The 56,472-nt window shown below is 68.9% G+C and carries 54 protein-coding genes (1 of these 54 cut by a window edge); 19 read left to right on the top strand and 35 right to left on the bottom strand.

The genetic code is table 11. The features are described 5' to 3' along the window. The 8 genes from ACNI3K_RS03895 to rarD form a co-directional block, all read left to right on the top strand. On the top strand, nucleotides 1–1,114 hold the 3' portion of the coding sequence (locus tag ACNI3K_RS03895; protein WP_419390541.1) for a glycosyltransferase family 2 protein. The gene continues 635 nt to the left of window position 1, outside the view; only the last 1,114 of its 1,749 coding nucleotides appear in the window; the start codon falls outside the window, past its left edge; its stop codon occupies nucleotides 1,112–1,114. Continuing rightward, the gene (locus tag ACNI3K_RS03890; protein ID WP_419390540.1) at nucleotides 1,111–1,836 is read left to right on the top strand and encodes an efflux RND transporter periplasmic adaptor subunit; all 726 of its coding nucleotides are present in this window, start codon (nucleotides 1,111–1,113) and stop codon (nucleotides 1,834–1,836) included. Before ACNI3K_RS03895 ends, ACNI3K_RS03890 begins: the two co-directional genes overlap by 4 nt. After that, on the top strand, nucleotides 1,833–3,800 hold the full coding sequence (locus tag ACNI3K_RS03885; protein ID WP_419390539.1) for a glycosyl hydrolase: 1,968 nt from the start codon (nucleotides 1,833–1,835) through the stop codon (nucleotides 3,798–3,800). Before ACNI3K_RS03890 ends, ACNI3K_RS03885 begins: the two co-directional genes overlap by 4 nt. Before the next feature lie 454 nt (nucleotides 3,801–4,254). Beyond that, nucleotides 4,255–5,883, top strand: coding sequence for a glycosyltransferase family 2 protein (locus ACNI3K_RS03880; protein ID WP_419390538.1), 1,629 nt, complete (start codon nucleotides 4,255–4,257; stop codon nucleotides 5,881–5,883). Further along, on the top strand, nucleotides 5,880–6,713 hold the full coding sequence (locus ACNI3K_RS03875; RefSeq protein ID WP_419390537.1) for an HlyD family secretion protein: 834 nt from the start codon (nucleotides 5,880–5,882) through the stop codon (nucleotides 6,711–6,713). Before ACNI3K_RS03880 ends, ACNI3K_RS03875 begins: the two co-directional genes overlap by 4 nt. Nucleotide 6,714: 1 nt before the next feature. Beyond that, nucleotides 6,715–8,772: a glycosyl hydrolase gene (locus ACNI3K_RS03870; RefSeq protein ID WP_419390536.1), complete on the top strand. Its 2,058-nt coding sequence runs from the start codon at nucleotides 6,715–6,717 to the stop codon at nucleotides 8,770–8,772. A 68-nt stretch (nucleotides 8,773–8,840) separates the two neighbouring features. Then, nucleotides 8,841–9,455, top strand: coding sequence for a GNAT family N-acetyltransferase (locus ACNI3K_RS03865; RefSeq protein WP_419390535.1), 615 nt, complete (start codon nucleotides 8,841–8,843; stop codon nucleotides 9,453–9,455). A gap of 97 nt (nucleotides 9,456–9,552) precedes the next feature. Beyond that, nucleotides 9,553–10,488, top strand: a complete 936-nt coding sequence (rarD, locus tag ACNI3K_RS03860) for an EamA family transporter RarD (protein WP_419390534.1) — start codon at nucleotides 9,553–9,555, stop codon at nucleotides 10,486–10,488. On the opposite strand, the gene ACNI3K_RS03855 is transcribed toward rarD, so the two are convergent. The 18 genes from ACNI3K_RS03855 to ACNI3K_RS03770 all read right to left on the bottom strand — a co-directional run bounded on the left by ACNI3K_RS03855 (nucleotide 10,485) and on the right by ACNI3K_RS03770 (nucleotide 30,661). Then, nucleotides 10,485–12,026 carry a hypothetical protein gene (locus tag ACNI3K_RS03855; RefSeq protein WP_419390533.1) on the bottom strand — a complete coding sequence of 514 codons (1,542 nt, stop codon included), beginning with the start codon at nucleotides 12,024–12,026 and terminating at the stop codon, nucleotides 10,485–10,487. The genes rarD and ACNI3K_RS03855 overlap by 4 nt on opposite strands. Next, on the bottom strand, nucleotides 12,026–12,565 hold the full coding sequence (locus tag ACNI3K_RS03850) for a sigma-70 family RNA polymerase sigma factor (RefSeq protein WP_419390532.1): 540 nt from the start codon (nucleotides 12,563–12,565) through the stop codon (nucleotides 12,026–12,028). The genes ACNI3K_RS03855 and ACNI3K_RS03850 overlap by 1 nt, the downstream gene beginning before the upstream one ends. Nucleotides 12,566–12,796: 231 nt before the next feature. Continuing rightward, on the bottom strand, nucleotides 12,797–13,792 hold the full coding sequence (locus tag ACNI3K_RS03845) for a polyprenyl synthetase family protein (protein WP_419390531.1): 996 nt from the start codon (nucleotides 13,790–13,792) through the stop codon (nucleotides 12,797–12,799). Between the two features lie 4 nt (nucleotides 13,793–13,796). After that, nucleotides 13,797–15,377: an NADH-quinone oxidoreductase subunit NuoN gene (gene nuoN / locus ACNI3K_RS03840; RefSeq protein ID WP_419390530.1), complete on the bottom strand. Its 1,581-nt coding sequence runs from the start codon at nucleotides 15,375–15,377 to the stop codon at nucleotides 13,797–13,799. Then, nucleotides 15,374–16,867 carry an NADH-quinone oxidoreductase subunit M gene (locus tag ACNI3K_RS03835; RefSeq protein WP_419390529.1) on the bottom strand — a complete coding sequence of 498 codons (1,494 nt, stop codon included), beginning with the start codon at nucleotides 16,865–16,867 and terminating at the stop codon, nucleotides 15,374–15,376. Before ACNI3K_RS03835 ends, nuoN begins: the two co-directional genes overlap by 4 nt. Beyond that, the gene (gene nuoL, locus ACNI3K_RS03830; RefSeq protein WP_419390528.1) at nucleotides 16,868–18,748 is read right to left on the bottom strand and encodes an NADH-quinone oxidoreductase subunit L; all 1,881 of its coding nucleotides are present in this window, start codon (nucleotides 18,746–18,748) and stop codon (nucleotides 16,868–16,870) included. Nucleotides 18,749–18,751: 3 nt separating this feature from the next. Next, the gene (nuoK, locus tag ACNI3K_RS03825; RefSeq protein ID WP_419390527.1) at nucleotides 18,752–19,051 is read right to left on the bottom strand and encodes an NADH-quinone oxidoreductase subunit NuoK; all 300 of its coding nucleotides are present in this window, start codon (nucleotides 19,049–19,051) and stop codon (nucleotides 18,752–18,754) included. Continuing rightward, a complete protein-coding gene (locus ACNI3K_RS03820; protein WP_419390526.1) occupies nucleotides 19,048–19,863 on the bottom strand; it encodes an NADH-quinone oxidoreductase subunit J in 816 nt (271 codons plus the stop codon). The genes nuoK and ACNI3K_RS03820 overlap by 4 nt, the downstream gene beginning before the upstream one ends. Further along, entirely contained in the window at nucleotides 19,856–20,551 is a 696-nt protein-coding gene (gene nuoI, locus ACNI3K_RS03815; protein ID WP_419390525.1) for an NADH-quinone oxidoreductase subunit NuoI, read from the bottom strand. Before nuoI ends, ACNI3K_RS03820 begins: the two co-directional genes overlap by 8 nt. After that, nucleotides 20,548–21,897 (bottom strand): NADH-quinone oxidoreductase subunit NuoH, encoded by a 1,350-nt coding sequence (gene nuoH / locus ACNI3K_RS03810; RefSeq protein WP_419390524.1) that lies wholly within the window; start codon nucleotides 21,895–21,897, stop codon nucleotides 20,548–20,550. Before nuoH ends, nuoI begins: the two co-directional genes overlap by 4 nt. Then, complete coding sequence (locus ACNI3K_RS03805) at nucleotides 21,897–24,413, bottom strand: NADH-quinone oxidoreductase subunit G (RefSeq protein ID WP_419390523.1); 2,517 nt, start codon at nucleotides 24,411–24,413, stop codon at nucleotides 21,897–21,899. Before ACNI3K_RS03805 ends, nuoH begins: the two co-directional genes overlap by 1 nt. Next, nucleotides 24,410–25,735, bottom strand: coding sequence for an NADH-quinone oxidoreductase subunit NuoF (nuoF, locus tag ACNI3K_RS03800; protein WP_419390522.1), 1,326 nt, complete (start codon nucleotides 25,733–25,735; stop codon nucleotides 24,410–24,412). The genes ACNI3K_RS03805 and nuoF overlap by 4 nt, the downstream gene beginning before the upstream one ends. Beyond that, nucleotides 25,732–26,385, bottom strand: a complete 654-nt coding sequence (gene nuoE / locus ACNI3K_RS03795; RefSeq protein ID WP_419390521.1) for an NADH-quinone oxidoreductase subunit NuoE — start codon at nucleotides 26,383–26,385, stop codon at nucleotides 25,732–25,734. The genes nuoF and nuoE overlap by 4 nt, the downstream gene beginning before the upstream one ends. Then, entirely contained in the window at nucleotides 26,382–27,725 is a 1,344-nt protein-coding gene (locus ACNI3K_RS03790) for an NADH-quinone oxidoreductase subunit D (RefSeq protein WP_419390520.1), read from the bottom strand. The genes nuoE and ACNI3K_RS03790 overlap by 4 nt, the downstream gene beginning before the upstream one ends. Further along, nucleotides 27,722–28,417 (bottom strand): NADH-quinone oxidoreductase subunit C, encoded by a 696-nt coding sequence (locus ACNI3K_RS03785; RefSeq protein ID WP_419390519.1) that lies wholly within the window; start codon nucleotides 28,415–28,417, stop codon nucleotides 27,722–27,724. The genes ACNI3K_RS03790 and ACNI3K_RS03785 overlap by 4 nt, the downstream gene beginning before the upstream one ends. Then, nucleotides 28,414–28,965 carry an NADH-quinone oxidoreductase subunit B gene (locus tag ACNI3K_RS03780; RefSeq protein WP_419390518.1) on the bottom strand — a complete coding sequence of 184 codons (552 nt, stop codon included), beginning with the start codon at nucleotides 28,963–28,965 and terminating at the stop codon, nucleotides 28,414–28,416. The genes ACNI3K_RS03785 and ACNI3K_RS03780 overlap by 4 nt, the downstream gene beginning before the upstream one ends. 3 nt (nucleotides 28,966–28,968) lie before the next feature. Continuing rightward, nucleotides 28,969–29,331, bottom strand: coding sequence for an NADH-quinone oxidoreductase subunit A (locus ACNI3K_RS03775; protein ID WP_419390517.1), 363 nt, complete (start codon nucleotides 29,329–29,331; stop codon nucleotides 28,969–28,971). A 46-nt stretch (nucleotides 29,332–29,377) separates the two neighbouring features. Then, the gene (locus ACNI3K_RS03770) at nucleotides 29,378–30,661 is read right to left on the bottom strand and encodes a geranylgeranyl reductase family protein (protein ID WP_419390516.1); all 1,284 of its coding nucleotides are present in this window, start codon (nucleotides 30,659–30,661) and stop codon (nucleotides 29,378–29,380) included. Between the two features lie 234 nt (nucleotides 30,662–30,895). On the opposite strand from ACNI3K_RS03770, the gene ACNI3K_RS03765 reads away from it, so the two are divergent. From ACNI3K_RS03765 to ACNI3K_RS03750, 4 genes are all read left to right on the top strand, one after another. Next, entirely contained in the window at nucleotides 30,896–32,152 is a 1,257-nt protein-coding gene (locus ACNI3K_RS03765) for an FAD-binding protein (RefSeq protein ID WP_419390515.1), read from the top strand. 291 nt (nucleotides 32,153–32,443) lie between these two features. Continuing rightward, a complete protein-coding gene (locus ACNI3K_RS03760; RefSeq protein WP_419390514.1) occupies nucleotides 32,444–33,715 on the top strand; it encodes an isochorismate synthase in 1,272 nt (423 codons plus the stop codon). An 84-nt stretch (nucleotides 33,716–33,799) separates the two neighbouring features. Further along, nucleotides 33,800–34,456 (top strand): class I SAM-dependent methyltransferase, encoded by a 657-nt coding sequence (locus ACNI3K_RS03755; RefSeq protein WP_419390513.1) that lies wholly within the window; start codon nucleotides 33,800–33,802, stop codon nucleotides 34,454–34,456. A 69-nt stretch (nucleotides 34,457–34,525) separates the two neighbouring features. Continuing rightward, entirely contained in the window at nucleotides 34,526–35,485 is a 960-nt protein-coding gene (locus tag ACNI3K_RS03750) for a zinc-binding dehydrogenase (protein WP_419390512.1), read from the top strand. Between the two features lie 7 nt (nucleotides 35,486–35,492). Here ACNI3K_RS03750 and menD read toward each other — a convergent pair whose 3' ends face one another. Together menD and ACNI3K_RS03740 are read right to left on the bottom strand one after the other, a co-directional pair. Further along, on the bottom strand, nucleotides 35,493–37,160 hold the full coding sequence (gene menD, locus ACNI3K_RS03745) for a 2-succinyl-5-enolpyruvyl-6-hydroxy-3-cyclohexene-1-carboxylic-acid synthase (RefSeq protein ID WP_419390511.1): 1,668 nt from the start codon (nucleotides 37,158–37,160) through the stop codon (nucleotides 35,493–35,495). Then, nucleotides 37,157–38,044 carry an o-succinylbenzoate synthase gene (locus tag ACNI3K_RS03740; RefSeq protein WP_419390510.1) on the bottom strand — a complete coding sequence of 296 codons (888 nt, stop codon included), beginning with the start codon at nucleotides 38,042–38,044 and terminating at the stop codon, nucleotides 37,157–37,159. The genes menD and ACNI3K_RS03740 overlap by 4 nt, the downstream gene beginning before the upstream one ends. Nucleotides 38,045–38,242: 198 nt before the next feature. On the opposite strand from ACNI3K_RS03740, the gene ACNI3K_RS03735 reads away from it, so the two are divergent. Beyond that, on the top strand, nucleotides 38,243–39,175 hold the full coding sequence (locus ACNI3K_RS03735; RefSeq protein ID WP_419390509.1) for a 1,4-dihydroxy-2-naphthoyl-CoA synthase: 933 nt from the start codon (nucleotides 38,243–38,245) through the stop codon (nucleotides 39,173–39,175). A gap of 136 nt (nucleotides 39,176–39,311) precedes the next feature. Here ACNI3K_RS03735 and ACNI3K_RS03730 read toward each other — a convergent pair whose 3' ends face one another. Next, a complete protein-coding gene (locus ACNI3K_RS03730; protein WP_419390508.1) occupies nucleotides 39,312–40,403 on the bottom strand; it encodes a DUF3048 domain-containing protein in 1,092 nt (363 codons plus the stop codon). 34 nt (nucleotides 40,404–40,437) lie between these two features. Here ACNI3K_RS03730 and ACNI3K_RS03725 point away from each other — a divergent pair, with 34 nt between their 5' ends. Continuing rightward, nucleotides 40,438–41,484, top strand: a complete 1,047-nt coding sequence (locus ACNI3K_RS03725) for an AMP-binding enzyme (protein ID WP_419390507.1) — start codon at nucleotides 40,438–40,440, stop codon at nucleotides 41,482–41,484. Then, complete coding sequence (locus ACNI3K_RS03720; protein WP_419390506.1) at nucleotides 41,481–42,374, top strand: 1,4-dihydroxy-2-naphthoate polyprenyltransferase; 894 nt, start codon at nucleotides 41,481–41,483, stop codon at nucleotides 42,372–42,374. The genes ACNI3K_RS03725 and ACNI3K_RS03720 overlap by 4 nt, the downstream gene beginning before the upstream one ends. Here ACNI3K_RS03720 and ACNI3K_RS03715 read toward each other — a convergent pair. Further along, the gene (locus tag ACNI3K_RS03715) at nucleotides 42,371–42,676 is read right to left on the bottom strand and encodes a DUF4229 domain-containing protein (protein ID WP_419390505.1); all 306 of its coding nucleotides are present in this window, start codon (nucleotides 42,674–42,676) and stop codon (nucleotides 42,371–42,373) included. The two genes, ACNI3K_RS03720 and ACNI3K_RS03715, sit on opposite strands and share 4 nt — an antisense overlap. A gap of 32 nt (nucleotides 42,677–42,708) precedes the next feature. Here ACNI3K_RS03715 and ACNI3K_RS03710 point away from each other — a divergent pair, with 32 nt between their 5' ends. Beyond that, on the top strand, nucleotides 42,709–43,017 hold the full coding sequence (locus tag ACNI3K_RS03710) for a PLD nuclease N-terminal domain-containing protein (protein ID WP_419390504.1): 309 nt from the start codon (nucleotides 42,709–42,711) through the stop codon (nucleotides 43,015–43,017). Here the strand turns inward: ACNI3K_RS03710 and ACNI3K_RS03705 are convergent. From ACNI3K_RS03705 to ACNI3K_RS03675, 7 genes are read right to left on the bottom strand one after another with little or no spacing between them, the layout of a single operon-like run. Further along, nucleotides 42,981–44,129: a glycosyltransferase family 4 protein gene (locus ACNI3K_RS03705; RefSeq protein ID WP_419390503.1), complete on the bottom strand. Its 1,149-nt coding sequence runs from the start codon at nucleotides 44,127–44,129 to the stop codon at nucleotides 42,981–42,983. The genes ACNI3K_RS03710 and ACNI3K_RS03705 overlap by 37 nt on opposite strands. A 5-nt stretch (nucleotides 44,130–44,134) precedes the next feature. Beyond that, nucleotides 44,135–45,136 (bottom strand): c-type cytochrome biogenesis protein CcsB, encoded by a 1,002-nt coding sequence (gene ccsB / locus ACNI3K_RS03700; protein ID WP_419390502.1) that lies wholly within the window; start codon nucleotides 45,134–45,136, stop codon nucleotides 44,135–44,137. After that, nucleotides 45,133–46,797 carry a cytochrome c biogenesis protein ResB gene (gene resB / locus ACNI3K_RS03695; RefSeq protein WP_419390501.1) on the bottom strand — a complete coding sequence of 555 codons (1,665 nt, stop codon included), beginning with the start codon at nucleotides 46,795–46,797 and terminating at the stop codon, nucleotides 45,133–45,135. Before resB ends, ccsB begins: the two co-directional genes overlap by 4 nt. Continuing rightward, entirely contained in the window at nucleotides 46,797–47,570 is a 774-nt protein-coding gene (locus tag ACNI3K_RS03690; RefSeq protein WP_419390500.1) for a cytochrome c biogenesis CcdA family protein, read from the bottom strand. The genes resB and ACNI3K_RS03690 overlap by 1 nt, the downstream gene beginning before the upstream one ends. Before the next feature lie 10 nt (nucleotides 47,571–47,580). Next, nucleotides 47,581–48,141 carry a TlpA family protein disulfide reductase gene (locus ACNI3K_RS03685; RefSeq protein ID WP_419390499.1) on the bottom strand — a complete coding sequence of 187 codons (561 nt, stop codon included), beginning with the start codon at nucleotides 48,139–48,141 and terminating at the stop codon, nucleotides 47,581–47,583. Then, nucleotides 48,138–48,758 (bottom strand): histidine phosphatase family protein, encoded by a 621-nt coding sequence (locus ACNI3K_RS03680; RefSeq protein WP_419390498.1) that lies wholly within the window; start codon nucleotides 48,756–48,758, stop codon nucleotides 48,138–48,140. The genes ACNI3K_RS03685 and ACNI3K_RS03680 overlap by 4 nt, the downstream gene beginning before the upstream one ends. 21 nt (nucleotides 48,759–48,779) lie before the next feature. Continuing rightward, on the bottom strand, nucleotides 48,780–49,016 hold the full coding sequence (locus ACNI3K_RS03675; protein ID WP_419390497.1) for a glutaredoxin family protein: 237 nt from the start codon (nucleotides 49,014–49,016) through the stop codon (nucleotides 48,780–48,782). Between the two features lie 47 nt (nucleotides 49,017–49,063). On the opposite strand from ACNI3K_RS03675, the gene ACNI3K_RS03670 reads away from it, so the two are divergent. Further along, nucleotides 49,064–49,942, top strand: coding sequence for an HAD family hydrolase (locus ACNI3K_RS03670; protein ID WP_419390496.1), 879 nt, complete (start codon nucleotides 49,064–49,066; stop codon nucleotides 49,940–49,942). A 174-nt stretch (nucleotides 49,943–50,116) separates the two neighbouring features. Here ACNI3K_RS03670 and ACNI3K_RS03665 read toward each other — a convergent pair whose 3' ends face one another. Together ACNI3K_RS03665 and ACNI3K_RS03660 are read right to left on the bottom strand one after the other, a co-directional pair. Then, nucleotides 50,117–50,215 (bottom strand): 30S ribosomal protein bS22, encoded by a 99-nt coding sequence (locus tag ACNI3K_RS03665; RefSeq protein WP_005504750.1) that lies wholly within the window; start codon nucleotides 50,213–50,215, stop codon nucleotides 50,117–50,119. 67 nt (nucleotides 50,216–50,282) lie between these two features. Further along, on the bottom strand, nucleotides 50,283–50,522 hold the full coding sequence (locus ACNI3K_RS03660) for a helix-turn-helix domain-containing protein (RefSeq protein WP_419390495.1): 240 nt from the start codon (nucleotides 50,520–50,522) through the stop codon (nucleotides 50,283–50,285). Between the two features lie 181 nt (nucleotides 50,523–50,703). Between ACNI3K_RS03660 and ACNI3K_RS03655 the strand changes: the two genes are divergently transcribed. Both ACNI3K_RS03655 and ACNI3K_RS03650 read left to right on the top strand, forming a co-directional pair. Then, nucleotides 50,704–52,077, top strand: coding sequence for a TrkH family potassium uptake protein (locus ACNI3K_RS03655; RefSeq protein ID WP_419390494.1), 1,374 nt, complete (start codon nucleotides 50,704–50,706; stop codon nucleotides 52,075–52,077). Next, nucleotides 52,070–52,735 carry a potassium channel family protein gene (locus ACNI3K_RS03650; protein ID WP_419390493.1) on the top strand — a complete coding sequence of 222 codons (666 nt, stop codon included), beginning with the start codon at nucleotides 52,070–52,072 and terminating at the stop codon, nucleotides 52,733–52,735. Before ACNI3K_RS03655 ends, ACNI3K_RS03650 begins: the two co-directional genes overlap by 8 nt. Nucleotides 52,736–52,751: 16 nt before the next feature. On the opposite strand, the gene gdhA is transcribed toward ACNI3K_RS03650, so the two are convergent. The 4 genes from gdhA to ACNI3K_RS03630 all read right to left on the bottom strand — a co-directional run bounded on the left by gdhA (nucleotide 52,752) and on the right by ACNI3K_RS03630 (nucleotide 56,359). Then, nucleotides 52,752–54,101 (bottom strand): NADP-specific glutamate dehydrogenase, encoded by a 1,350-nt coding sequence (gdhA, locus tag ACNI3K_RS03645; protein WP_419390492.1) that lies wholly within the window; start codon nucleotides 54,099–54,101, stop codon nucleotides 52,752–52,754. Nucleotides 54,102–54,355: 254 nt separating this feature from the next. Continuing rightward, nucleotides 54,356–55,114, bottom strand: coding sequence for an anti-sigma factor (locus tag ACNI3K_RS03640; protein ID WP_419390491.1), 759 nt, complete (start codon nucleotides 55,112–55,114; stop codon nucleotides 54,356–54,358). Beyond that, nucleotides 55,101–55,694: an RNA polymerase sigma factor gene (locus ACNI3K_RS03635; protein ID WP_419390490.1), complete on the bottom strand. Its 594-nt coding sequence runs from the start codon at nucleotides 55,692–55,694 to the stop codon at nucleotides 55,101–55,103. Before ACNI3K_RS03635 ends, ACNI3K_RS03640 begins: the two co-directional genes overlap by 14 nt. After that, complete coding sequence (locus ACNI3K_RS03630; protein WP_419390489.1) at nucleotides 55,691–56,359, bottom strand: class F sortase; 669 nt, start codon at nucleotides 56,357–56,359, stop codon at nucleotides 55,691–55,693. Before ACNI3K_RS03630 ends, ACNI3K_RS03635 begins: the two co-directional genes overlap by 4 nt. Nucleotides 56,360–56,472: the final 113 nt, after the last annotated feature.

Here is a 56,472-nt window from a genome sequence, read left to right as displayed (position 1 = left end):
CGCGGAGACCGTGCCGTTCATGATCGACGAGAAGGTGGCGTTCGTCCAGACTCCGCAGGCGTACGGCAACCTTCACACCACCATCGCGCGCGGTGCCGCATACATGCAGGCCGTCTTCTACCGCTTCATCCAGCCGGGACGCAACCGATTCAACGCCGCCTTCTGCGTCGGTACCAACGTGCTGTTCCGGCGCGCAGCGATCGACGATGTGGATGGCATCTGCACCGACTCGAAGTCCGAGGATGTGTGGACCTCTCTCGTGCTCCACGAGCGCGGCTGGCGCTCCGTCTTCATCCCGGAGGTGCTCGCCATCGGTGAAGCACCGGAAACCATCGAGGCGTACTCAAAGCAGCAGTTGCGCTGGGCCACCGGAGGATTCGAGATCCTCCTGACACGCCTGCCGCTGTTCAACCGCCGATTGACGATGGACCAGCGCATCCAGTACTTCGTGACCGCCTCGTTCTACCTGACCGGCATCAGCCCGCTGCTGCTGATCCTGGTGCCGCCGCTCGAGATCTACTTCGACCTGCGGCCCATGAACCTGTCGCTCACAGTGCTCACCTGGGCGCTGTACTACTGCGGGTTCTATGCAATGCAGATCCTGCTCGCCTGGTACACGCTGGGGTCCTTCAAGTGGGAGACGCTGACCCTCGCCGCGGTGAGCTTTCCCATCTACGTGAAGGCGTTCGTCAACGCGTTCACCGGGCGAGACGTCGGCTGGCAGTCGACGGGCACCGCACGGGGCCACTCGCCATACAACTTCATTATCCCTCAACTGCTGTTCTTCATGTTCCTGGTGCTGACGAGCATGGTGGCGATCTGGCGAGACGTCGACAACGGCGTTCTGACCCTCGCGACAGCGTGGAACATCACCAACACCATCATCCTCGGGGCCTTCGTCAATGCGGCTCGCCGGGAGGCCCGCGCGCTACGGCGAGGCCGCTCGCCCGTGCCCAGCGCCGGTGCGACGGACTCCGCGCCGCAGGGCGAGCTCCGTACCGTGATCGCCCGACCTGAAGGTGACACGGCCGAGCCCCCCAGGCACGATCCGGTGGCCCCCATCCCGGCCGCCCGCACACGCCGCGCACGACGAGACAAGGAGCTGGTCCGATGACCTGGCGCAATCGACTCAAGCTGGTGTTCGGCGCGATGGTGGTGCTCGCGGTGGTCGCGGCCGCGACGCTCGTGTTCAATCAACGTCAGACGCAGGTATCCAGCGCCACCGCGTCCATCCTCGCCGCCTCCTACGCGGTGGGCACGGACTACAGCGGAATCGTCACCACCTCGCACGTCGCGCCGGGAGACACGGTATTCGCTGGCCAGCGCATGTTCGAGGTGCAGAGTCTGCAGCTCGAGCGGGACCTGGACACCGGAGTGGTGTCGGCAGTCCAGGCATCGGTCCAGGACGACGGGGTGCTCATCGTGCGCGCCGGCGTGGACGGCACGGTCGCCGAGGTGATGGTGAACAGCGGGTCCTACGCATCCCCCGGAGACGTATTGGCAAGCATCGACGCGGATGGAACCCTGTTCGCGGAGGCGGAGTTCGTGCTGACCCCTCGGGACTTCGGACGGCTCGAGGACTCGGCTAGCGTCGAACTGCGCCTGCCGGATGAGCGGGAGTTTGCGGGCACGGTCGAGGACCTCACCGTCGAGACCATCGACGGCGTCGCACACGTCAGGGCGCGTATCACGTCGGATGACCTCGGTCAGTTCGACGGCGACGCTCTCGTGAAGCCGGGGACGCCCCTCGCCGCGACCCTGCGGCTAAGGGACGACGGCCCGCTCGCGGGTGTCAACGACATGGTGAACGACCTGGCTGTCAGGGTCGGGCTGTGACCTTGCGCCGCGGCTCAGCCGTCGCGGCAGCGTGCGTGGCGATCGCATCGGGCGTGGCAGCCTGCGACGGGGGCGCGGCGGCCGAGCCGCCCGCGACATCCCCCTCCCCCGCAGAGGTCACGGTGCTCGGCGAGAACACCACTGACCTGGACGTGCCGATGAGGGTCGCCGACGGGGTCATCCCGCCGACCAACCGCTGGTACTCGTCCCTCGCCTTCGGCGAGCCGGGATTGCCGGTGTTCCCCAAACCGCTGTCGGTGGCGACCTTCGACGGAGGCCTGGCATTCGGCCGCACGACGCCCGAGGCGAGCGCCGACGCAATTCTCGCCCCCGCGCGCAAGGACGTCACGGTCACCATCGCCGATGCGGTCGGACCGGGCCTCGTCAGCTCCGCCGGGCCCGTAGGTGTGACGGTCACCTGGGGCGAGGCGAGCATGTCGCTTGCCCAGGGCTGGCCAGCGGTGGGCCTGACGGCCCACACAAGCATCCAGGCCGAGTTGAGCGTCGCCTTCTCGCCCGCTGACGGTGCCGTCGCCACGGCCGTCGTGGAGGGGCGCGAGTACGGAGTGGTGGTTCAGGGCGGCCAGGTCGACGGCACCGCACTGACACTGGACGAGGACGGGACGGCACAGTTCTTCGCGGTACCCGACGGCGGGGAGGCGGCCGCGTTCGCGGATGCTCTGGGCGAGGTGGTGACGGAAGCGGAATGGTCGGGCTGGGCCGGAGAGTCCGTCGCCACGACCAGCCTCGACTACGGCACGCCGACCGTCGTCACGATGCCGCAGGAGCGAGCGGACCAGGCTCAGTTGGAATGCGACCTCGGCACGTACGCCACGATCAACGGGCCGTACGCGGTCTGCCAGGCGCAAGAGGTCGCATGGGATGTCGAGGCAGTCGAGCCTCGCTCGACGCTCGACCTGGAAGGTCTGACGGATACCGAGCGCACCGCGGTCCGCGACGCCCTGATCGCTGACGTCGCGACCGTGCCCGAACTGCCGGTCGACACCTACTTCGGAGCGAAGGCGTTGTCCCGGCTGGCGAACCTCCTCACCATCGCGCGCTCGCTCGATGAGGACGACGTTGCCGACGACCTCGGAGCCCTCCTCACGGAGCAGCTGCAGATGTGGGGGGACCCCGAGCGGTGCGAGACCGAGGCGGACCGCTGCTTCGTCTACGACTCTGCTCTCGAGGGCGTGGTGGGCTACGCCACGGCTTTCGGTTCCGAGCAATTCAATGACCACCACTTCCACTATGGGTATCTGCTCCATGCAGCGGCGGTCATGGGCACCGAGTCTCCCGAGCTCGCCGACGAGATCGGACCGGTCCTCGACCTGCTCGCCGCAGACATCGCGCACGGCGAGGGAGGGCCGATGCCCGCGATCCGCGCGTTCGACCCGGTCGAGGGGCACTCGTGGGCCTCCGGCTTCTCGCCTTTCGCTGACGGCAACAACCAGGAGTCGAGCTCCGAGGCGGTCGCGGCGTGGAATGCCGTCGCACTTTGGGCGGAGGTGCGCGGCGATGCCGCGCTCGAGGAACGCGCCCGGTGGATGCTCGCGACGGAGGCCGAGGCGGCGCGCAGGCTGTGGCTTTCTCCGGACCTGTCCCCATTCCCGGCCTACGAGCACTCCATCGTGGCGCTGCAGTGGGGCGCGAAGCGCGACTACGCGACGTGGTTTTCCCCCGAGCCCAACGCCATGCTTGGGATCCAACTCATCCCGGCGGTCCCGGGTCAGGCCCTCCCGCTGTCCCAGGTGGAACCCGAGCGCATCGAGCAGGCCGTCGCCGAAGCCGCCCCGCAGGGGTTCGACGTCCAGTTCGGCGACTACCTCCTGATGTACCTGGCGCTCGCAGGGGACAGCCAGCGCGCCGCCGCTTGGGAGCACGCGCTCACCCTTCCCGACACGGCGATCGACGACGGCAACAGCCGCACCGCCATGCTCGCGTGGATCGCAGCGGCACCGTGACGGGCGCCTGATCCGCACGCCTGATCTGCACGGATGCCGGCCGCCTCCGAGGCCCCGCCGGCGCCGAAGCCAGCCCGCGCATCGGCCACTCCGGCCCTGACTTGGCTCGCGTGCAGGAAGGCAGATCACCTGCTATATGGCCCGTCTGGGACATCTGAGACGTTCCTGAGAGCCTGTTCGCCTTACAGTGGATCTCAGGCCGTGCTCGACACGCCGGCCTCTGCCTGAGCACGGCGCCCTTGAGCGGCGCCATCGCCACTGACGACGAACCGACCTTCGAGGGCCAACCTCGAAGTGACCGCCACGGCGCCGTCGCCACCCATCCTCGCCCGGCTGCAGCATACCTGCCGCACGCACCCGTATGGAGTGACACATGCCCGCACCACGTACTCTCCGAGACCGCCCAGACACGTCTCTGCCGACCACCGAAACCGGTACCGCGCCCAGTCCAATCATGTTCCTCACGGTCGGCGTGGCCGCGCTCGGCACGCTGCTGTACGCGGGGTTCCTGCTCGACCCGAGTCATCGCGGAGACCTGCTGCCGTACACGATGGTGATCATCGCCGAGACGGTGCTCGTCGCTCAGGCCTTCTTCGGGATGTGGACCATCCTGTCCGGCGGGCACAACCCCCGTGATTTCGCGTACTTCCGCGCCAAGGACGGCCTGTATCGCACGAGTGCGCAGCGGCAGGGACAGCGCCCGCACGAGTGGGCACCGCACCTGGGCGACCGGGAAGTCGGGGTCGACATCTTCATCACCACCTATGGGGAAGAGCTTGAGGTGATCCGCGACACCGTTCGCGCGGCGCTGAGGGTTCGTGGGCGTCACACCACCTGGGTGCTCGACGACGGTCACAGCGACGAGGTACGGGATCTCGCGGCCGCGGAGGGTGCGCGCTACGTCCGCCGCCTCACCTCGGGCGGCGCGAAGGCGGGCAACATCAACTACGCGCTCACTCTCGCCAAAGGCGAGTTCTTCGCAGTCTTCGACGCGGACTTCGTTCCCCGGCCGGAGTTCCTGGAGGAGACCTTGCCGTTCTTCCACGATGCGAACCTCGCGTTCGTCCAGACTCCCCAGAGCTACGGGAACCTGCGCACCACGATCGCCCGTGGAGCGGGCTACATGCAGGCCGTCTTCTATCGGTTCATCCAGCCCGGCCGCAACCGGTTCAATGCGGCCTTCTGCGTCGGCACCAATGTGATCTTCCGCCGCGAGGCCGTCGAGGACGTGGACGGGATCTACACCGACTCCAAGTCGGAGGACGTGTGGACGTCGCTGAGGATGCACGAGGCCGGTTGGAAGTCCGTCTTCATCCCCGACGTGCTCGCCGTGGGAGAGGCCCCCGAGACCATTGAGGCGTACTCGAAGCAGCAGTTGCGCTGGGCAACCGGGGGCTTCGAGATTCTGCTCACGCGCAACCCATTCCGCCGCGACGTCCGGCTCTCCCTCGAGCAACGCGTGCAGTATCTGGTGACGGCCACGTTCTACCTCACAGGTATCGCACCTCTGATCCTGCTGATGCTGCCTCCGATGGACATCTTCTTCGATCTGCAGCCCATGACGCTCGAGACGTCGGCGCTGACCTGGCTGCTGTACTACGCCGGCTTCTATGCGCTACAGATCCTGTTCGCCTGGTACACGCTCGGATCGTTCCGGTGGCAGACGCTGACTCTGGCTGCGGTGTCGTTCCCGATCTACGTCAAGGCCCTCGCGAACGCGCTGCGGGGCAAGGATGTGGGCTGGCAGGCCACGGGAACGGCGAAGAGCGGGTCGCCGTTCAACTTCATCGTCCCGCAGGTGCTGATCTTCACGTTCCTGCTGCTGACCTCCGCGGTCGGCATCATTAGGGACGTCGGCAACGGGACGCTCTCTCTCGCGACAGCGTGGAACGTCACGAACACGATCATTCTCGGAACGTTCCTCGTCGCGGCCGCGCGTGAGGGACGCGAACCGTCCACTCCCGCCTCGACCCGCTCCCCTGTCGAGCGCGATACCCGCACGGTAGTCGCGCGTCCCCCGACGCGGCCGTTCGCCCCTGTCTGGGGCAACGGGTCCGCCACCCTGGAAAAGGAGACCTCATGACCTGGGCCACCCGCTTCAAGCTGCTGTTCGGCATGATCGGCGTCTTCGTGATCATCGCCGCATTCACGTTCATCTACACCGAGCGCGAGTCCACCGCCGCGTCGGAGAGCGCCGTCATCACCGCGACCAGGCTCCCAGTGGGCACCGACTACGGCGGCAAGATCGTCGAGCAGCACGCCGAGGAGGGCGAAGCCGTGGCGGAGGGCGACGCGCTCTTCACGATCGACAGCCTGGCGCGTCAGCAGGACCTCGAGCGAGAGGCCGAGGCAGAAGAGCGCGAGGCTGAGGCCGAAGAGCGCGAGGCTGAGGCGACGCTCGACGCGCCGTCCGCCGAGCCCTCTGCCGACACCTCTGCATCGAGCTCCGGGGCGGAGCCAGAGGGCGACTCCGACGAGGAGTTCAGCCCGCTTTGGACCGTCAGCGCGAGCACCTACGGCACGATCGCCGAGGTCCCCACCGCCGTGGGCGGATACGTGCCAGCGGGCGGAATCGTGGCGCAGGTGTATGAGGAAGACTCGCTCTACGTCAGCGCCGACTTCGTCCTCACGCCGCGCGACTTCGACCGCCTTCAGCTCGGCGCTCCCGTCGAGGTTCGACTGCCGGACCGCACTACGGTGACCGGCTCGGTCGAAGAGATCGAGGTCGCTACTGAAGAAGGCGCGGCTCGCGCCTTCGTGCGCGTGGACTCGGAAGAGATCACGCAGAGCGACCCGGCTGGCCTCACGGCACCCGGCACTCCCGTCACCGCCACCGTCGACCTTCGCGATGACGGGCCCCTCGCCGGGCTCCGCGATGCCGCCACAGACTTCCTCGAACAGATCGGACTATGACATGAGACGACACCTCTGGGCCACCGCGGCCATGACCGGTGCCCTCGTCGCCCTTACGGGCTGCGACGGCGGCGCCGAGGGCCAGAACGGCGGCACCCCCGAAGCAAGCGCCAGCGCCAGCGCCGAGTCCATGCCTCCCGAGGCGGGCGGCCTCGTCGCTCCTGGAAGCGACGAGGTCGCGGCGCCGGCAACGGCAGACCCTTCTGTGCTGCCCACCCGCGGCGGCGAGTCCGCCGCGACGGCGCGCGTTGCTGACGGGTTGGTGCCGCCGACCAACCGCTGGTACTCCGGCCTGGTGTTCGGCGACCAGCCGTTCGTGGCGTTCCCCGCGCCCCTGTCGTTCGCGTCGACCGACGGCGGCTTTGCCTGGGGCGTGCCTCAGGTGTCGGCCAGCCCGGACACGATCCTGGGCCCGGCCTCGAGCGACGTGACGGTCACCGTCGAGGGCGCGACGGGCCTCCCGGTCGCGACCGCCGCCGACAGCGTCGCCGTCACCCTGGAGTACGGCGACGCGGCAGTCAACCTCGCCGCGGGTTCCCCCGTCGTGGGCGTCACCGCGACGGAGGACCTCACCCTCACGGTCGCACCCGCGCCAGCCGAGGCTGGCGACGGCGTATGGACCATGGATGCCGGCGGACGCACCTACGGCATCACGTCCGAGAGCGCCACCGTCGAAGGCTCGACGGTCACCCTGTCCGCAGGAGACCACGTGCAAATGTTCGCAGTCCCTGACGGCGGCGACGCCGCGAGCGTCGCGGCTGCGGTGGGCGCCCCTGTCGACGGCGTCGACGTCAACTACTCGATCGACGGCGACGCCGCGACGACCGCACTGACCTACGCGCCCGAAGACCGGCCCACTCTCGTGGCGGTCCCGCGGGAGCGCGCCGACGGCCTCGAGTGCGATCTGGGCACTTACCCCTCCATCAACGGCGAACTCGCCGCGTGCTCGGCGTCGACAGTCGCCTGGTCCGTGCCCGCGGTCGAGCCCGATCTCGATCTTGACCTCGGCGACATCACGGACGAGCGCCGCGCCGAGATCGTCGCGGCCCTCGAGGCCGAGGCACAGGTCGAGCCGACGTTCCCCGTGGACACGTACTTCGGGTCCAAGGCGCTGCACCGTCACGCCATGCTCGTGAACACCGCGGACGCGGTGGGCGAGACGGAACTGGCCGACGAATTCGCGGCCGCCCTGTCCGACGAGCTCCTCGCCTGGGCCGACCCCGCCGGCTGCGAGCGCCGCTCCGAGAAGTGCTTCGAGTATGACGACCAGTTGCGCGGCGTCGTGGGTCTCGAGACCGCGTTCGGCTCGGAGGAGTTCAACGACCACCACTTCCACTACGGCTACCTGCTGAACGCCGCCGCGGTCGCACTCGAGCGCGACCCGTCCCTCGAGGATGCCCTCGCGCCGGTGATGGACCTCGTGGCCGCCGATATCGCCAGCCCCACCGATGCCGAGGCGTTCCCCACCCTGCGCGCCTTCGACCCCTTCGCGGGCCACTCGTGGGCGAGCGGCTTCGCGCCCTTCGGCGACGGTAACAATCAGGAGTCCAGCTCGGAGGCTGTGCTCGCGTGGAACGGGGTCGCCGCCTGGGCCCAGGCCCGTGGCGACAAGGCGCTCGCCGACACCGCACGGTGGGGCCTGTCCGCAGAGGCGGACGCCGCCGTCAACCGGTGGCTGCGGCCGAACCTTGAGGGATTCGACGAGTACGACCACGACATCGTGGCTCTCCAGTGGGGCGGCAAGCGCGAGCACTCGACGTGGTTCAGCGCCGAGCCGAGCGCGATGCTCGGCATCGAGTTGATCCCGATGGCGCCCGTCCAGCAGCACCTCGCTCCTGAGGACGATGCGGCGATCGAGACGGCGCTGCGATCGATCGAGTCTGCGGCCCCCGGCGGCTACGACGTCCCGTTCGGCGACTACCTGCTGATGTACCAAGCACTCGCCGGCCCAGAGCAGGCAGCAGCCGCGTGGGACGAGGCCGTCGACCTGTCCGACGACGGGATCGACGACGGGAACTCCCGCGCCGCCATGCTGGCGTGGATTGCCGCTGCGGAATGAGGCGGCTCGCCGCAGCCGAGTAGCGGAAGGCCCGCGCCCGTGTCGTGGGTCCGCCCTAGGGTGGTCGCATGAGGGACGACACGGGCACGGGCACGGGCGCGGTCACGGTTGTCCCCGCGAACCAGCAACGCTGGGATGACGTCCGCGCCATTCTGGGGCCCAAAAGTCTCGACACCCCGTCGTGCTGGTGCCTCGCGATGCGCCTCAGCGCGGGTGACCCGCGCATCAAGAACCAGCCCGCACGGGCCCGCGCGGACACCCTTTACGAGTTGTGCGGGGAGGACATCCCGCCGGGCGTGCTCGCCTACCGGGACGAGGAGCCGGTGGGCTGGTGCTCGGTCTCTCCCCGCGCCAACTATCACCGACTGGTTCAATCGCGCGTGATCCCCGCGCTCGACGACGAGCCCGTGTGGTCGGTGGTGTGCTTCGTCGTGAAGGCCGGCCACCGCCGGCAGGGCCTGGCCGGACTACTCCTCGACGGAGCCGTCGACTACGCGCGCTCCCGCGGGGCGACCATCGTCGAGGGGTATCCCGCGGACACGGAGGGTGCCCGCATCGACGTGGCGTCCGCGTACGTGGGCACCCGTTCGCTGTTCGAGCGACACGGCTTCGCCAAGGCTGCCGACACCGCGTCCAAGGGCGGCGGCAAGCCGCGGGTGCTGATGAGGCGCACGCTGACCTAACCCCGCGGGGTGCCAGCGCATGCCCGACTGGCACCCGCGCGGGCGGCCAGCCCGCGCATCGGCCGGTCGTCCCTCGCTGCGGTGGCACAATCGCCCAGTGAGCGAATCCCTGAGCAGGTCCGGCCTCGCCTTCGGCGCCGGCGCGTACCTGATGTGGGGCGGCTTCCCCCTGCTGATGCACGCTCTCGAGCCCGCGGGCGCGGTCGAGATCACCGCGCACCGGGCGCTGTGGTCCGTGCTGGTGTGCGCCGCGATCGTGGCCGTCATGGGTGGCTGGGCGCGGCTCAAGGCCGCGGTGACCGACCGCCGCACGCTGCTCATCCTGGGAGCGGCCGCCGTGTTCATTGCGGTCAACTGGCTCATCTACGTGTACGCGGTCGTGACCGATCATGTGAACTCGGCCGCGCTCGGGTACTACATCAATCCGCTGTTCACCGTGGCGCTCGGAGTCGTGTTCCTCGGCGAGCGGCTGCGGCGTCTGCAGTTGGTCGCGATCGGCATCGCGGTGGTGGCGGTGCTCGTGATCGGCTTCGGGCTCGGCGAGTTCCCGTGGATCGCACTCGTGCTCGCCACGTCGTTCGGCCTGTACGGGCTCATCAAGAAGCGCGTGGGAGGCAAGGTCGACGCCGTCACGGGACTCACGGTCGAGACGGCCATCCTGGTGCCGGTCGCGGTGGCCGCGATCGTGTGGATCCACCAGTCCGGCCAGGCTACTTTCTTGGCGCGCGGGGAGCCCGGGCTGGGAATCGGCCACGACGTGCTGCTGTGGTCGACCGGCGCGTTCACGGCAGGCGCGCTGCTGCTCTTCGCGGCCGGTGCCCGCCGCCTGCCGCTGTATGTGACGGGCCTGCTGCAGTACATCGCGCCCACGCTGATGTTCGTCCTCGCCGTGTGGCACTTCGGCGAGCCCATGCCGGCGAGCCGGTGGATCGGCTTCATCCTCGTGTGGGTCGCCCTCGTGGTGCTGACCGTCGACGGCTGGCGGGCCCGGCCCCGGCGCGAGGCCGTTGTCGAGCCCGCCGAACCGGTCTAGCCCCTTTCAGGGAACAAAACGGACCAGCGCATGTCGTCGGCGCTCGGGCCATAGCCCCATATAAGGCCGACCTCCGCGTCCTCGACCTCGCTTGGATCGACGCCCTCGCACGGCAGGGCCAGGTCCGACGTATCGCCGATGTACCACAGGCGATCGCCGTTCTGAGAGCCGGGGATGGGGTAGAGGTCGTCCTGGCCGGGGCCGAAGGTGAGGCCTTCGTCCTCGGGCGTGTAGTGCTGTTGGTGCGCGACGATCACACCGTCCTCGTCGACCCAGATCAGCGCCTCGTAGACCACATTGCCCTCGATCTGCCCGGAACGCTCGAAGGACGTGCTGGTCCATCCGGAGTGCATCCGTCCCTGCCACTCGACGCCTTCGAAGTACTTCTCGGGTGCGCCCAGGACATAGCCGCCCTCGCCGAAGTCGAACTCGATGCCGGCCTCGTCGCGGTCGTAGTACTTGCCAGTCTGCCGCTCGAGCCTGGTGGGCTCCGCGATCAGTTCGTCTGGCACGGGCGCGAGGCACTGGAAGGTCGACGACTCCGGTCCCTCGAGGTACGGCCCGGCGACGTAGTTGCCCGGTTCGGACACGGGACCGGAGTCGTCGTCCTCGCGGGTGTCGTCGGCGAGGATCGGGACCGATACCCCGCACGCCTGCTCGTAGGTCTGCGAGGCGTCGTAGTGCGACGTGATCTCGTAACTCTCGCCGCCGGGAAGCGTCGCTCGAATGGAGGCGCTCTGCAGGCCGTCGTACCCGCGGATGCCCGGCCCCGGCTCGCCGCGCCCGATGCGTACCACCTCTTCAGTGCCGTCGTCGTAGCGGATGACCGACTCGACCACCGCATCGGCCCCGGCGACGGCCGGCTCGAGGCCGGTGGCACTGAACCCGAGAGTGCCCGTGTGTACTTCCATCAGCAGCTGGGGATCGACCCACGAAGGAGCATCGTTCGGCGCCACGGTGGTCCACTCATAGCCCAGGCGTGGCCCCTCGGGGTCGGTGAGGTATGCCGCTCCCCCGGCGCCGCCATTGTCGAAGTAGTCGATCGCCAGGTGAGCGTAAGAAGCGACCCCCGGGCCGTCCTCGCCCATCAGGGTGACGGTGCGGCCGTCCGACTTCAGCGCCTCGTAGATTCCGTCGTCGTTGCGCTCCATGCGCTGCACCTCGCCCTCGGGGGACACGAACACGAAGCTTTCGTCCTCGTAGTCGGCGTACACGCGACCCTCGAAGCCGGCGGGGCCGAAGGCCTCGGGATTGGGCGCGGGATAGTCCTCGAGATAGCACCACGCCGGGGCGCCGCTCCCGGGCGCCGGCGCCGCGACGGTCGCCCCGTCGTCGAGAGTCGCGGGCATCGCGATGGCCGCAAAGGCGATCGCGCCAGAGGCCGCAGCGGCCCCGCCGATGGCGACCGCCGAGCGCCGGGTGCGCCGCCGACGAATGTCGTCGAGCGCGGTGACGGAAGCGCTGTCCGCGCCACCGTCGCCCAGCGCACGAGCATGCCGGGCATATGCCTCGTGGATCACATCTCGCAGTTCTCGCATCATCGTCCCCTTTCGTCGACCGCAACCACGTCTGCGGTCACCGGCCTGTCATCCCAGTTCTCGGTCACATCGAGCAGCGGCGCCAAGGTGGCGGTCGCGTCATGCAGATAGCGCTTGACGGTGCCGTCCGCGAGCCCCAGCCGGGCCGCGATCTGGGGCACCGTCAAGTCATCGAAGAACCGCAGCACCACGCACACCTGTTCGCGCGGCGACAACTCGCGCAGGGCGCGCCGTACGTCGAGGCCCGCATCCAGGTCGGCGCGGGCCGGCGCGCGCTCAAAGGCGCGACTCACCGCTCGCCGCCGCCTCGCGGCGCTGCGGGCACGGTCAATGACGATGCTCGGCATGGCGGAGCGCACGTACGCCTCGGCCTCGTTCACGTTGGCGAGGCGGCGCCGCTTGGAGAACACTTTGACCAGCGCATCGTGCACCAGGTCGTCCGCGTCACCGTCGCGCCCCACCAGCAGCGCGGCGTACGCGGTCAACCGCGGACCACGCTCCCGCACCAGCTGCTCGACCAGCGGCTCCCAAGACGACATCGGCTCTCCCCTCCAAGTGCTCTCTACCCTGCCAAACGGAGCCGGTGGGCGAACCGTTGGGGCGGCCAGGGCCGAGAGTACGAACCACTATTGGCAGCCGCAGCGCGGGTACCTCCCCGAACATCCCACGGCGCGACACCCCATACGAACGCGCGCCGGACGCCGGGCTTCCGCGTGTCGCGGGCGCGGATGTTCGGGACGGTGCGGGTGGCGGCCGATGCGCGGGCGGGCCTAAGAGGCGCGCGCCACCAGGGCGTCTGCGAAGGTCAGCAGCGCGTCGCGCACGTCGCCCTCGGGCAGGCAGTCGATCGAATCCTTGGCGCGCTCTGCCCACTCATGAGCCAGCCTGCTGGTCTCTTCGACGACCTCGTGCCCGCGCAGCGCGACCACAGCCTGGGCCAGCGCATCGTCGCCGCTGAGGTCGCCGTCGATCGCCGCGAGCACGTCCGCATCCGCATCGGTTCCCCTGCCCTCGGCCACGCGTTGGCGCAACAGCAGGACCGGCATGGTCGGCACGCCCTCGCGGAGGTCGGTGCCTGGGGTCTTGCCGGTGGTCTCCGCATCGGAGCGCACGTCGATGACGTCGTCGGCCAACTGGAACGCGACGCCCGCCAACTCGCCGTAGCGGGTGACGGCCTCGACCGTGCGCACGTCGCAACCGGCGAACTTGGCACCGAACATCGCCGAGGTCGCGATCAGCGACCCGGTCTTGTCAGCGAGCACCTGCAGGTAGTGCGTGGCCGCGTCTTCTCCGTCGTCCGGACCCACGGTCTCGTGAAGCTGGCCGAGGCACAGCCGCTCGAAGGTCTCGGCCTGGATGCGCACGGCCTCGGGGCCGAGCCCCGCGACCACTCGCGACGCGCGCGCGAACAGCAGATCGCCCGTGAGGATGGCCACGGAGTTGCCCCACACCTCGTGCGCGGCCGGAGCCCCGCGCCTGGTGGGCGCGGAGTCCATGACGTCGTCGTGATAGAGCGTCGCGAGGTGGGTCAGCTCCACGACCACGGCGGCATCGACCACCTCGGGGCGCGTGCCGTCGCCGAGTTGAGCGGTCAGCAGCGTCAGCATGGGGCGCAGCCGCTTGCCGCCCGCGTCCACGAGATGGCGGGACGTCGCGTGCGCGAGCCGGTCCGACTGAGCAACGGCGTCGCGCAAGCGCTCCTCGACGATCGCGAGTCGCGGGGTGAGCGCGGCCTCGAGCGCCTGTGAGCCTAGCGGCAGCGCCATATGATCACGCCCCCAGCGAGACCAAGAGCACGGCGGCGTCTTCGAACAGTCCGAGCACCGGCGCGGGCAGGACTCCGAGCAGCACGGTGGCCACCGCGGTGACCCAGATCACGATCCTGGCGAGCGGGCTGTCGTCTACGTCGATGTTCTGCTCCGCGCCCTCCGGCACGTCGGTAAGGAACATCAGCACGACCAGGCGTACGTAGAAGAACGCCGCGACCGCAGAGGCGAGCACCGCGATCAGCACTAGCGGCCAAGCGTCGCCTGCGATCGCTGCGGAGAACGCCTCGAACTTGCCGACGAACCCGGCGGTGAGCGGGATGCCCGCGAACGACAGCAGGAACAGGCTCATCGCGCCCGCGAGCAGCGGCGAACGCTTGCCAAGCCCCGCCCACTGGCCAAGCCGGACCGCCTCGGCGCCCACGGCACCGTCCTCGGTGCGCTCCCGGACCTGCGTCACTACCGCGAACGCTCCGATCGACGCCAGACCGTACGCGAGCAGGTAGAACGGCAGCGCGCTGAGCGCCTCGCCCTCGAGACCGGCGAAGGCGACCAGGATGAACCCGGCGTGAGCGACCGACGAGTAGGCGAGCATGCGCTTGACATCGGTCTGCACCAGCGCGAGCACGGTGCCGAGCGCCATCGAGGCGATAGCCGCCGCCCAGAACAACCAGCTGAGCTCCCACTCGAGGGGGTGCAGGGACGTGTACATGATGCGCAGCAACGCCGCGGTGGCCGCCGCCTTGGTCGCCGCGGCCATGAAGCCCGTCACGGGGGTGGGCGCGCCCTGATAGGCGTCCGGGGTCCACGAGTGGAACGGCACGGCGCCGATCTTGAACAGCAGGCCCACGACGATCATCACCGCTCCGGTGATGAGGATCGGGTCGCGATCGCCCGTCTGCTCGATGACGGATGCGACAGCCGCGTACGACGTGAACGTCGTCGCGCCGTAGACGAGGGCCGCGCCGAACAGGAAGATCGCAGACGAGAACGCGCCAAGCAGGAAGTACTTGAGCGCGGCCTCCTGCGACAGCAGGCGACGGCGGCGCGACAACGCGACCAGGATGTACAGCGGCAGCGAGAGCACCTCGAGCGCCACGAACAAGAAGATGTAGTCGGTGACCGACGTGAACAGCATCATGCCGCCCACCGCGAACAGGCCGAGCGGGAAGACCTCGGTGAGCTGGAATCCCTTGCGGCGCGCGAGCGTCTCCTCGAGCGAGCCCGGGGCCGTGGAGCCCAGCGGGGTGAAAGCCTCCTCGCCGGCGCGGGTGCGGGCGGCGAACAGGATCACGCCGAGGATGCCGAACACGAGGATCATCGACTGCCACGCGAGTGCCTGACGGTCCACGGTGATCATCTGGTCCATCACTACGGTGCCGGCCCCGTCGAGCATCGCCCACTGCACTGCCACGTAGCCCAGAGCTGCGGCGAGGGCGAACAGCGACACCACGAACTGGACCGTGCGGCGGGTCGCGGGGGTGCGGATGAAGGCCTCGATGAGGATGGCGGCCGATGCGGCGCCGAGCACGATCAGGATCGGCACCAACGGCGCCCATGCGATCTCGGGGGTCACGAAGTTCACGCGCCGGCCTCCTCGATGGTGACCTGGGCGACCGCATCAGCTGCGGGCTCGCTCAGGTAGTCGATGGCGATCCCCGGCAGGAAGCCCAGCAGCAGCATGAGCGCCACAAGTGGCCAGGTGACCAGTCGCTCGCGGGTCGACAGCTCGCGCGCCGCTCCCAGCTCTGGCCGGGCCGGGCCGGTGAACACCTTCTTGTACGTCAGCAGGATGTACAGCGCCGCGAGCACGACCGACACCGCGGACACGATCACCGCAGCGGCGGCGACCGGGAAGGCGCCGATGAAGACCATGATCTCGGAAACGAACGGCGACAGGCCCGGTAGCGACAGCGCGGACAGGCCCACGATGAGGAAGGTGCCGGCGAACACCGGCACCACCTTCTGCAGACCGCCGTACGCCTCGACGTCGGCCGTCCCGTAGCGCGCGACCAAGAAGCCCACGAGCAGGAACAGCGCGCCGGTCGAGAGTCCGTGGTTGAACATGTAGAACGCCGCGCCCTCGATCGAGGTCACCTGGAACGCAAAGATCCCGAGGACCATGACGCCGAAGTGGCTGACGGAGGTGAAGGCGACCAGGCGGAACATGTTCCGCTGGCCGATAGCGAGCAGGGCGCCGTAAACGACGGAGATCACGGCCAGCACGATGATCACCGGAGCGGCCCAGCGGGACGCGTTCGGGAACAGCGCGAGGCACAGCGTGATCATGCCGAAGGTACCGATCTTGTCGAGCACCGCCACGAGCAGCGCCGTGGTTCCCGCGCGAGCGGACTCGGCGACGTCGGGCAGCCACGTGTGCAGCGGCACCATGGGGGCCTTGATCGCGAAGGCGAAGAAGAACGCCAGGAACATCAGCCGCTCGGCGTTCACGGGCAGGTCCAGCCCGGTGAGGTTGTCGGTGAGGAACGCCTGCTCGCCGCCGGGGCCCACGAAGTACAGGGCCACGACCGCGACGAGCATGACGAGCCCGCCCGCGAGCGAGTACAGCAGGAACTTCACCGCGGCGTAGCGACGCTGGACGCCACCGAATCCGCCGATCATGAAGTAGATCGGGATCAGCATCGCCTCGAACAGCACGTAGAACAGGAACACGTCCCGCGCAGCGAAGATGCCCACCATGAACGCGAGACTGAGCAGGATCAGCGCCAGGTAGTGCCGGCGTCGCGAGTCGTCGGTGTCCTCTCGCCACGCGGCCAGGATCGCCAGCGGGGTGAGGATCACCGACAGCGCGATCATCAGGAGTCCCAGGCCGTTGACGCCGAGCGCCCAGCTGGTGCCGATCTGCGGGATCCACGAGTAGACCTCGGAGAACTGGAAGGCCCCCGCGTCGGTCTTGTCGAACTGCAGCGCCATGACGGCGAAGATCGCGAGCTCGAGGCCGGTGACGGCGAGCGCGATCTCCCGCGCGCGGCCGCGCGCCGATGCGGGCAAGGCCCACAGCAGCACGGCACCTACGGCGGGAACCGCGACCAGGATGGTCAGGAACGGGAACACTTACAGACCTCCCACAACGATGATGAGAGCGACAATCACGAGACCGACGAGCATGGTCGCTGCGTACGAGCGCACCTGGCCGTTCTGCAGGCGGCGCGAGGCCTCGCCCAGACCGGCCCAGCCGCGCGCCTGCTTGTTGACGGCGCCGTCGACGACGGTCGCGTCCAGGTACACCAGGGTGCGGGTGAGGTGCTGACCGGGACGCTGCAGCGCCGCGCGGTTGACCGAATCCTGGAAGAAGTCGTTGCGCGCCGTGATGGTCGCGAGCGACGCCGCGGAGCCGTCTTCGGCAACGGGCCGGCGACCGTACTTGAGCCACGCCAGGGCGACGCCCGCGATCACGAGGATCAGCGTCGCTGCGATCAGCACCGGCACGGGCAGGACGGGCTCGTGGTGGTCGGCGGGTCCGGTCACGGGCTCAAGCCAGTGCGTGAAGCGGTCGCCCGAGGCGAGGATCAGCCCGAGGAACGCGGAGCCGACGGCGAGGATGATCATCGGCACCGTCATGAGAGCGGGGCTCTCGTGCGGGTGCTGTTCGTCCGTCCACCGGGCCTTGCCGTGGAACGTCATGAAGAACAGTCGCGACATGTAGAACGCGGTGAGCCCTGCACCGATCAGCGCCGCCCCACCGAGCACCCAGGGCTGCCAGCCCTCTCCCACGAACGCCGCCTCGATGATCTTGTCCTTGGAGTAGAAGCCGGAGAACGGCGGCAGGCCGAGGATCGCGAGCCAGCCCAGGCCGAACGTCACCCAGGTCACTGTCATGGCGCCACGCAGGGCGCCGAAGCGGCGCATGTCGACCTGATTGTCCATGGCGTGCATGACGGATCCGGCGCCCAGGAACATGCCGGCCTTGAAGAAGCCGTGTGTCACGAGGTGGAAGATCGCGAAAGCGTAGCCGATGGGGCCGAGCCCCGCCGCGAGCATCATGTAGCCGATCTGGGACATGGTCGAGGCAGCCAGCGCCTTCTTGATGTCGTCCTTCGCCATACCGATGAGGGCACCCATGATGAGCGTCACGGCGCCGACCAATGCGACCACCACCTGCGCATCGGGCGCGCCGTTGAAGATCGGCGCGGAGCGCACGATGAGGTACACGCCGGCCGTCACCATGGTCGCGGCGTGGATCAGCGCGGAAACCGGCGTGGGGCCGGCCATCGCGTCACCCAGCCAGGATTGCAGCGGGAACTGCGCAGACTTTCCGCAGGCCGCCAGCAGCAGCATGAGGCCAATGGCCGTCAGTTGCGCGGCGCTGGCCTCGGGTGCCGCAGCGAACACTGTCGCGAAGTCCACGGCGCCGAAGTACGAGAACATCAGGCCCATCGCGATGATGAGCCCGATGTCGCCGATGCGGTTGACGACGAATGCCTTGTTCGCGGCGGTCGCGTAGTCGTTGCGCTGGTTCCAGAAGCCGATCAGCAAGTACGAGGCGAGACCCACGCCCTCCCAGCCCACGAACAGCAGCAGGAACGAGTCAGCGAGCACGAGCAGCAGCATCGCGGCGATGAACAGGTTCAGGTACGCGAAGAACCGGCGACGGTCCGGGTCGGTCTCCATGTACGCGACCGAGTACACGTGGATGAGCGTGCCGACGAACGTGATGAGCAGCACGAACGTGATCGACAGGGGGTCCACCAGCAGCCCGGCGTCGAGGTTCAGCTCACTGCCGGGGATCCAGGAGAACAAATGAACGCTGGTCGAGCGCGCATCGGCCGGCTGACCGAGCATCTGAAGAAAGGCAACGAGGCCGATGAGGAACGCGCCGCCGGAGGCGGCGACGCCTACCCAGTGGCCCCAAGCATCGGCGCGGCGGCCGGCGAGGAGCAGCACGAAGGCACTGACGAGGGGCACGGCAATGAGCAGCCAGGTCACAGACAGCATGCGCTACCCCTTCAGCTCTGCGGGTTCATCGAGCGAAATGGACTGGCGGGCACGGAACACCGCGATGATGATCGCAAGTCCCACCACCACCTCGGCTGCTGCGACCACCATCACGAAGAACGCCATGACCTGGCCGTCGAGCTGGTTGTGGATGCGGGCGAACGCGACCAGAGCCAGGTTCGCCGCATTCAGCATGAGCTCGACGCCCATGAACGCCACAATGGCGTTGCGGCGCAACAGCACCGCGGCGGAGCCTATCGCGAACAGGATCGACGCGAGGATCACGTAGTTCATTGGGTTCACTGTGCGCCCTCCTCGTCCCGTCCTTCGCGGCGGCCTTTACGGTCGTCAGCATCGCCGGACGGGGCGCCGGATGGGCGCTGGTAGTCCTCGGGGTTGTTGGTGTTCTCGAGCCGCTCGCGAAACTCCGTGCCCTCGGCCATCTGGTTGCGTACCTCGAGCACACGCGAGACGGAGTGCTCGATGGGGTTGCCCTCGGGGTCGATGGCGGGCGCGTCGAGCGCGTTGCTGCGCGCGAAGACTCCGGGCATGGGCTTGTTGACCGGGTCGGCGCCCGCGAGCACGCGTGCCGCCTGCAGCTCGGTCTGGGTGCGACGCGGGGTCAGGCGCGGGGTGTGCGTCATCACGAGCGCTCCCACGGCCGCGGTGATCAGCAGCGCGCCGAGCACCTCCATCACAAGCACGTACTCGCCGAACAGCACCATGGCGATCTCTTCCGGATTGCCGACCACGCCGCGGGGCGCGGGCTCGATCGTCACGCGTCCCACCACGGAGACCAGCAGCAGGGCCAGGCCGCCGGCCGCGAAGAACGCGATCCAGCGCTGGCCGGTGATGGTCTCCTTGAGGTCCTCGCGCTCGTCCACGCCGACAAGCATGAGCACGAACAGGAACATCATCATGACCGCACCGGTGTAGACGACGATTTGCACCACCCCGAGGAACGGGGCGTCGAGACCCACGTACGCGGCAGCGAGACCCACCATCACCAGCACGATCGACATCGCGATGTGCGCGGGCCGGCGCGCGAACAGCAGGGACAGAGCGGGGACCACGGTGAGCGCGGCGACCACCCAGAACAGCACCTCGTTAACCACGGTGTGCCTCCGCGTGCTCGGCGTCGCGGTTCTCGGGCAACGTCGGGTCGTCGGGACGGCGCTCCCGCACCCACTCGACCTGAGCGTCCACCACCTGGGTCACATCACCGCGGTAGTAGTCGTCGTCCTCGGTGTCCGGGACCATCGGGTGCGGCGCGGCCAGCATCGCGTCCTGCATCGGCGCGAGCAGGTCCTGCTTCTCGTAGATGAGTCCCTCACGGGTGGGACCCGCGAGCTCGTACTCGTTGGTCATCGTGAGGGCGCGCGTGGGGCAGGCCTCGATGCACAGCCCGCAGAAGATGCACCGCAGGTAGTTGATCTGGTAGACGCGGCCGTAGCGTTCGCCCGGCGAGTACTGCGCGTCCTCGCTGTTGGAGTCGCCCTCGACATAGATCGCGTCTGCCGGGCATGCCCACGCGCACAGCTCGCAGCCGATGCACTTCTCGAGCCCATCCGCATAGCGGTTGAGCTGGTGGCGGCCGTGGTAGCGGGGCATGGCCGGGGTCTTCTTGTCCGGGTACTGCTCAGTGACGGTAGGACGGAAGAAGTTCCGCATCGTCACGCCGAACCCGGCGACGGGCGCGAAGGCGCGACCGATCGCACCGGGCTCGGGGAAGTTGGACTCGAAGCGCTGGGCCTCGCCGTCCCGCTCGCGATTGACCTTCCAGACGTCGTCGTTCTCGGTCATTGCTCGCCTCCTTCGCTCTCTGTGCCGCCGGTGCGCGCCTCGACCGTACGGCCGGAGCGAGGTGACGGGGGCAGGGTCTGGTGGGGCAACGGTGGCACGGGGAAGCCGCCGGAGAAGGCGTCGAGCTCCTCGCGCTCGGGCTCCTGCCGTTCGACAGGCTCTCCCTTGATGAAGCTGATCACCGCGACGGTGAGCAGGACGGCTATCAGGCCGGCGACCGCATCGTACACATTCAGGTCACGGTTCCACGCGTCGAACGCGGCGCGACCCACGGAGAAGAACACGAGCCAGCCGAGCCCCACGGGGATGAGGACCTTCCAGCCCAGCTTCATGAACTGGTCGTAGCGGAAGCGCAGCACCGAGCCGCGGATCCACACGAACACGAACATCAGCAGCCAGATCTTGAGGATCAGCCAGATGGGCGGCATGATCCCCGAGTTCAGGAACTCCGCTCCGGCCCACGACTGCGGCCAGGGTGCCTGCCACCCACCCATGAACAGCGTGGCCGCGACGGCGGACACGTTGATCATGTTCATGTACTCCGCGAGGAAGAACCAGGCGAACTTCATGGACGAATACTCCGTCATGAACCCCGCGACCAGCTCGCCCTCGGCCTCGGGAAGGTCGAACGGGAGGCGGTTAGTCTCCCCGACCATCGAGATCACGTACAGGATGAACGCGGGGAACAGCGGCCAGATCCACCATCGGTCGGCTTGCGCCTCGACGATCCCGCTGGTGGACATGGTTCCCGAGAGCAGAAAGACGGTGACGAGCGACAGCCCCATCGCGAGCTCGTACGAGATCACCTGGGCGGTCGAGCGGATGGAGCCCATCAGCGGGTACGTCGATCCGGATGCCCAGCCACCGAGCACGATTCCGTACACCCCGAGAGCGGCGCACGCGAGGATGAAGAGCACCGCCACCGGGAAGTCGGTCAGCTGCAGCGGCGTGACGATATCGGTAAAGGGGATCTCGGTAACCGGTCCGAACGGGATCACCGCGAAGATCAGCAGCGCACAGAACACGGAGATCATGGGCGCGATGATGTAGAGCACCTTGTCCGCGGCGCGGACGGTGATGTCCTCCTTGAACAGCAGCTTCATGGCGTCCATGACGGACTGCAGCAGGCCGAAGGGGCCGTGGCGGTTGGGGCCGGGACGCTCCTGCAGACGGCCGATCACGCGGCGCTCGAACCACACCGCGAACAGCACGGAGGTGAGCAGGAAGACCAGGATCAGCACGGCCTTGACGATGGTCAGCCACAGCGGGTCGTTGGCCAGGGCCTCCGTCACGCTGAGCGACGCCGGGTCGACGACCTCGGCGCTCACCCCAGTCAGTCGCAGCATCAGATGCCCCCCTTCACGCTGACGAGCGAGCCGGGCTCGACGCCGAGCTCCTGAGCGACCCAGGAGCCGGGCGACTTCGTGGGAACCCACACGACGCCTTCAGCCATCTCAGTGAGCACCACGGGCAGCTCGATGGAGCCGCGTCCCCCGGCGGTCAGCGTGACGACTCCGTCCTTGACGCCGATGCGCTCGGCGGTGGCGGGCGACAACCGCGCCACGGCGGTGCGGCCGGTTCCCGCGAGATACGGCTCGCCATCTTGCAAGGCGCCCTCGTCGACCATCAGGTGCCACGTCGCGAGCACGAGCTCGCCGCCCTGCGGGCGGGCAGCCTTCGCCGCCTTCACGGACGGCGCGCTCACGCGCTGGCCCTTGCCGGCGGCTCCGAGCTCAGCGAGCTGCTCATTCACGTCCGCGACAGTGCCGACCTTGAGGTCGACTCCGAGCTCGCGTGCGAGGAAGTCCAGGGCACGGTGGTCGGAGATGGCGTCGGTGCGGATCGCGGTCGCGAATCCGCGCAGCCGGCCCTCCCAGTTCACGAACGTGCCGGGCTTCTCCGACGGAGGCGCGACGGGCAGCACGACGTCGGCGTGACGCGTGACGTCGGTACGGCGCACCTCGAGGGAGACCACGAAATCGGTGCGCTCGAGAGCGCGTCCCAGGTCGCCGGTGACGTCGGACGGGGTCACTCCGCCGATGACGAGTCCGGACAACTGGCCTGCGGCAGCCGCCGCGATGATCTCGGCAGCCGAGCGTCCAGCCTGCTCAGGGAGTGATTCGACTCCCCAGCCCTGGGCAACGGCGTCGCGAGCGGCGGCGGCGGTGACGTCGCGGCCGCCCGGAAGCAGCCCGGGCAGGGCTCCCGCCTCGACGGCTCCACGCTCTCCGGCGCGGCGCGGGATCCACACCAGACGCGCTCCGGTGCGCTTGGCGAGGCGCAACGCCTCGGACAGCGCGCCCGGAGAGCCCGCGAGGCGCTCGCCGACGATGATGACCGAGCCCTCGGCCTTCAGAGACTCGGCCGCATCCGTCGAGCCCTTGATGGCGGCGAGAGCGGCGCCCTCGCCCCCGGGGATGGCCTCGATCAGCGTCGCGTCCAGCTTCTCGACGCCTCGGGAGAGGAACGGGGCAACGGTGAGCACGCGCTGCTTGCCCAACGCCTTGCGCAGGCGGAGGAACACCACGCCGCCCTCGTCCTCAGGCTCGAAGCCGGCGAGCAGCACGGTGGGGGCCTTCTCGAGATCAGAGAAGGTCACGCCCATGCCCGAGCCTGCCACCGCCGCGCCGAGGAACTCCTGCTCCTCGGCGGAGGCGATGCGGGTGCGCACGTCCACGTCGTTGGTGCCCAGCGCCACGCGGGCGAACTTCTGGTAGGCGTACGCGTCCTCCATGGTGATGCGCCCGCCGGGCAGGACCCCGACGCCCTTGGCCTTCTTGTCGGCAGGGGTACCGGTGCGTCCGGCTGCGGCTCGTAGGCCCGCGGCAGCGCGTGCGATCGCGTCGGGCCACGAGGCCTCGTGCAGCTCGCCGTCCTCGCCACGCACCAGCGGGCGCTCCAGGCGGTCGGAGAGGTTCTGCCACGAGAACGCGAAGCGGTCCTTGTCGGTGATCCACTCCTCGTTGACGACGGGGTCGTTGTCCGACAGCCGGCGCAGGATTGTTCCGCGGCGGTGGTCCGTGCGGATGGCGGCGCCCGAGGAGTCGTGCTCGGAGATGCCGGGCGAGCTCACCAGGTCGAACGGGCGAGAACGGAATCGGTACGCGGCGCTTGTGAGCGCGCCCACCGGGCAGATCTGCACCGTGTTGCCGGAGTAGTACGAGGAGAAGGCGCGGCCGGACTCGTCCTCGGCGGCGACGCCGATGGGCTCGTAGCCGTCGAAGTCGAGCACGTCCTCGTCGAACGTGCCGATCTGCTGCATCGCGCCGCGGTTCTGCAGGTCGATGAATGCGTCGCCCGCGATCTCCTTGGAGAATCGCGTGCACCGCTGGCACAGCACGCACCGCTCGCGGTCGAGCAGGATCTCCGAGCTGAGCGGCAGCGGCTTCTCGAACACGCGCTTCACGTCGATGAACCGCGACTCCGAGCGACCGTGACTGAGCGCCTGGTTCTGCAGGGGGCATTCGCCGCCCTTGTCGCACACCGGGCAGTCGAGCGGGTGGTTGATGAGCAGCAGCTCCATCACGCCCTCCTGGGCGCCCTTGGCCTCTTCCGAGGTGTGCTGCGTGTTCACGATCATGCCGTCCATCGCCTGCATCGTGCACGACGCCTGCGGCTTGGGGAACGCTCGGACGTTGCCCTCGCGGTCGGGGGCCGCCACGTCCACGAGACACTGCCGGCACGCGCCGGCCGGGGCCAGCAGCGGGTGATCGCAGAATCGTGGAATGTCGATGCCCACCTGCTCGGCGGCCCGGATGATCAGGGTGCCCTTGGGCACCGTCGTCTCCTTGCCATCGATGGTGAGGGTGACGGTTTCGATCGGCTGGGTCTCGGCCGTGGCCTTGTCCGCGGTCGAGGTCATGCGTGCGCCTCCTCGGGAGCCGGAGCGGAGTCGTAGTCGAACAGGGCCGATGCAGAGTGGTCGAACGGGCACGCACCTTCGGTGATGTGCTGCTCGTACTCCTCGCGGAACTGCTTCACGGAACTGGTGATGCAGCTGGTGGCACCGTCCCCGAGCGCGCAGAACGCGCGTCCGAGGATCGAGTCACAGGTGTCGAGCAGCTGCTGGATGTCGGCGTCGGTTCCGTGGCCGTCCTCGATGCGCTCAAGGATCTGGGCCAGCCAGAACGTGCCTTCGCGGCAGGGCGTGCACTTGCCGCACGATTCGTGCTTGTAGAACTCGGTCCACCGCGTCACGGCGCGCACCACGCAGGTGGTGTCGTCGAACAGCTGCAGCGCGCGCGTGCCGAGCATCGAGCCCGCCGCGCCCACCGACTCGTAGTCGAGCGGCGTGTCGAGGTGCTCGTCGGTGAACAGCGGCGTCGAGGACCCGCCAGGAGTCCAGAACTTGAGCGGCCGTCCGTTCCGCATGCCGCCGGCCATCTCCAGCAGCTCGCGCAGCGTGATGCCGAGGGGAGCCTCGTACTGGCCCGGACGGGTGACGTGGCCCGACAACGAGAACAGGCCCATGCCCTTGGAGCGCTCGGTGCCCATCGCTGTGAACCACTCCACGCCCTTGTCGATGATCGACGGCACGGAGGAGATGGACTCGACGTTGTTGACGACGGTGGGGCGCGCGTACAGGCCCTCGACGGCCGGGAACGGGGGCTTGAGGCGCGGCTGACCGCGGCGGCCCTCCAGCGAGTCCAGCAGTGCCGTCTCCTCGCCGCAGATGTACGCTCCCGCGCCGGCGTGGACCGTGACGTCCAGGTCGTAGCCCGAGCCGTGAATGTCCTTGCCGAGATGCCCGGCCTCATAGGCCTCGCGCACGGCTTGCATCAGCCGGCGGTACACGTGCACCACCTCGCCGCGCAGGTAGATGAAGGCGTGGTTGCTGCCAATGGCGAAGGATGTGATGGCCACACCCTCGACGAGCAGGTGCGGGGCCGACAGCATGGTCGGGATGTCCTTGCAGGTGCCGGGCTCGGACTCGTCGGCGTTAACCACGAGGTAGCGCGGCAGTCCGTCATCGGGAGGCAGGAAGCCCCACTTCATGCCGGTGGGGAAGCCAGCGCCGCCGCGACCGCGCAGGCCGGAGTCCTTCACTGCCGCGATGAGGTCGGCCGGCTCCATGCCCAGCGCCTTCTTGAGGGCGCCGTAGCCGCCGTGATCGGTGTAGGTGCTCAGCTTCCAGGACTGCTCAGCGTCCCAGGTGGCGCTCAGCACGGGGGTCAGTTCTGTCACTTCGAGCCCTCCCAGCCCTGCTCGCGCGCGACCTTGAGACCCACGACAGTCGGTTCGCCGACGCCCTGATCCTCGTCCGCGCGCCCGTCGTCGAACCCTGCGAGCACACGCGACATCTCCTTGAACGGAGAGACCACGTGCGAACCTCGGGTGGGCTTGACGTCTCGGCCCTCGAGGATGTCGTCCACAACGCGCAGCGCGCGGTCGGGCGTCATGTTGTCGAAGAACTCCCAGTTGACCATCATCACGGGCGCGTAGTCGCACGCCGCGTTGCACTCGATGCGCTCGAGAGTGATGCGCCCGTCGGCGGTCGTCTCGTCGTGCCCCACGCCGCAGCGCTCGGACAGTTGGCGCCAGATCTCGTCGCCACCCATCACGGCGCACAGGGTGTTCGTGCACACTCCCACCTGGTACTCGCCGTTGGGACGGCGCTTGTACTGGGTGTAGAACGTGGCGACAGCGCTGACCTCGGCGCTCGTGAGGTCCACCTGACGCGCGCAGAAGGCGATGCCGTCGGGGCTCACGTAGCCGTCCACCGACTGCACCAGGTGCAGCAGCGGCAGCAGTCCGGAGCGCTTGACGGGATAGCGGCCGAGGATGTCGGCCGCGTCCTTCTCGAGCTGCTCGAGTGTCTCGACGTCGTAGGTCATCGGTCCACGCCTCCCAGCACCATGTCGATCGACGCGATGGCCACCACGACGTCGGCCACCTGACCGCCCTCGCACATGATTCCTAGCGCCTGCAGGTTGTTGAAGCCCGGGTCGCGGAAGTGTGCACGCCACGGCTTGGTGCCACCATCGGATACGAGGTGGACGCCGAGCAGCCCCTTGGGGCCCTCAATGGCCTGGTACACCTGCCCCGCGGGCACGTCGAAGCCCTCTGTCACGAGCTTGAAGTGGTGGATGAGCGCTTCCATCGACTCCCCCATGATGTGGCGGATGTGCTCAAGGGAGTTGCCCTGACCGTCGGGGCCCAGCGCCAATTGCGCTGGCCACGCGATCTTCTTGTCGGCCACCATGACCGGCCCGTCGCCGAGCTGCTCGAGACGGTCGGCGCACTGCTCGACGATCTTGAGCGACTCGTAGCACTCCTCCATGCGCAGGATCAGGCGCGACCAGGCGTCCTGGTCCGTAGACGTCGGCACCTGGAAGTCGTACGTCTCGTAGCCGCAGTACGGCTCGGACTTGCGCAAATCGTAGGGCAGCCCTGTCGAGCGCAGGATCGGCCCGGTGATGCCCAGCGCCATGCACGCCGACAGGTTAAGCTCGGCGACGCCCTTGAGACGCCCCTGGAGGATGGGGTTCTTGGCCTGCAGCGCCACCAGCTCGTCGAGCTTGGCCCGCACCTTGGGGATCATGTCGCGGATCTGGTCGACGCCGCCCTCAGGCAGGCCAACGGAGACGCCTCCCGGACGGATGTACGCGTTGTTAGTGCGCAGCCCGGTGATCGCCTCGATGACGCGGAAGGTCTCCTCGCGGCCCACGAACGACGTGGTCATGATCGTGGTCGCGCCGAGCTCGTTGCCGCCGGTGCCGATCGCCACCAGGTGGCTGCCGATCCGGGTGAGCTCCATCATCAGCACGCGCAGGACGGAGGCCCGCTCGGGGATGTCGTCGGTGATGCCGAGCAGCTTCTCGATGCCCAGGCAGTACACCAGTTCCTGCGCCATCGACGCGACGTAGTCCATGCGGGTGCAGAACGTGACGCCCTGCGTCCACGTCCGGTACTCCATGTTCTTCTCGATGCCCGTGTGCAGATAGCCGATGCCCGCACGGGTCTCGGTGACCGTCTCGCCCTCGATCTCAAGCATGACGCGCAGCACGCCGTGCGTGGACGGGTGCTGGGGACCCATGTTGACGACGATCCGCTGCTGGCCCAGTCGCTTGGCCTCTTCGACCACGTCGGACCAGTCGGAGCCGTAGACGGTGTACTCGGGGGCGTCGGGATCCTCCACGAAGGCGTGGGGTGCGTGCGGGGCCTGCGTGCTCATCGGTACTGCCTCCGCTCGTCGGGCGATGGGATCTCGGCGCCCTTGTACTCGACGGGGATGCCGCCGAGCGGATAGTCCTTGCGCTGGGGGTGACCCACCCAGTCGTCCGGCATCTCGATGCGGGCGAGCGAGGGGTGGCCATCGAAGATGATCCCAAAGAAGTCCCAGGTCTCGCGCTCGTGCCAGTTGTTCATGGGGTACACCGAGACCACCGACGGAATGTGGGGATCGTCGTCGCCGACCGCGACCTCGAGCCGCAGGCGGCGGTTGTGGGTGATCGATTGGAGTGGGTAAACGGCGTGCAACTCGCGCCCCTTGTCCGCCGGGTAGTGCACACCGGAGACTCCCAGGCACATTTCGAAGCGCAGGTCCTGGTCGTCGCGCAGGTGGCGGCAGACGTCGGGCAGGTGGTCGCGCTGGATGTAGAGCGTGAGCTCGCCGCGATCCACGACCACGAACTCGATGGCCTCGTCCGCGGCGTCGCCCAGCAGCTCGGTGAGGATGTCGACGGCGCCGTCGAACCACTCTCCGTACGGGCGCTCGGTCGCGCCCGGCATCTGCACCCGCTGCACCAGACCGTCGTAGCCGGATGTGTCGCCGCGGGCACCGAACATGCCCTCGCGGACGTTGATCAGCGTCAGGGGCTCCCGGCCATCCGGGGCCAGGGCGTCGAGCTGCTTGTCGTCGCTCACCGCAGCAGCCCCTTCTGGTCCGAGGTCGGCGTTGCCTTCAGAGCGGCAGACTCCGCCGCAGCGGCGATCTCGCGGCGGTTGGCGCCCATCGGGGTGTTCCGGACCTGCTCCTGGAGCTCGAGGAGCGCGTAGAGCAGCATCTCCGGGCGCGGGGGGCAGCCCGGCAGGTAGATGTCTACGGGGATCACGTGGTCGACCCCCTGCACGATCGCGTAGTTGTTGAACATGCCGCCGGACGAGGCGCAGACACCCATGGAGATGACCCACTTGGGCTCCGCCATCTGGTCATACACCTGCCGGACGATGGGTGCCATCTTGTTCGACACGCGGCCGGCGACGATCATCATGTCCGCCTGGCGCGGCGACCCACGAAACACCTCGGAGCCCAGTCGGGAGATGTCGAACCGGGGCGTGCCCGTCGCCATCATCTCGATCGCACAGCACGCAAGTCCGAACGTCGCGGGCCACAGCGAGCCAGCCCGCATGTAGCCGACGAACTTCTCGACCGTGCCCAGCATGAACGGAGGTGCGCTCTCTTCAATACCCATAAGTCAGTCCCACTCAAATCCGCCGCGGCGCCACTCATACACGAACGGAATCGTGATGAGGGCGAGGAATGTCATGGTCGCGATCAGCCCAAACCAGCCGAGCGCATCGTGCGCCACAGCCCAAGGGAACAGGAACACGACCTCGATGTCGAAGATGATGAAGGTCATCGCCACCAAGTAGTACTTGATGGGTATGCGCCCGCCGCCGACTGCTCCGGGGGTCGGCTGCAGTCCCGACTCGTACTTGTCCACCTTCGCGGAGTTGTACCGCTTGGGACCGCCCACGAGTGAGCTGACCACGAGGCCCGCCACTGCCAGCGCTGCGGCGACAACGACCATCACCACGATCGGCACGTACGGATTCACTCGTCGATTCCCTTCATCGTCTGCTGCTCACCTTCCGGTGCTGACCTCACGCCGCCGGGGCGACGCGCGTGAGTGCGGACAGCAGCCTGTCGGCCCAGTCACCGCCACGCGGCTCGTAGACATCTGCCAGCAGTTTATGCGTAAACCTCATCACGGTCGGCTGGGGCAGTCCGTAGCGGGTGCACGCCTTCATGACCTGGGGGTTGGCGATGAGCTGCGCGAACACACGCCCTAGAGAGTAGTACCCGCCCAGCTGCTCCTTCATCCGCCGTGCATAGCCCACCAGGGCGGCCTCCTTAGCGAGCTCGCCGGACGCCGAGCGCCACTGAACCATCGCATCGGTCGCCGCCCTTGCCGCCTGCATCGCGTACGCGATGCCCTCGCCGTTAAACGGGTTGACCATGCCCCCCGCATCTCCGATGAGCATCATTCCTGGCACGTAGTGAGGCTGACGGTTGAAGGCCATCGGGATCGCGGCGCCCTGCACCTTGGAGACGGGAGCGTCCGCGTCGAATCCCCAGCCGGGAGTGTTGTGGCGGAGCCAGCCGTCCATCAGCGCACGGTGGTCAAGCTTGGAAGGGCTGCCCTTCGGGCTGAGCGTGCCGAGCCCCACGTTGGCGGTGCCGTCGCCGAGCGGGAAGATCCACCCGTAGCCGGGCAGCAGGTTGCTGCGGCCGGGCTCGCCGTCCCAAATCTCGAGGTGACCCTCCATCCACTCCTCGTCGTGGCGAGGTGTCTCGAAGTAGGTGCGCACGGCCACGCCGATGGGCCGATTGCTCATGCGCTCGATTCCGAGGCCGAGCGCAAGGCGGGCGCTCACGCCATCGGCGGCGATCACCACCGGGGCGGTGTAGGTCACCTCGTCGCCGGTCTTGCGGCCCTTCTCGTCGGTCTGCTTGGCGGTCACGCCGGTGACCCGTCCGGTGCGCTCATCACGGGTGGCGCCCGTCACGAACCAGCCCTCGCGCACGTCGGCACCGGCCAAGCGCGCGTGCTCGGCGAGTTTGTGATCGAAGCTTGCGCGCGGCAGGGACAACCCGTAGTCGGGAAAGGAGTCCTGCTCGTGCCACGGGAACTCGAGGCGGTGCCCGCCGCCGACCATACGCAGCCCCCAATTGGGGATCCATCCCTCGTCGCGGGGAGTGGGCAGACCGATCAGCTCGAGCTCGCGCACGGCACGTGGAGTCAGGCCGTCACCGCACACCTTGTCGCGGGGGAAGTGCGACTTCTCGAGGGCGATCACGTCGAACCCCTCGCGGGCCAGATAGTGGGCCGCGGCGGAGCCACCCGGCCCGGCGCCCACGACGATCACATCCGCTTCAGTTCGCACGCTCCCCAGCGTACGCGTCGTGCGGGGGTGCGCATGCACGCGAAAAGGCTCGTTCCACGCACGGAAATGGCAACCGGACCGTTGCGAAAATCCCACTCTTCCCAATGGTCGATGTGACGGGTGGGGCCAGTGCGAAACACAAGCGTTCCCGTGAGTCTCAGGGTGCTCATCAGTCACATTGGCCATTGGGAGTGACGCCGGCAGCCGTGGGGGCGCCTCGCCTAGGGTGGGCCCATGAGCATCGGAGCGACCTGGGCCGGCACGCACGTCTTCGCCGCAGCGGAACTGATCGAGGCCCGCACGATCGCCGAGGTTCAGGACGCGGTCTCCGGGACCGGCGGCCCAGTGCGCGCGCTCGGCACTCGCCACAGCTTCAACGACCTCGCGGATTCGTCTGGGAGGCTCGTCACCGTCACGGGCATCCCGGCCGATGCGATCCTCGACGAGTCCGCACGCACCGTCACGATCGGGGCCGGCACCCGGTACGGCGAACTCGCCGTGTGGCTCGAGGCGCGCGGTTGGGCACTGCACAACATGGGCTCGCTCCCTCACATCTCGGTGGGCGGCGCGGTCGCCACCGGCACACACGGCTCGGGCCTGAACAACGGCTGCCTGTCCGATGCGGTCGCGAGGCTGACCTACGTCAACGCGGAGGGAGAGCTGGTCGAGGCTCGGCGCGGCGACGAGGGCTTCGAGGGGCTCGTGGTGGGGCTGGGCGCCTACGGCATAGTCGTGCGCGTCACGCTCGACATCCAGCCCACCTACCTGGTGCGCCAGGACGTCTACCGCGGCCTGTCGTGGGACGCCGCGCTCGACGACTTGCGCAGCATCATGGGCGCCGGGTACTCAGTAAGTCTCTTCACTATGTGGGAGGAGCCCTCCATCCAACAGGCGTGGCGGAAGACCCGGATCGGCGTGGGCGAGGAGCCCCACGGCCAATGGCAGGGCGCACGGTTCGAGACCGCTGCGGAGGCCGGACTGGTGGACGTGCCACCCGCGAACCTCACCGTCAAGGGCGGCGTGCCCGGCCCGTGGCTCGAGCGGCTGCCGCACTTCAGGCTCGACCAGACACCGTCCAACGGCGACGAGATCCAGACGGAGTACTTCGTGGCCCTCGAGGACGGCGCCAACGCCCTCCGCGCGGTCCGCGAGCTTGGGCCCGACGTCGCACCCCACCTGCTCGTCTCCGAGCTGCGCACGGTGGCGGCCGATGGCCTTTGGCTGTCCGGCGCGTACGGCCGCGACACCCTCGCGATCCACTTCACGTGGCGCAACTCCCCCGCGGCCGTCGCCGCGCTCACTCCACGCATCGAGGCGGCGCTCGCGCCCTTCGGCGCGCGCCCCCATTGGGGCAAGGTTCACACCATGACGGCCGATGCGGTGGCGGCAGTCACTCCTCGCCTCGCCGATGCGAAGGCTCAGTTCGAGACGCTGGATCCTGCGGGAAAGTTCGCCAATGACCACCTGCGCCGGCTCGGAGTGCGCGCGTAGCGACTGGTGCCACCAACACCCTCACCCAACCTCGAAGTAGGCAACTCACGTCCACGGTTTCGCATCGCCGTGCCCCCACGAGGCACGTCACGCTCATATGACTGCGTGGCCCAGGTACCGGCGGAAGTCGACGGTGGCCCCCGGCCCGTGAGCATCACGTGCCTCGTGAGGGGCCAGAAGAGGCCCAACATGAGCGTGACGTGCCTAGTTTGGGAAGGTGCGAGTTGCGAGGTGCGGGGTGCGGCACGCCAGCGTGACTGCGAGCGTCGAGGCCGGACGTAGGCTTGCCAGGTGAGCGTGCTTGCTGCCAGTCCCCGGCCCCTGGTCGTCCGGACCCTCGAGATCCCACATCCCGGGGATCTGCTCGCCCTGCTGCCGGAAGGCGGGACGTCATGGGTCCGCCGCGGCGAGGGGCTGATCGCGTGGGGAGAGTCCGCACGGCTCGACACCGTGGGCGCGGCGCGCATCGACGAGGCCGATGGTTGGTGGCGGCGCGCTACCCGCCACGCCGTGGTGCGGGACGACGTTCGAGTGGCGGGCACGGGACTCGTTGCCTTCGGGTCCTTCGCCTTCGCTGACGCTTCGGAGGCGGGCGGCGCGCTCGTCATTCCCCGCTACGTCGTCGGCATTCGCGACGGCCGGGCGTGGTTCACCGTGATCGACGGCGACGGCCGCACCGAGTTGCCCTCACTGGAGGACGCCCTTGGCGCCGCGAATCCGCCCGCCGCGATGCCCGCCGTCTCCGTCGAGGCCGGCGACCGCGACGCGTGGGCGCACGCCGTCGCATCCGCCGTGGACCGCATCGGCTCCGGGGAGCTCGAAAAGGTGGTCCTCGCCCGCGCGGTGGACGCCCGCGCCGACGGCCCGGTCGACGTGCGCTCACTGCTCGCGGCCCTCGCCGCGGACTACCCGAGCTGCTGGGCCTTCCATGTGGACGGGCTGGTGGGTGCGACCCCGGAGCTGCTCGCGCGGGTGGACCACGGCCTCGTGACCTCTCGAGTACTCGCCGGCACGATCCGACCCACCGGAGACGAGACAGCGGACCTCGCTCACGCCGCCGCGCTCGCGCGGTCCTCGAAGGACCGCGAAGAGCACGAGTACGCGGTCAAGTCGGTCACGAACGTGCTCACCGCGCACTGCGCCTCCGTCAACGTTCCCGACGAGCCGAGCGTGCTGCACCTGCCCAACGTCATGCATCTCGCGACCGACGTGACCGGGGTGCTCAGCCACAACGCAAGCGCGCTCGAGCTGATCCGCGAGCTGCACCCCAGCGCCGCGGTGTGCGGCACGCCTACCCTTGCCGCCGCGCACGTCATCGACGAGCTCGAAGGGATCGACCGTGGCCGGTACGCCGGACCAGTCGGGTGGATCGACGCAGCCGGCGACGGTGAGTGGTGCATCGGCCTGCGCTCAGCGCAGATCGATCCGGCGGACCCCAGCCGCCTGCGGCTGTTCGCCGGGTGCGGCATCGTGGCCGCGAGCGAGCCCGACGCGGAATGGGCCGAGTCCGAGGCCAAGCTCGAGCCGATGCGTCGCGCTCTGAGCGTGCGCCTCGGCGCCTGACCAGGCACAATCGAAGCAGATGTCCGCACGAGTGCTGTGACAAGGCCTGGCCCTGGCTGCCAGGCACCACCACCGGGAGGGGCCGTGACGAACGAGACTGACCATGGCGTCGCAGAAGCACCCGTGCATGACGACGACCGCCAAGCCTGGGATCAGCGCTACCGCGAGCGCGAGCGGGTCTGGACGGGGCATCCGAATGCGCCCTTGATCGACGAGGTCGAGCACATCGTCACGCCCGGGACGGCACTCGACGTGGGGTGCGGCGAGGGCGCGGACGCCGTGTGGCTCGCCCGAGCTGGGTGGCTCGTCACGGCCGTGGATCTGTCGTCGACCGCGGTCGAACGGGCGCGAGCGCACGCGCAAGAGGCAGGAGTCTCGCACCACGTCTCATTCACCGACGAGGATCTAGCGACCCTCGTGGATTCGCACGGGCCCTGGAACCTGGTGACGTCGATGTACACGCACCCTGCTCGGGGCGGTCGGTGGCTCGTGGAGACCCTGGCCCCCGCGGTCGCGCCGGGAGGCATGCTGCTGGTCGTGGCCCACCACCCGAGCGATCCACACGCGCAGGAGCACCCCGAACTGCTCGCCAAGACCTTCACCGCCGAGGACGTGGCGGGCGCCCTGGACCGGTCGCAGTGGGAGGTGTCCGCCACACTGCGCGAACGCACCACTCGCGAGGCGAACGGCCGCGAGCGCCTGTGGCGCGACTCAGTGCTGGTGGCACGCCGCCACGACTGACACCCAGGTCCCGGGGCCACGGCCCGAGGTCCCGGGTGAGGCGGCAAAGCCGTTGCTAGCGTCCGCCCCATGAGCATCGACACCACGTGGGCCTACCGCGTCGCCGCACCGCACCGCTTCGAGCGAGTCGAAGAGTCACCTCCGCTGTCCATCGACCCGGGCGAGCTGCTCGTCGAGCTGACCGCGGGGGCGGTGTGCGGATCGGACCTGCCCTTCGCTCGCGGGGCCATGGTGCCGGCAGGAGGTCGCGGACAGGCCGGACGGCCCATGCACGAGGTGGTGGGACAGGTGCTGTGCTCAGCCCACCCCGACTTCGTCTCCGGGGACCGGGTGGTGGGCTGGGCATCCAACTGGGACGCGCTGCGACAGGTCTTCATCACGTCCGGCGATCAGGTCGCGCTGGTGCGGATGACTGCTCCTGACACTCACGTCACGGTGGCGCAGTCGGTGGCGTGCCTGATGACCGTGTTTGATCGGCTGGGGCCGCTCGATGGGCGGTCGGTCGCGATCGTGGGGGTCGGGCCGTTCGGCCTGATGGCCAGCGCGCTCGCCCGCCATCACGGCGCGGGTCCCATCGTGGGGGTCGACCCCGTCGATCGCTCCGCTGATGCCGCGGGCCTGCCCATTGACGCGCTCGTACGCGACACGTCGCGAGGCTGGTCCTCCGGCCTATCGGAAGCCGACCGACCCGACGTGGTGCTCGAGATGGTCGGACACCAGACATCGACTCTCTCGGACGCGATGCGAGCCATCGCTCCGGGGGGAACGGTCGTCGCATTCGGTGTGCCCGACGATGACTGGTACGCCCTGCCACTGCGCGAGTTCTTCCGCCGCGACGGCACGCTCATCACGGGCGTCACGCGGGATCACCGCGCCATGCTCGAGCTCGCCCAGGACTACTTGATCGAGAATCCCGCGCTCGCAGAGCACATCGTCACCCATGTGTTCCCCGTGAGTCAGGTCGAGCGTGCCTTCGCCGCGGCCATGCACCCGCGTCCAGGACAGCGCAAGGTCGTGCTGGAGGTCTGACCGCACCTCAAAGAACGAGCGCCTCCACCACCTCGAGCGTGACTGGAGGCTTCGCGAGCGCCCGAGCAAGCGCATCGGCGCTGCGGACCGCGGTGTGCGGGACCCCGTAGCCCGCACACAGCGCACCGATGTTCGCACCGTGCGGTGTCGTGAAGACCCGTTCGACGTGCTCGCGGGGGGCCGAGGCGTGCTCCAGTTCGCCAAAGATCGTTCCGCCACCGTCATTCGTGACGACGATGCGCAGGCGGGGGCGCTGCTCGAGCGGCCCGATCAGCAGACCTCCCACGTCGTGCAGGAACGTCACGTCGCCCATGAGCGCGTGCGTGGGCTGGCCCGCTGCAAGCGCCACGCCGACCGCGGTGGAGACGGTGCCGTCGATCCCCGACAGCCCACGGTTCGCGATCAGAGTGGGGACCTCTCCGGGTTCGCACACCGGGCCCACCCTGTCGACCGCGCGGATGGGACCGGACGAGCCGACCACCGCGATGTCGCCCTTGCCGAGGGGAGCCATGAAGGCGTGCGCAACGGCATCCCCTCCCCAGGTCCGCGAGGAATCCTCGAACTCGGATGCCGCCTCGCGCCAGCTCGCGAGCCACGCGGAGTCCCCCAACTCGAGCTTGCCGTCGCTGCGAGTCAGCCACGACGACGGAACGGTGCGCACCACCTGGTCCGCGTGGCGCGGGGCCTCTCGCCAACGTGCGCCGTGTGCGGCGACGATGAGGGAGGGCGCGCGCGCGATGAGCTGCTGGATGGGCCGCGACAGCGTGGGCCTGCCGATCACCACCACCTGGTGCACCTGTTCGGCCAGTCTGCGGCCGGCCTCGCCCTCCAGCACGCTCACGTAAAAGCCGATGCACGCGTCACCGGCTCGCGCGCCCGACGTGGGCTCGGCGAGCAGCGGCCATCCGTGTGCCTCCGCCACCTCGCGGGCGACCTCTCCGGCGCAGTCGCCCGCGACCACCACACCGCGCTCGACGGCGGGCAACGGCGCGGGCAAGTCTGCAGCGGTGAGCACGCGCGTGCCGTACGACGGCGTGGTGTCGATTCGCGGCGGCGTCTGCCACACACCACCGTCTGCCTCGAGCGGCTCGCGGAACTCGATGTTGAGGTGGACGGGGCCGGGTGTGCCGGTCATGTCGTCACGTGTCGGGTCACCCATAGCGATTGCCACAGCTTGTGCCGCGAGGCTCGCGGCTCGTCCCGGACCCTCATCGCAGGTAGGCACCGGCACCTCCGCGCTCCATCGAGCGAAAGTGGCGAAGATGCCGCCTTGATCCGTGGTCTGGTTGGCACCGACCCCCCGCATCTCCCCCGGCCTGTCCGCCGTGATCAGCAGCAGCGGGACACCGCTGTGATGTGCCTCCATCACGGCCGGCAGCAGGTTTCCCACAGCCGTGCCCGAGGTCGTGATCATCGCCACCGGACGGGGGACGTCGGTGACCGCGCGACCGCGCGCGATGCCTAGCGCGAGGAAGGCGGCCGAGCGCTCGTCGGCGCGCACGTGCAAGTTGACGCGCGGTGCACCGAGCGGCGGGTTACCGCCCCCGGCCTCCGCGAGCGCATGCGCCAAGGGTCCGGAACGCGAACCGGGACACAGGACGAAGTCCCTGACGCCCAGGTCATACAGCGATGCGATGAGCTCGCGCGCAAAGGGGGCGGACGGGTTGTCATTCACGCAGTGACCTCCATTGGTCTGAAGCCGATGCGCCCGGCCTCGGGCACGAGCGTAGCCACAACAGTGTCGGTAGCCAGCAGCATTCCCGTGCCGAGTCCGCACGCGAGCGGCTCCTCGGGAAGCGCGCAGGCGAGAGCGATCCCGGCCGCGAGTCCCACCGAGGACTCCATCGAGCTCGCGATGACCACGGGCCGCGGCGCGACCTGGTCGGCGACCTCAAGCGCGCGCCGGACCCCTCCCAAAGGGGATGCCTTGAGGATGAAGACGTCCGCCGCATCGGCCGCAAGTACCGCATCCGCGGAGCCGGGGATGCGGATCGCCTCGTCAGCCGCGATGGGCACGTCGACCATGCGGCGCAGGCGCGCGAGGTCGTCGATGCTCTCGCACGGCTGTTCGACGTACTCGAGTCCATCCACCCCACCAGAGCGAGCGGCCCGGTCGAGTTCACGGATCGCGCGCACGGCCTCGTCGACCCCCCAACCGCCGTTGACGTCGATACGGATCGCGCCGCCGGCGCCGAGTGCATCGGCCACCGCCTCGATCCTGGCAGCATCATCCGCCAGGGTCCCCCCGCCCACCTTGACCTTGGCGGTGCGAGCGCCGCCGGCGGTCGCGTAGTCGCGGGCACGGTCTGGACCAACCTCGGGGACGATGCTGTTGACGGCCACCGAGTCGCGCACCGGGGCGGGCCATTCGCCGCGCGCGGCCTCCATCGCGGCATTCCACCAGCGGCCTGCTCGCTCGGGCGAATAGTCGGCGAACGGGGAGTACTCGCCCCAGTGCGAGGTGCCGAGGGCGTCGGTGCCCCGGATCAGCACCCCGGAGCGGCTCGACACGCCCCGGAACCGAGTGCGGAGCTCGACGGTGAAGGGCCGGAACTCCATGTCGCACAGACTAACCCGCGCACCTGGTCGACCCGTGCATCGGCCGCATTTAGGACACACCATCACAATCTGGGCATCGGGCCGCTCGCGGGCCCGCCGCGAGGCCTTCGCCGACCCGCGTGTCCGGCGAGAGATGTTCGGAAGCGTCCAGGGACGGGTGCGGCGGGCTGCCCGCGCCGCGCGACTACGCTGGCTCGCATGAGCGACATCCCGGCGCAGGTCTCTGACACGTTCGATGCCGAGCAGTGGCGCGCGATCGACGGCTTCCCGGATGGCGACATCACGTATCACCGGTGGGTGACCCGCGAGGGCGGCGAGGAGCGCGATCTTCCCGCGGTTCGCATCGCCTTCAATCGCCCCGAGGTGCGTAACGCCTTCCGCCCCCAGACGGTCGACGAGCTGTACAACGCGCTGGACCACGCGCGCCAGAGCGCGGACGTCGCGGCCGTCATCCTCACCGGTAACGGCCCCGCCCCCAAGGACGGCGTGTGGGCCTTCTGCTCGGGCGGCGACCAGCGAATTCGCGGCAAGGACGGTTACCTCTACGAGGGCACGGCGGCCGATGCGCCCGCGCACGGCGGGCGCCTGCACATCCTCGAGGTACAGCGGCTGATGCGCACCAGCCCCAAGGTCATCATCGCGGCCGTCAACGGCTGGGCGGCCGGTGGCGGGCACTCGCTGCACGTCGTCGCGGACTTGTCGATCGCGTCGATCGAGCACGCACGCTTCAAGCAGACCGATGCGGACGTGGGCTCGTTTGACGGGGGCTACGGTTCGGCGCTACTCGCCCGCCAGGTGGGCGACAAGCGGGCGCGCGAGATCTTCTTCCTGGCGCGTGAGTACTCGGCGGAGGACGCGCAGGCGTGGGGCGCGGTCAACGAGGCGGTGCCCCACGAGAAGCTCGAGGAGACCGCGCTCGAGTACGCCAAGGCGATCGCCACCAAGTCGCCGCAAGCGATCCGCATGCTCAAGTTCGCCTTCAACCTCGCGGACGACGGCCTTGCGGGACAGCAGGTGTTCGCCGGCGAGGCCACGCGCATGGCCTACATGACAGACGAGGCGCAGGAGGGACGCGACGCGTTCCTCGAGCGGCGCGAACCCGACTGGACCCGTTTCCCGTACGCGTTCTGACAGTCAGTGCCGGACAGGGCACCGCGAGGCCTTAGAAGCGACAACCAGTGCCGGACACGGTCAGCAATCACCTGTCCGGCACTCATTGTCGGATTCCGGACGTGACTGCTTGCTGTCCGGCACTGTTTGACGTTCGCTAGCTGAAGTCGACCGAGCCGCGGCCGGCGCCGCCAGATTCGGGCACCAGTTCGACCCAGGTTTTGCCCGGCAGGAACGTCACCTCTTCGCCGTCCTCGGTGGCGAGCACATACGGATCGCTCTGTCCCGCCTTCGACCACTCGATGGGGATATAGGAGTTGCCCGACGCCGCGTAGCCCGTGCCGCCGTCGCGCACGATGATCGTCTCGGGTACCGATCCCCCACCGGGTCCGCGGCCGGTCTCTCGAATGTCGACCCACAGCACGATCACGTTCGTCGCCGACAGCTGAACCCCATCGGAGGTCACGTGCGGCGCGCCGCCCTCGGAACGCATCCACGCACCGTCCTCGGTGTCCCAGTCCCACGAGGGCTGCATCTGTGGCGAGATGTCGAGGTCGATCTCGGACACCGCAGTGCCCTCGGTGACCACGGTCGACTCCTCACTGGGATAGGCGTACTCGAACTGCTGAGGAGGCGCGGGGAGGTCGGACGCCTGCGCAAAGAAGTCTTCGAGCGTGCCATGAAGGTTGTGCGGTGCCGGCTTGTTCGAGGTGCGGAAGAACCCGTAGCCCCCCACGTCCTCCGCGATGAGCGTCATGCCAGTGGCAGCGGCATCGTTGATGAACCGCCGTTGGGCTCCGGAGAACACCAGCGGGCCCTCGAAAGAACCCGCGATGTTCTTGTCCATGGGCCGCAGCGACCGGATCGGCCCCACCGTCTCCGGGGTGTCGGAGTGGAAGACCGCGACGAGGCGGGAGATGCCGTACTCGACCTGCTCCTCGAAGACGATGTCGGCCGCGTCGAGGTTGGACTGCGGCCGCGCGTTGGTGGAGTTCTCGATCTTGATCGCGAGCGCGGGCCGGTCCAGAGCGGCGGGGTCGGCCTCGGTGGCGTCGACTCCCGTGAGCGGCCACACCACCTCGGGACGCGGGTCCGGCGGCGGGCTGGGCGCCGCGGACCGTGACGGGGTGGGCGAGGCTGTCTGTGTGGTGGCCGGAGGCTCGACCACCTCGGCCGAGGAGCACGCCGCGAGCAACATCGCACCCGCCATGGCCAAGGCGATCACGGACACGGCACGCTGGGCTCTCATGCGCGCCAGTCTAGGCGCGCCCTACGCTGGATCCATGCACTACGCCCGGCTCGTCGACGAAGGACTCGCAGCGGTCGACTCCGCCCTGTCCGGACGCGCGCGCGGAATCGCCGTGAGAACCTCGGGCTCGACCGGGAATCCTCGCGAGGCGCTACTCAGCACGGCGGCGCTTCACGCGTCGGCGACCGCGACTCTCGCGCGCCTCGGGGGGCCCGGCCACTGGCTGCTGGCGCTGCCCGCCGACCGCATCGCCGGCGCGATGGTGGCGGTTCGCGCACGCATCGGCGGCACCGAGCTGATTCATGCGGGGCTGATTCACGCGGGCGGCGGACCGTTCACGGCCGCGGGATTCGCCCATGCCGCTGGCACCATGCCAGCGGGACGCCGCTATGTGTCCCTCGTGCCCACACAGGTGCGCCGCCTGCTCGCCGATCCCGCAGGCGCCGAGGCGCTCGCCGGCTTCGACGCCGTCCTGGTGGGAGGCGCACCTCCGGGGATGACGCTGCCGCGGAACGCCGTCGAGACGTACGGCATGACGGAGACGTCCGGCGGCTGCGTGTACGACGGCGCGCCCCTGGAGGGAGTGTCCGTACGGATCGACGACGACGGACGGATCATGATTGCGGGGCCGATGCTCGCCGACGGTTTCGCGGACGGAGACGACTCCGCCTTCGTCGAGCGAGATGGCGAGCGCTGGCTCCGCACCGGCGATGTCGGCGAGCTGGTCGACGGCCGGCTCGCAGTGTTGGGCCGGGCGGACGACGTGATCCTGACGGGCGGGGTGAATGTCCACCCGGTGCCAGTCGAGCGGGCTCTGCTGGCGCACGGCGCCATCGCCGATGCGGTGGTGGTCGGGGTGCCCGACCTTCAGTGGGGCGAGCGGGTGGTGGCGCTCGTCGCGGTCGCACCGGGGGCCTCCGTCACACTGGACGGCTTGCGTTCGACCCTGAGGCTTGAGCGCGCGGAACTGCCCACAACCGTCCTCGAGGTGGATTCCATTCCCCGTACCGCTGCTGGCAAGATCGACCGGTACGCCGCACGCGCGATCGCCGCGCGCACCGCTGCCGAGGAGGCATCATGACCACCGGTTCCGACTGGATCGCAGGCGCGCGACCGCGCACCCTGTGGACCGCGATCTCTCCCGTCGTGGTGGGCTCAGCCAGCGCCGCGGCAATCGGCGGGTTCGGGCTCCTGCCAGCCCTCCTCGCTCTCGGCACGGCACTCGCGCTGCAGGTCGGATCGAACTACGCCAACGACTACTCCGATGGCGTCCGCGGCACGGACGTGGACCGGGTGGGGCCGGACCGACTGGTCGCCTCCGGCCGCGCGACCCCGAGCGCCGTCAAGTCCGCGGCCTTGGTCTCCTTCGGCATCGCGGGGCTGCTGGGCCTCGCGCTCGTGGTCGAGTCGGGGATGTACTGGCTGCTCATCGTGGGTGCGTTCGCGATCTGGGCGGCGTGGCATTACACCGGCTCCGACCGCCCGTACGGCTACTCGGGGTGGGGCGAGCTGAGCGTCTTCGTGTTCTTCGGACCCGTGGCGGTGCTGGGGACGATGCTCACCCAGGCCGGCGAGGTGCGGTGGTGGGCGGTCGCGGCCTCGATCGGCGTGGGGCTCTACGCCGTCGCGCTGCTGATGGTCAACAACATTCGTGATCTCGACACCGATGCGCTGTCCGGCAAGCGCACCCTCGCCGTGAAGCTGGGCTCCCATCGCGCGCGACAGCTGTTCGCCGCCACGGTCATGCTGCCGGTATTCACCGCGGTGGTGGTCGCCTTCGTCCATCCGTGGGCGCTGCTCGCGACGGTGGTCGCGCTGCCGAGCCTGTACTTCGCGATCGCCATGCGCATCGACGGCGCGGTCCGGGAGCAGGTGCAGCTGCCGTCTGGCGGCCTGAAGCTCATCTTCGCGGGGCTGTCCGCTGTGGGCCTCGTCTACGGGCTCGCGCTCGCAATCGGCATCGCCCTCTAGCGGGGCTCCTCGCCGTCCGCGCCTTCCGACCTGCCCACGTCGTCCGCACCACCTGTGCGGCCGATCTCCGCGTCCTCCTCGTCGTCCGCCTCGCGGATGCTCCGCTGCGAGCGGTCGATGATGCTTGCCATCTGCTCCTGTGCCGCGCGCCGCATACCAGGCAGGACGAGGTACGAGATCAACCACGCGAGGATGAACGCCGCGATCACTGCGATGACGTCAAACCACCCGATGAGCCACAGCACCGCGAGCACCGCGAGAAAGATCCCGGTGCGGGCCGCCCAATACGCGAACACCTTCATGTGACCAACCTACCGGCGCGTAGAATGGACAGATGCTCCGCCTGCTGCTGCTCCTCCTCTACATCGCACCGGCGGTCTACTGCGTCACCGAGGTGGTGCAGCACCCGGAGAACAAGCCCTACGGCCTGCGCAAGTGGGTCTGGGTGCTGATCATCGTGCTTGTGCCCCTGCTTGGCGCGGCCGTGTGGCTGTACCTGAAATGGGCCACCGGCTCGGGCGGCCGCCCGCAGCGTCGGGAGCCTCGCGCCCCCGACGATGACCCCGAGTACCTGAGCTGGCTGCGCAGCCAGGCGCGGCGTCGTCGTCAGCGCGGCGAGGGCGACGGGCCGCTGTCTCCCTGACGCTCGCCGTACAGCGACAGAATCTGCTTGCCCACGACGGCGACATCGAAGCGCCGCACCCGCTCTGCCTGCTCGCGGTGCAGCTCGGCGCGCAACGCGGAATCGTCGATGAGTCTCGCGAGCGAGCGCGCAAAGGCGGACGTGTCCCGCGGATTCACGCTGACCTCGGACCGCTCCCCCAGCACCGACAGGTAGCCGAGGTTGTCGCCGCCGATCACCACGCCGGATCCCGAGGCCATAGCCTCGATGAGCACGATCCCAAAGCTCTCGCCTCCGGTCGCAGGAAACACGGCGATGTCGGCGTCTGCGTAGAAGCCGGGCTTGTCCTCCTCCGAGACGAAGCCGGTCAGCGTGACCATGTCGCCGAGATCTGCGGCAGCGACGGCCTCCACGACCTTTTCTCGCAGCGGCCCCTTGCCGCCGATGCGCACGTCGAGTCCTGCGCGCATCGGCGCCGGGAGCGCGGCCACAGCCGCGACCAACTCGAGCACGCCCTTGCGCTCGACCAGGCGCCCAAGGAAAGCCACGACCAGCCGGTCGTCCGCTCGCGGGGAGCGGGGCGCATCGGCGAAAAGGGCGGTGTCGATCGCGCACGGAATCACGGTGGCGTCGATGCCGAACGAGGCCCGTGCGAACTGTGCGGCCGGCTCCGACACCGCGCAGAACTCGTCGAAGCGTCGCAGGTTGCGCCGGAGCCACACCCCTAGCGCTCGAGTCGCGGCTGCGCTGACTCGTCCCGAGGGCAGGATGTGGAAGGTGCCGACGATCCGGACCGTCCGGGCCTGCACGCGCCGGGCCTCGTCCACCACGCGCGCCGCGAACAGCGGCGAGTGCGGGATCTGGACGTGGATGACGTCGTAGCGCTGCGCCTCGAGGAAGTCGCGAAGCGCCGCACGCGAGGTCGGCAGCGGGATGCGGAGGCCATTGCCGTTGAACGTCACGCCCACGTTGCGCGCCAGCGAGTGGACGGTGATGTCCTCGCGAGTGGCGTCGGAGCACACGTAGTGCACCTCGTGGCCCTGCCGCTCCAGGTACGCGCCGAGCGTGAGGACGTACTGCTGCACCCCGTCAGGGCGGTCGATGCTGTCGTCCAGCACCATCGCGATCTTCATGCGGCTCAGGCGTACGTGTGCATGCCCTGGAAGTACAGGTTCACGACGGTGAAGTTCATGATCAGGGTCACAAAGCCAATGAGCGCGATCACGGCGCTGCGGCGTCCCGCCCAGCCCTGGGTGGTGCGCGCGTGCAGGTAGGCGGCGTAGACGACCCAGATGATGAAGGACCAGACCTCCTTGGGGTCCCAGCCCCAGTACCGGCCCCAGGCGTGCTCGGCCCACACCGCGCCGGCCATGACGGTGAACGTCCACAGCACGAAGCCGACGGCGTGCAGCCGGAAGGACAACGCCTCGAGCGTCGGCGGCGAAGGCACGGCCTCGAGCCACTTCCAGCGTCCGAGCAGCCGGGCGTTCGCGTTGCGCCAGCGGCGGATGGGCCCTCCAGAGGCAACCGGACCCTCGTCGCGATAGTCCCGCATCAGCTGCAGCACCGTCGCGACGGCGGCCACGATGAACACCCCGGTCGCGATGATTGCGATGGACACGTGGATCACGAGCCAGAAGCTCTGCAGCGCCGGCTGCAGGCCGGTGGACGCCTGATACAGCGTGGTGAGGCCGATCCCGAGCGCGATGGTCGCGAAGCCCGTCACGCCGGGCGCAAGGTAGGAGACGTCGCGGCGGCTCTGGACGATCAGGAAGACGACCACGGCGACGAACGTGCCGGTGATCGTGTACTCGTACATGGTCGACCACGGCGCGTGCCCCGCCTCGATTCCGCGCGTGACTACGCCGATGCCGTTCAGCAGCGCCCCCACGAGCGTGGTCGAACGCGCGATGCCTGTCGCCTTGGAGGCGACGGCGGGCTGCCGTCCGGCCGATGCGGTCGGGGGCGATGCGGCAGCGTCGCCTGCGTGCGGCGCACCGACGGCGGCGGCGACCTTGCCCTTCGCGGACGCCTTGGCGTCCGCGACGCGAGAGAGGTGGATCGACGAGGCGACCATGGCGATCGCGTACAGCGCAGCCGCACCCCACAGGGCGATCCAACTGAGCTCCTGAGCGTTCATGAGTCCTCCCTGCGCATCAGCTTCCCGGTGACCTGAGCGAGCACCCTGTCGAGGTCCTCGCGCACTCCCATGTCATGTGCGGGAGCCCAAGCGGCAGCCGTCACCACTGTAGTATCCGCGTCGCCTTGCTGGCCCACGGGGGCTACCAGCCACAGCCGGCGGCGAGTGCCGAACAGGCTCAGCGAGAGACCGACGAGCGCACCGACAGAGGCGGCCAGCAGCCACGGCAGCGATGGGTCGCGGCGCAGGTCGAAGGCCGCGAACCGCGGCAGCGACTCCCACGTGACGGACCCCAGGCCGTCGGGCAGCTCGACGGTGTCTCCGGGCTCCATGACGAGCACCAATGGCTCGCCGTCGTCGCCCCTCACCGGGCTGAGCTGGGACTCGTCCAACTCGTAGACGTTCTGAGGCACGCCGTTGTCGAGACCGAGGTCGCCCGCGAAGGCCTCCAGATAGATCACCGGGTTGGTGGGCGACGGGTGGAGCGACGTCGCCGCGGCGCCCTCGGTCATCGCGGTGGGCAGCAGGGTGCCGGAGAAGCCCAACTGATCGCCGTCGGTCACGTCGGGCACCTTCAGCACCCCGGTCGACGTGTACACGGCGTCTTGAGGAAGGAACGGCACCGCGCCTTCGAAGGCGACGTTGCCCTCGGAGTCCGTCACCGTGAACACCGGCGCATAACCGTTGCCCTGCAGGTAGATCTTCGCGCCGTCGACCTGGATGGGCCTGTTGACCTGCGCCTCGACCGACCGCGGCTCCTGCCCGGGTTCCGTGAGCGTCGTGTACGCGGTGAACTCGTCCGGATTCCCGTCAAGGCCGAACACGGCATCGAAGCGGTCCAGCCTGAGCGTCCACGGGCTCAGCTGCTCTTCCGAGAACAACGCGCCCGACTCGTAAGAGTCGTAGGCGACCACGGCGTTCGAGAACGTGTCGCCCTCCACGATGAGCGCCTGCCCGCGATACGTGAGCACTGATCCCGCGGCGACAGCGAGCAGGATCCCCACGAGTGACACGTGGAAGATCAGATTGCCCAGTTCACGCACGTGCCCCTTGTGGGCGGACAGCGCGAGCTCGGTGTCAGCTTGCGTGTCGCGGCGGGGCCGCTCGTCGACGCGGATGCGGTAGTCCGCGAGCCAGCGCCACCAGCGTGGGCGGCGGAGCGCGATACGCCCGCCGGGCAGCTCTCCGAAGGCCGAGGGGCTCAGTGCCTGTTCCGTCGTCCAGATCACCGAGCGCGCGTCCTGGTTCGCCGTAGCGGTGACCGGCTCGAACCGGTCCAGGCGGGACGGCGCTGCAGGCACCGGTTCCCGCAGGTCCCGCCAGTACACGAGGCAGCGCGGGATGATGCACCCGATGAGGGACGCGAACAGCAGCAGGTAGATGGCCGTGAACCACGCGGAACCGAAGACATCCAGGAATCCCAGCCGGTCGAGCACGGGTCCCCAGAACGGATACTCGTCGAGGAAGGCGCGGGTGTTGCCGGCGTCCTGGGGCCACTGCGGCAGCACCGAGCCGGGGATCGCGGCGAGCGCGAGGGTCAGCAGCAGGATCAGCGCGACCCTCATCGAGGTGACCTGGCGCCACATCCACCGCAGCCATCCGCGCGGGCCCAGCCGGGGAGTCTCCGCGTACGCGTAGTTGTCGATCCGCAGGCGCGCCATCAGATCGCCACCCAGAACCCGTCGATCCAGCTCTGCAGGAGACCCGTCAGGCGCCCCCATAGTCCCGTCACGAGCAGGACGCCGAGGATCACCAGCATCGCGCCGCCGGCCAACTGCAGGCCGCGGCGGTGGCGTCGCAGCCAGCCGAGCACCGCGCCGGAGCGTTCGAACCACAGCGCGAGGGCGAGGAACGGCAGGCCGATCCCCAGGCTGTAGAACACCGCGAGCAGCGCGCCGCGCCCCACGGTGCCCTCGTTGAGCCCCAAGGTGATGACGGCGCCCAGGGTGGGTCCCATGCACGGGGTCCAGCCCAGCCCGAACACGATGCCGAGCAGCGGCGCACCCGCGAGACCGGCCTTGGGGCTGATGTGCAGCCGGCGCTCGTTCTGCAGGAACGGCACGGCCCCCATGAACGCGAGCCCCATGAGGATCACGAACACCCCGAGCACGCGTGTGACGATGTCCTGCTGCGCGGCGAACTGGGCACCTGCGGCGGACACGACCACGGCGAGCGTCACGAACACTGCGGAGAATCCCAGGATAAACAGCAGCACCCCGAGGACCAGGCGCGGCCTGCGGCCCTTGGCCCCCGCATCGGCCCCCGCCATCCCGGAGAGATAGCCCACATAGCCGGGCACGAGCGGCACCACGCACGGGGACGCGAAGCTCACCAGACCGGCGAGCATTGCGATCGGGATGGCCGCGAGCAGGGAGCCGGTGAGCACCTGCGAGGAGAAGTCGGAGCCGATGCCTGCGGCCAGGGACGTCAGCATGGAGACGGGATCACTCCCCCGCCGAGTCGACGAGCGCGCGCAGCGTGGACGGCTCGACCGAACCGACGACGCGGGCCGCGACCCGACCGTCGTGGTCGAGCACCAGCGTGGTGGGAACAGCGTTGATGGCCACGAGCCCCTGCAGTTGGGCGATCGCCCGGCCGTCGGAATCGTCGATGCTCGGGTACTCCACGCCGAAGGTGCGGTCGAAGGCCAGCGCGGTGGCCGCATCGTCCCGGCTGTTGATGCCGATGAGTTGCACCCCGTCCTGCGAGTCGATGTCGACCAGGTCCGGGGCCTCCGCGCGGCACGGCGGGCACGAGGCGTACCAGGTGTTGAGCAGCACCACCTCGCCGCGGTGGTCGGCGACATCGACGGGCTCTCCCTCGAAGGAGGTGCCCGACAGGTCGACCGGCTCGCCGCGATCCTCGGGCGCCCACTCGGTCACCGTGCCGTCGCCGCTGACGTAGCCGGGGGAATCGGCGGCGTCACCAGGGGCGCACCCCGCGACCCACAGCACCAGCGCGATCACGACTGCGGCGAACACGACCAGGCGTGCGCCCCGTCTCATGCGGGGACCTCGATGTGCGCCGCCGGCTCGCGGTAGGACATGGCGATCGGCTCGCCGTCACGAAAAGTGAAGCTCGTGAGGGACGCCAGGCGGCACTCGCGCGTCCGGGGGTCGTGCAGGTAGCTGCGCTTCTCGAAGGCCAGGCGCGCCACCCAGATGGGCAGCTGGTGGCTGACCATCACGGTGTCGGAATTCGGGTTCGCCTCCGCGGCGTCGCGGATCGCGGCCCACATGCGGTCCCGCTGCTCGACATAGGGCTCGCCCCACGAGGGGGCCCAGGGGTTGCGCAGCAGCCACCAGTTGCGAGGGTGCATGAAGTCGGCGGCCCCCGACTGCAGCGGCTTGCCCTCGTACGCGTTCAGCGCCTCGATGACGCGAGCATCGGTGACGATGTCTACCCCGAATGCCTCCGCTAGCGGTCCGGCCGTCTGCTGGGCGCGCAGCAGCGGTGACGCGACCACGCGTCCCACGGGGTTGCCGATCGCGACCAGATCGTCCGCCACCGCCTGCGCCATCGCCTCGCCCGCCGCGGACAGCCGGAACTCCGGCAGGCGCCCGTACAGGACCTTGTCCGGGTTATGGACGTGGCCGTGGCGGAGCAGGTGGACGACGGGCATGGTACCTATTGTCGCCCAGCGTCATGCGAGCGCGGAACGCACGCGCTCGGGGTCGATTCGCCAGAATCCCGCCACCTGGCCGTCGACGATCACCACTGGCACCTCGTCGGCGAAGCGCTCGAGAAGCCGGTCATCGGCCTCGACGTCGACTTCACGCCACGCCACCCCCGCCTCTGCGCAGACGTCGCTCACCACCGCACGGGCATCCGGGCAGAGGTGACAGCCCTTGCGGGTGATGAGGGAGACGCGGACGGCCATGAACCACAGGATACGAGCGCGCAACGTGCCGTGGGTAGGCTGGTGGGGTGACTCCTTCCCCAGGGCACGACGGCGCCGCTACCGTCGCGGCGTTCTTCGACGTGGACAACACCATCGTCCGCGGCGCATCCGCCTACCACATCGCCCGCGGCCTCCAACAGCGCGGGTACTTCCGCTGGCGCGACATCGCGCACTTCGGGTGGGAGCAGACCAAGTACACGCTCTTCGGGGAGTCCCGCGAGCAGCTCGACGAGCTTCGCGACGAGGCGCTCGGCGTCATCAAGGGCTGGTCCGCCGCAGAGATGGCTCAGGTGGGCGAGGAGGTGTACGACGAGGTCCTCGAGCTCCGCATCTTCCCCGGCACCAAGGCAATCATCGACGAGCATCGCGCGCAGGGCCACCAGGTGTGGCTCGTGACGGCTTCCCCCGTCGAGATTGGCCGCGTCATCGCCCGCCGGCTCGGTGCGACCGGCGCGCTTGGCACGGTCGCGGAGCAGAAGGACGGGCACTACACGGGTCGCCTGGTGGGCGACTTCCTGCACAAGGAGAAGAAGGCCGCCGCAGTGCGCCGGCTCGCCGAGGACGAGGTCCTCGACCTGGACCGCTCGTTCGCCTACGGCGACTCGGTCAACGACGGCCCCATGCTCGAGGCCGTCGGCAATCCCTGTGCGATCAACCCCGACACCAAGCTTCGGCACCTCGCGGTCGAGCGCGGATGGCCCATCGAGGAGTTCCGCAAGCGCCGCAAGAACGGCCGGCGCGGCGTCGTGAAGGCATCGCTGACCGGCACGGTGTGGGCCGGCCTCGCCGTGGTGCGAGGCGTGCGGGGCGCGGTGCGCGGCGTCGCAGGACGCGGTGTTCCAGGGCGCGGCAAGCCGGCCGATGCGGTCGAGACTTCCCACGCGGGCGACGCTCGGTCGCTGTAGCGCTCGCGCCGAAGCGTCTGCGCGCTGGCAGGCACCCAACGCTGATCCAGGGCCTTTCTCGACCCTGACCGACTGCTGGCGCGCACCGCGTGCGCTTGGACACAACGAAGCCCGCGCCACCTCAACGGCGGCACGGGCGACGTGACCTTGGCCGGGTCTCACCCGGCGGCGGAACTACTTCTTGTTGCGGCGCTGGTGGCGCGTCTTCCGAAGCAGCTTGCGGTGCTTCTTCTTAGACATGCGCTTGCGCCGCTTCTTGATGACGGATCCCACGGAACCTACCTCAGATAGTCGGACATACTTGGGCGTCCAGTGCGCGCTGGACGCGACAGACGAGAACTCAGCCTACCGTGCCCGAGCGATGGTCGTCATCCTGCGCCTCGAAACCGCCCTGCAGGGTGGCCTCTTCCATGAATGCCTCGACCGCTGTGGCGGGCACGCGAAAGGACCGTCCGAACCTCACGGCGGGCATGTCACCGGCGTGAACCCACCGGTAGACAGTCATACGGGAGACGCGCAACATCTCGGCGACCTCAGCAACCGTGAGGAACGTTGTGCGCGAGGCGCCATTGTCAGCCATGCAGTCCAGTCTCCCTCATCCGACATCCGGCAGGTCTATCGGCGGGATGTTCCCTCTACTGTAGGGGCAGAAGTGACTGTTGTGAAGTGTGTGATTCGTGCCGATGATGATAATGACGGCGGAGCGCGCTGGCCGTCGTACCGTTCGCAAGCCCCCTGGTAGCAAGCCGCGAAGGAGTCGCATGGAGAAGATGCGCGACGCCCGCTCGGTCGTCGGCGAGTGGGTCGGTCACGTCGCCGTGCGGTCCCCCGCGAGACTGGCTCTCGGCGCCTTCGCCTCGGTCATCCTGCTGTTCACCGGGCTGCTGTCGCTCCCCGGGGCCACGGCATCGGGAGAACGCGCCCCTTTCATCGACGCGCTCTTCACCGCGACCTCCGCGGTCTGCGTCACCGGACTCGTGACCGTGGACACCGGGTCGTACTGGTCAGCCTGGGGACTGGCGATCATCGCCATCGGCATCAAGGTGGGCGGGCTGGGCATCATGACGCTCGCCTCGCTCGTGGGGCTGGCCGTCTCCAAGCGCCTGGGCCTCACCCAACGCCTGCTCGCAGCCGGCGAGGCTCGCGCCACCGGCCTCGGCGATCTTCGATCGCTGCTGCGCACCGTCGTTGTGGTGTCGTTCTCGATCGAAATCGTCATCGCGCTGATCCTGCTGCCCCGGTTCCTCACCCTCGACTACGGGGTCGGTCGCTCGATCGGCTACTCGTCCTTCTACGCCGTCTCCGCCTTCAACAACGCGGGCTTCACGCCCGACCCTGCCGGTCTCTACCCGTACGCCGACGACTTCTGGATGCTGGTGCCGATCGCCCTCGGCGTCCTCATCGGCAGTCTGGGCTACCCCGTGTACCTCAACATGGTGCGTGGCTGGCGGCGGCCTCGCATGTGGTCGCTGCACACCAAGCTGACGCTCATCACAGTCGGCGGACTCATGTTGGTCTCCGCCGGCTTCCTCGCGATCTTCGAGTGGAGCAACCCCAACACCCTCGGGGCGGCCTCAACCAACGAGACCATCGGCAACATCTTCTTCCAGTCGATCAACCAGCGTTCGGGAGGCTTCGCGTCCTTCGACGTGGGCCAGGCGCGCGAGACCACGTGGCTGCTGGAGATCGTGCTGATGTTCATCGGCGGCGGGTCCGGCTCCACCGCTGGCGGGATCCGCGTCACCACCCTTGCCGTGCTGCTCCTTGCCATCGTGGCGGAGGCTCGGGGCCGCCGGGACATGGAGGCCTTCGGCAAGCGCATCGGCACCGAGGTGCTGCGCGGCGCGGTCGCGATCACGATGATCGGGGTGAGCGTCATCGTGATCGGCACGGCGGTGTTCATGGCGCAGACCGACATCACTCTCGACCGCGCTCTCTACGAGACGGTCTCGGCGTACGCGACCTGCGGCCTGAGCACCGGCGTCACTGCGGGCCTGCCTCCCGAGGCCAAGGGCACTCTCATCGTGCTGATGTACGTGGGCCGTGTCGGCTCGCTCACCATCGCGGCCGCGCTAGCGTTGAGCAAGCAGCGCCGGGTCATCCGGTACCCGGGAGAAAGGCCGATCATTGGCTAGCAAGGACACCACCGCATCGGGCGTGCTCGTCGTCGGGCTCGGACGCTTCGGCTCAGCGCTCGCGGACACCCTGGACGCCATGGACGTCGAGGTCCTGGCCGTCGAGCGCGACTCGGACCTCGTCGAACGCTGGTCCAAGCGCCTGCCTGTGGTTCAGGCGGATGCGACCGACCCCCGCGCGCTCGAGCAGATGGGCGCTGAGGAGTTCTCCGCGGCCGTCGTCGGGGTCGGCACCTCGCTCGAGGCGTCCGTGCTCATTACCGGGAACCTGGTCGACATCGGCATGCCGGAGATCTGGGCCAAGGCCATCTCGACCGAGCACGCGCGGATCCTGCGGCGCATCGGCGCCCACCACATCGTGTTCCCGGAGTCCGATGCGGGGGCCAGGGTGGCGCACTCCGTAGGCGGCCGCATGCTCGACTACATCGAGATCGACGAGGGCTTCACGATCGTCAAGATGAAGCCCCCGCTCGAGACCCACAACTTCTCACTCGCCGAGCTGAAGCTGCGGGACAAGTACGGCGTCCAGGTGATCGGCGTCATGTCCCCCGGCGGCGAGTTCGAGTACGGCTCGCGCGCCACCGTCATCCACGCCGAGGACCTGCTCGTGGTCGGCGGGGACGGCGACCTCGTCGAGAGGTTCGCCCAGCGGCCCTGACGCTGCGTCGGAGCCGCTACACCACCCCGAACGCGAGCATCGCTCCCGCAACTCGCGTGAAGCCGCCGATGTTCGCGCCAGCGACGTAGTTACCGGGGGTACCGAACTCGTCCGCTGTCGTCAGGCACCGCTCGTGGATGTCGCGCATGATCACGTGCAGGCGCTCCTCCGTGTACGCGAAGTTCCACGAGTCCCGGGAGGCGTTCTGCTGCATCTCGAGGGCGCTGGTTGCCACGCCGCCTGCGTTCGCCGCCTTGCCCGGCGCGAACAGCAGGCCCGCCTCCTGGAAGGACCGCACCGCCTCGGGAGTCGAGGGCATGTTCGCTCCCTCCGCCACCACGGCGCAGCCATTGCGAATCAGCGTCTCGGCGTGGGCACCCTGCAGCTCGTTCTGCGTCGCGCACGGCAGCGCCACGTCGCACGGGACGTCCCAGATCGACCCGTCGCTGACGAACGTCGCGCCGTTGCCACGCTCTTGCACGTACGTCTCAATCCGTTCGCGCCGGTTCAGCTTGATGTCCTTGAGCAGCTCCAGGTCGATTCCCGACTGCTCCACGACGTACCCGGCCGAGTCCGAGACCGCGATCACGATGCCGCCCAGCTCGCGGACCTTCTCCGCGGCGTAGATCGCAACGTTGCCCGATCCCGAGACCACCACGCGCCTACCGTCGAGCGACTCGCCTCTGGCGTGGAGCATCTCCTGCACGAAGAACACGGTGCCGTAGCCGGTGGCCTCGGTGCGCACCTGAGATCCACCCCACGTCAGGCCCTTGCCCGTCAGCACGCCCGACTCATAGCGATTGGTGATGCGTTTGTACTGGCCGAACAGGTAGCCAATCTCCCTGGCGCCCACCCCGATGTCGCCGGCGGGGACGTCCGTGTACTCACCGATGTGACGGTAGAGCTCCGTCATGAAGGACTGGCAGAACCGCATGACCTCGCCATCGGACCTGCCCTTGGGATCGAAGTCCGAGCCGCCCTTGCCGCCCCCGATCGGCATGCCGCTGAGGGAGTTCTTGAAGATCTGCTCGAAGCCGAGGAACTTGACGATGCCCAGGTTGACGCTGGGGTGGAACCGCAGCCCGCCTTTGTAGGGGCCGAGCGCCGAGTTGAACTCGACGCGGAAGCCGCGGTTCAGTTGCACCTTGCCGGTGTCGTCGACCCACGGGACCCGGAAGATGATCTGCCGCTCCGGCTCACACAGGCGGCGAATGACCTCCGAGTCCGCGTACTCGGGGTGCTTGGTGACCACCGGCCCGAGGCTCTCGAGAACCTCGCGGGCCGCCTGGTGGAACTCGTGCTCCCCTGGGTTGCGGCGCTCGATCTCGTGGAGCACCGGAACCAGTCGTTCATGCAGAAGCGCCATGGGCCCTTCCCTTCTGGATTGGCCCCGGGCTCCGGATCAGGTCCGGGCGTCTTCCCGGGGCGAGCGGGTCAACCGACCGGAAACGCTCCGGCGATGACAATGGCTCGATCACCTCGCGCCCTCGCGAGGATCAGCTCGTCACTCACGTGCGTTCCTGCGCCACGATCCCTGATCCACCCGTCTCAGCGCGAGATAGGTATTGGGACGAGAGCGTACCCGCTGCCGGACCGGCGGTCGTGCCCAACTCCACGAACTCAGGCGTCGAGCACGCCCCGAGTGACCGAGTCCCCGCTGTGCGTCGGCACACCGTCGAGCGGCTCGACAGAGATGTCCACGATGGGGAACTCCCCGACGTCGAAACCCTCAGGAAGAACGAACTCGCCGCTGCCGTCCGTCAGGTGTCCGAGGCTCACCATGCCGTCGATGGCCTCGTCGATCAGCCACACCTCAAGGTAGGCGCCCTCGAGATCGCGGGCATCCGTGTCGACCACGAGCACCTGTGTGCCGTCAGCACGCGTCTCGAGCACGGCAGCTCCTGCAGGGGCCTCGGACGAGAGATCGGTGAGCGGTGCCTGCGCCACGACCGATGCGTCGCCGCCGCCCGCACCGATTCCCAGTGCCACGCCCACTCCGACGCCTCCCACCACGATTCCAGCGGCAGCGGCGGCCGCGAGCGTCCACCGAGAGCCGCCACGCTCCCTGCGTGACGCAAGCTCATCGGAACCGCTCTGAGGGGCCTCACGCGGGGGCGCATCGGCCGTCGTGGACGCTCCGAGGACGTCAACGCTGGACTCGCCGTCCGAATCGAGCTCCGCGACCACGGAGTCCCACACGCGATCGGGAGGCGTGAGCAGCCCGGTGCCGGGTCCGGCGGCCTGGACGCGGGCGAGCATTGCGCGCAGCGACTCCAGCTCGTCCCGACAGTCGGCACAGCCCGCCGCGTGCTCGGCATCCGACTCGCGGCCGCCGCCGAGCGCCAGCTCAGCGAGCGCGTCGTCATCAAGATGCGACATCGGACACCTCCCATCGGTCTCGTAGTTCGATCAATCCACGTCTGATATGGCTCTTCACTGTGCCGAGCGGCATGTCCAGCCGCCTGGCGATCTGCTCATGAGTCTCGCCCTCGAAGAAGGCGAGCGACACGATCGTCGCGCGCGGGTCGCCCAGCGCATCGACCTCGTACGCCAGCAGCACGGCATCGGCATCGTCTGGCGTGGCCGCGTCCGCCGGCGTCGAGTCCTTCACCGCCTCGAGGCGCCGATGCTCACGCGAGCGAGCCTCGAGCGCATCAGCGATCCGCCTCTTCGCGATGCCCACGACCCACCCCCGCAGGTCTCCCCGCACCGGGTCGAAGCCGTCCCGTCCTCGCCACGCCGAGACGAAGGTCTGCTGCGTCACGTCCTCCGCGTCTGCGGCGGAGCTCAGGGATCGCATCGCCATCGTGTAGACCAACGGCGATACGTCACGATAGAGATCCTCGAGAGCGCCGTCCTCGCCGGCGGCAAATGCGCGTGCCCGATCGCCAGTGTCGTGCCGAGGCGAGGGAACCACTGCCATCCGGACGGGCTCCTTGTCTCTCACGACGGCGCTCACCGCACCGACTCTTCGACGGGCGTCGCGTAGACCACGACGTTGTCCTCGTAGTGTCCCGTATCCCAGTCGAAGCGTCCACCACACGTCACGAGCACCAGCTGGGCCGGTCCGGCGCGATCGAAGACCAGGCCCATGTCCACTTCGCGCTTGTCCGTCTTCTCGACCTGCCTGACCTCGTAGGCCGTCTCGTCGCCGACGGCGTTGGCGACCACGATCCGCGCCCCTTCATCGACATCCAGGAGCCTCGAGAATGGGCCTAACCCGATCACCGCGTCATCGACGTGCGCTGCCAGCACCGCGTTGCCGCGGTCGCCCCCCGGAGTAGGCCCGTAGCGGTACCAGCCGGCCGTCGCGGCGGAGGTGGGAATCTCCATGGCACCGTCCTCCTCCAGGCCCACGTCGGTCACCGCCATGTCGATGCCGAGAGAGTCCACCACGAGTCGCTCTGGCGGCGGGACGCGAAGTTCCGCAAGAGACTCGGGCGACGTGTCCGAGATCTCCACCTCGCCAAGGAAGACGGGCGCCCTGACTTCGCCCACGGTCTCACCCGAAGGGGACGGGCTGACGACGGCACCGTCTCCCGACGGCGCTGTCGCGGGAGCGTCGTCCGCCACCGCGCACCCGGCCAGCAGGACGCTCATGAGCACTGCAGCGAGCGTTCGCATGGGGAAATCCTCTCAGGCTCGGGCACCGGCGGCAGGGTTACGCGGTGCGATGGTGGGGCGTTCATTCACGCGGGAAGCGGGGGCACGCCCGGCTTGGACGTGCCCCCGCGTGA

It is taken from the genome of Demequina ureilytica, assembly GCF_048553575.1.
Taxonomy (GTDB): Bacteria; Actinomycetota; Actinomycetes; order Actinomycetales; family Demequinaceae; genus Demequina.
The sequence above is the reverse complement of the archived record's forward strand: the minus strand, read 5'-3'. Positions and strand labels throughout refer to the sequence as shown.

Coding starts and splice junctions, on each gene's coding strand:
- ACNI3K_RS03890 (WP_419390540.1), top strand. CDS start 1,111: ATGACCTGGCGCAATCGACTCAAGCTGGTGTTCGGCGCGATGGTGGTG.
- ACNI3K_RS03880 (WP_419390538.1), top strand. CDS start 4,255: ATGTTCCTCACGGTCGGCGTGGCCGCGCTCGGCACGCTGCTGTACGCG.
- ACNI3K_RS03875 (WP_419390537.1), top strand. CDS start 5,880: ATGACCTGGGCCACCCGCTTCAAGCTGCTGTTCGGCATGATCGGCGTC.
- ACNI3K_RS03870 (WP_419390536.1), top strand. CDS start 6,715: ATGAGACGACACCTCTGGGCCACCGCGGCCATGACCGGTGCCCTCGTC.
- ACNI3K_RS03865 (WP_419390535.1), top strand. CDS start 8,841: ATGAGGGACGACACGGGCACGGGCACGGGCGCGGTCACGGTTGTCCCC.
- ACNI3K_RS03855 (WP_419390533.1), bottom strand. CDS start 12,026: ATGCGAGAACTGCGAGATGTGATCCACGAGGCATATGCCCGGCATGCT.
- ACNI3K_RS03850 (WP_419390532.1), bottom strand. CDS start 12,565: ATGTCGTCTTGGGAGCCGCTGGTCGAGCAGCTGGTGCGGGAGCGTGGT.
- ACNI3K_RS03845 (WP_419390531.1), bottom strand. CDS start 13,792: ATGGCGCTGCCGCTAGGCTCACAGGCGCTCGAGGCCGCGCTCACCCCG.
- nuoL (WP_419390528.1), bottom strand. CDS start 18,748: ATGCTGTCTGTGACCTGGCTGCTCATTGCCGTGCCCCTCGTCAGTGCC.
- nuoI (WP_419390525.1), bottom strand. CDS start 20,551: ATGACCGAGAACGACGACGTCTGGAAGGTCAATCGCGAGCGGGACGGC.
- nuoH (WP_419390524.1), bottom strand. CDS start 21,897: ATGCTGCGACTGACTGGGGTGAGCGCCGAGGTCGTCGACCCGGCGTCG.
- ACNI3K_RS03805 (WP_419390523.1), bottom strand. CDS start 24,413: ATGACCTCGACCGCGGACAAGGCCACGGCCGAGACCCAGCCGATCGAA.
- nuoE (WP_419390521.1), bottom strand. CDS start 26,385: ATGACCTACGACGTCGAGACACTCGAGCAGCTCGAGAAGGACGCGGCC.
- ACNI3K_RS03790 (WP_419390520.1), bottom strand. CDS start 27,725: ATGAGCACGCAGGCCCCGCACGCACCCCACGCCTTCGTGGAGGATCCC.
- ACNI3K_RS03780 (WP_419390518.1), bottom strand. CDS start 28,965: ATGGGTATTGAAGAGAGCGCACCTCCGTTCATGCTGGGCACGGTCGAG.
- ACNI3K_RS03765 (WP_419390515.1), top strand. CDS start 30,896: ATGAGCATCGGAGCGACCTGGGCCGGCACGCACGTCTTCGCCGCAGCG.
- ACNI3K_RS03750 (WP_419390512.1), top strand. CDS start 34,526: ATGAGCATCGACACCACGTGGGCCTACCGCGTCGCCGCACCGCACCGC.
- ACNI3K_RS03740 (WP_419390510.1), bottom strand. CDS start 38,044: ATGGAGTTCCGGCCCTTCACCGTCGAGCTCCGCACTCGGTTCCGGGGC.
- ACNI3K_RS03735 (WP_419390509.1), top strand. CDS start 38,243: ATGAGCGACATCCCGGCGCAGGTCTCTGACACGTTCGATGCCGAGCAG.
- ACNI3K_RS03730 (WP_419390508.1), bottom strand. CDS start 40,403: ATGAGAGCCCAGCGTGCCGTGTCCGTGATCGCCTTGGCCATGGCGGGT.
- ACNI3K_RS03725 (WP_419390507.1), top strand. CDS start 40,438: ATGCACTACGCCCGGCTCGTCGACGAAGGACTCGCAGCGGTCGACTCC.
- ACNI3K_RS03720 (WP_419390506.1), top strand. CDS start 41,481: ATGACCACCGGTTCCGACTGGATCGCAGGCGCGCGACCGCGCACCCTG.
- ACNI3K_RS03715 (WP_419390505.1), bottom strand. CDS start 42,676: ATGAAGGTGTTCGCGTATTGGGCGGCCCGCACCGGGATCTTTCTCGCG.
- ACNI3K_RS03710 (WP_419390504.1), top strand. CDS start 42,709: ATGCTCCGCCTGCTGCTGCTCCTCCTCTACATCGCACCGGCGGTCTAC.
- ACNI3K_RS03705 (WP_419390503.1), bottom strand. CDS start 44,129: ATGAAGATCGCGATGGTGCTGGACGACAGCATCGACCGCCCTGACGGG.
- ccsB (WP_419390502.1), bottom strand. CDS start 45,136: ATGAACGCTCAGGAGCTCAGTTGGATCGCCCTGTGGGGTGCGGCTGCG.
- resB (WP_419390501.1), bottom strand. CDS start 46,797: ATGGCGCGCCTGCGGATCGACAACTACGCGTACGCGGAGACTCCCCGG.
- ACNI3K_RS03690 (WP_419390500.1), bottom strand. CDS start 47,570: ATGCTGACGTCCCTGGCCGCAGGCATCGGCTCCGACTTCTCCTCGCAG.
- ACNI3K_RS03685 (WP_419390499.1), bottom strand. CDS start 48,141: ATGAGACGGGGCGCACGCCTGGTCGTGTTCGCCGCAGTCGTGATCGCG.
- ACNI3K_RS03680 (WP_419390498.1), bottom strand. CDS start 48,758: ATGCCCGTCGTCCACCTGCTCCGCCACGGCCACGTCCATAACCCGGAC.
- ACNI3K_RS03675 (WP_419390497.1), bottom strand. CDS start 49,016: ATGGCCGTCCGCGTCTCCCTCATCACCCGCAAGGGCTGTCACCTCTGC.
- ACNI3K_RS03660 (WP_419390495.1), bottom strand. CDS start 50,522: ATGGCTGACAATGGCGCCTCGCGCACAACGTTCCTCACGGTTGCTGAG.
- ACNI3K_RS03655 (WP_419390494.1), top strand. CDS start 50,704: ATGGAGAAGATGCGCGACGCCCGCTCGGTCGTCGGCGAGTGGGTCGGT.
- gdhA (WP_419390492.1), bottom strand. CDS start 54,101: ATGGCGCTTCTGCATGAACGACTGGTTCCGGTGCTCCACGAGATCGAG.
- ACNI3K_RS03640 (WP_419390491.1), bottom strand. CDS start 55,114: ATGTCGCATCTTGATGACGACGCGCTCGCTGAGCTGGCGCTCGGCGGC.
- ACNI3K_RS03630 (WP_419390489.1), bottom strand. CDS start 56,359: ATGCGAACGCTCGCTGCAGTGCTCATGAGCGTCCTGCTGGCCGGGTGC.